The sequence below is a fragment of the Ruegeria sp. BB6 genome, assembly GCF_056539385.1.
The window spans coordinates 1-55,765 of the sequence record NZ_JBQFUW010000008.1; the positions used below are offsets into that span (position 1 = coordinate 1).

Consider the following 55,765-nt stretch of genomic DNA (forward strand, 5'->3'; position numbering starts at 1 on the left):
AAATCTGACTCTGACGCGGGATGGAGCAGCCCGGTAGCTCGTCAGGCTCATAACCTGAAGGTCGCAGGTTCAAATCCTGCTCCCGCAACCAGCGTCAGAAAACCCCAACACAGCCCATTCAGACTACAATTGATCCACCGGATCAATTGCTTAACGTCTTCACCTCGTCAGGCTTACAAGCGCAATGGCGGTTGCTCATAAGCAAAAGAAACACAAGCCAAACCGCCTAAACGGACCTTAATGTTCCGGTTCAGAAAAATTAAGAACCAACTCCCAAGTTTGAACTGTAACCAGAAACGCAGTTCGGTTTTCGAGGAGAGTTCTATGGAAGGTGCACAGGTTCTAAGACCATACAGAAACGTGTTTTCAGCTATGATTTCGGACTATGCCGAAGCAAGAACAGAACAGTTCCGGCGCAGGGTTTTCGCCAACACTGTAAAAGGGCTGGAGCGATTGAGCGATCGTCAATTGAACGACATCGGCGTCCCACGTGAACAGATCAAGCAAAGGGCATACCAGAGCGTCTATTTTGGCGTTCCCTATCGCCAATCGTAGGAATGAGCGCCGCTGAGTTCAGGTAAAGGAGGTACCGAGAAATGTTTGATGCTGTTCGCCCAACCGACCAGACGGCACCGTCTGCGAGTGCCTTGCTCTTATTCGACAGGGCGATGAGAATTCGGGCAATTCGTTGCGATATTGTTCGTGCCGCCCAATATCTGGACCGTTTCAGCGATAAACAATTATCCGAATTCGGGATCAATCGCGCTGACATTGAGGACACGATTCAAAGATATATTTGATAGCCTTGGGTGTTCCGCAATAGATTAAGCGAAACTGGCAAGTGCAAAAACGGTCAGTCCAGCGATCCTGGAGTGACCGTTTTATTGTCAGGCTTTGTGCTCAACGATCTGCAAGTGCTGAGCCAGCTTGTCGATCTCTGCCATCCAGCCTTGCACCAATTTGGGATCGCTTGGGGCAGCATGTACCCCGGCAGGAATTTCGCGTTTCAAGACAGACTCAACAGCCAGAGACACAGGGATCGACACCAGCCGAGCCATTGCGGTTCCGCGTTCGTCACCCCAGGCGTCCATCACATAGGTCTTGTGCCAGACCTCGACGCCGTCTTTTTCGGCTTTCAGGCCCACGCACAGAACCACGCGGTCTGGCTCGCCTTCGTCATAGGCGTTTTCAGTCCAGAATTGATCCGACATCTCTTTCAGGCGCGCATCCCCTTCTGGACCGGCGAGTGTTTCGATTTCCGTGAACACGTCCGACCAGGCATCCGCCCAACCGTTCAGGCGCAATGTGCCTCGGACGAATTCCTTGACTGGCCAGTGATCCTCGAAATGGTACTGGGCCATGAAAGGGATCGAGTCGCGGTTCGGGTAGACTTCAAAGCTCTCAGGGGTGGGCAGCGGTGCGATATAGCTGCTGATCGTGTCCCACGGGCGGGCGACGTCCAGCGGGGCGTAGTCGCGTATCGACTTCGACGGCGAGCGCAGAGCCTTGAGAACCCCCAGAGGAGACCAGCTGAACTTGTACCGGAATGGGTTGGGGTTCTTCGGGACACCGCCGCAATAAGAGATAAAGCTCAGGTGGTTTTGGGGGTCGAATGCATCCGAGGCGCGATAGTCGTCGACCAGGGCGTGTGCCATCAGATGGTCGATACCCGGATCAAGTCCGACTTCATTGACCAAGGCGACCCCGGCTGCGCGGGCCTTGTCGTCCAGTGCTCGCATCTCCGGGGCGATGTAGGAGGATGAGACGAAATTGGCCTGTTTCGAGATCGCCAGTTCCGCCAGCGGCACGTGCCAGTCGCCCGGCAACATGGATACGATCACATCGCCTTTTTCCAGCACTGCGCCCAAAGCGTCGATGTCAAAGGCGCGGATATCGTCGGTCAGGTCACCGACTTCGGCGCGGGCCTTGTCGATGGTCCGGTTCCAGACAGTGATCTTGTAGCCTCCTTCGATCAGGCGGCGCAGGCCGGGGATGGCCGACAGGCCGGTGCCACACCAGTGAATCGTCATCGCTCAGATCCCTTCGATATGAGTTTTGTAGGTTGCTTCTGCCCGACCCCAGACACCGCTGTCCAGATCGGTCAGGGTCAGCAGGGAGGGCAGCAGTTGCGCCGCGTAGTCTTCGGAACTTTCGACAGGCAGCATTGACGGCAGGTTGTCGATCGCCATGACATCCATAATCGGATCTGTGGCCACGCGCAGGGCGGGGGCGTCCCAAGTGGTTGCGCGGTCATAGACCGGCACCGGGTTGTAGTCGCTGTCCGGGTCACAGGCCACGTCGCCAATGGCGGTCAGCTTGCGTGGCGCGTTCAGTGCCTCACGCGGGACAAAGACCGGCGTGCCGGGTCGCGCGAAGATACAGTTCAGGAACAGGTCATGATCAAGGATTTCGGGGAAAGGGCCGCCGCTGGCGGTCTCGGCCATGTCCCATTTGGTGACGGAAACGCCCATCGCCTCGCACATATCCGCGGCGCCCGTGCCCACGCGCCCCAAAGCTCCGATAACGATGGCGCGGGGGCGGATGCCGGTTGCGTCTAGCTCGGCCAGCAATTCTGCGTTCAGCGCGTCTTTGTTCGGATATACCCCGACCGGAGGGCATTCCTGCCCGCGTTGCTGCGCGGCCCATGTTTTCAGCGTGACCGCCGCGCCCGCGTAGCCCGCCCAATAGCCAAAGGCGGCGACCCGGCGGCCGTCTTCGCCGACCAGATACTCCAGATCGTAAAGTGTACCGCCCCCAGCCTTGAAACGCTCCAGTAACGCGCGCCCTGAATGCTGCCCCTTATAGGCATGGCCGAACATAATGTGGCGGTGGGGCAGGGGCGTGCCGTCCTCGGGCAGTTCCTTGAGGCCGAAGATGATCGCATCCAACGGGGCGTCGGGCCATGAATTCTCGGCGGCGATCTCGCAGCCTGCATCCTTGTAACCCTGCAGCGGGATCGCGCGCACGGAACTGTCCTCGACCGTCACACGGATACCTTCGGCGATCAGGGCTGCGGCGCCTTCGGGGGTCAGTCCAACCCGTTCCTCGTTCGGGCGCTGTTCAGCCCGGACCCAGAGATGTGTCATTGTCGTTCCTTTTGTCAGAGCATTCCGGCGGCGCGTACGGCCTGCACCGACGGCCGCGCCTCCATCGCCTCGCGAAATGCGATGATTTTGGGAAAGGCTGCGACGTCCACGCCGTCGCCCTCCAGCCAGCTACACACCACGTAAAGATAGACGTCAGCCAGCGAGATCGCCTCACCCAACACAAATGGCCCGCGCAAACCGTTCGCCGAGATATAGTCGCATGACGCAGTCATTGTCTGCGCCACCTTGCCCTGCATGTCCTTCCAACTGGACTTCTTGTCGGCCCAGCGTGCCCCTCGCATCTTGTGCGCGTGGTTCACATGCATGGTCGAGGCAAGGTAATACATCACCTCACGCATCCGCGCAGCCATAATCGGGTCAGATGGAACCAACCCGGCTTGCGGCGCAACAGCAGCGATATAATCCAGCAGCGCGCCCGTTTCGGTCAGAATACCCCCATCAACCACCAGCGCAGGCACGCGGCCCTTGGGATTGATCTGCTTGTAGGCGGGCTTGGTCTGCTCGCCGCCCGCAAAATCCAGCTTGATCGCCTCATACTCAAGCCCGGCCTCTTCCAGAGCGATGGCAACAGCGACCGAGATCGTGCGGGGGGCAAAATAAAGCTGCATCGGAGCCTCCGGTTACAGGTGGGTCTGGGCGAATTGCCGGTCTGGGGCCTCTAGGTGCGGAACTGCGTTGAACAGCACCGGGGCAAGCTGCGTGCCGATCGGGTGCAGACGATGCACCGAGGTGTTCATGATGGCAAGCGCCACCCGCGCCATGGATGGAATATCCAACCCCATCGCCTGCCGCACCACCATCGAGATCAACCCGCCCGAGGTCACGACAATCGCAGGCCCGCCTTCTGTGCCGATGTCGCGCAGCGCACCAGACACGCGGTTTTCAAACTCCTCGAAGGTTTCCGGCGCACCGGTGATTTCACCCTTGGCCCATGCGTCAAAGGTGCGCGGCAGATGCTCGACAAACCCCTCGCGGTCGGTCGGAACTGCAATACCGTGTTGTTCTTCAAACAGCTTAGCAATGGTGAAATACTCAAGCTCGTTCAGCCGCGCGTCCCGGGTCGGCTCTGGCAAACCCATGCTGGCGGCAGTTTCGACGTGGCGCGTGAGCGTTCCGCAAAAAACCCGCGGATAATGCGCGCGCGTATCCTGTAGATGAGCGCCCAACCAGCGTGCCTGCTGGTGGCCCAACTCGCTGAGCTTGTCATAGTTTATTTCGTCACGCGCGGCAGTGTTCGCTTGGCCGTGACGCACCAGTGTAATATGTGACATGACCGTCCCTCTTGGGCGGAGTCTTAGGGCAGGTTACCGGTCGGGGCCAGAGCCGTTCGACCGCTGTTGGAAAATAATTCTTTTTGTCAGAATGTCTTGCCCAACGCTGACCTAGTCGTGATACATTTCGTGCAGCGCGAGTGTTGCGTAACGGAAAAAAGTTTCCTATACGCTACAAAACTGCTGTATGCCCCCGTATGCCGACCGGCTGGGCGACCATTGCTTTTTGTACAGCATTGACTGACAACGGGTTTGGAAAGGTCACGGATATGACTGACGCACCGAAACGCACTCCGCTTTATGATCTTCACGTCGAGCTTGGCGGAAAGATGGTCGATTTTGCGGGCTGGGAGATGCCGGTTCAGTACCCGCTGGGGATAATGGGTGAGCACAAACAGTGCCGGGAAAAGGCGGCTGTGTTTGATGTCAGTCACATGGGTCAGGTGATCCTGCGTGGCGACAATGTGGGCGAGAAACTGGAAACACTCTGCCCGCAAGCCTATGCGACGTTAAAGGAAGGCAAGGCGCGCTACGGTTTTTTCACGAATGCCGAAGGCGGAATCATGGACGACCTGATCGTGTCGAATGCGGGCGATCACTATTTTGTCGTCGTGAACGCAGCGCTGCGCCATCAGGACATTCCCCATATGCGCGATCATCTGGACGGCGTCGAAGTGACCGAGATTTTCGATCGCGCGTTGGTGGCCGTCCAAGGCCCCAAGGCCGAGGATGTTATCGGTGCGCTTTGCCCGGCGGCACGAGACCTGAAGTTCATGGAAACCACCGTTGCCAATATCAACGGCGTAGAATGCCGGATCTCGCGTCTGGGTTATACCGGCGAAGATGGATATGAAATCTCGATCCCCGAGGACAGCGCGATCGAGATTACGCGCGCGTTTCTTGCGCACGAAGATTGCGAACCGGCGGGCCTTGGCGCACGCGATAGTCTGCGGCTGGAGGCTGGGCTGTGCCTGTATGGTAACGACATCGACCAGACGACCTCACCCATCGAAGCGTCGCTGGGATGGGCCATCCAGAAACGCCGTAAGGAAGAGGGTGGATTTCCTGGCGCAGACCGTATTCAGCGCGAACTGGCCGATGGCCCTGCGCGCAAGCTGGTCGGCATCAAGCCCGAGGGCCGCGCGCCTGCCCGTCAGGGTGTTGAAATCCAATGTGCCGAAGGCAACACGATCGGCCAGATCACGTCCGGCGGGTTTGGCCCCACGGTCGGCGGGCCGGTCGCGATGGGTTATGTCTCTGCCGGTCATGCCGCGCCGGGCGAGACTGTGAACCTGATCATCCGAGGCAAGCCGCAACCCGCACAGATCGCGGCGCTGCCCTTCGTCACCCAGAATTACAAGCGTTGAAGTCAGGAGAGAAACAAGATGGCAACCTATTATTCCGAAGAGCACGAGTGGATCGATGTTGACGGCGACACAGCTACGCTGGGCATCACCAAACACGCGGCCGAGCAACTGGGCGATGTGGTCTTCGTGGAGCAGCAGGAAGTAGGCGAAGAATTCGCCAAAGACGGCGAGATCGGCGTGATTGAATCCGTCAAGGCGGCCTCGGAACTCTACGCGCCAGTTGATGGCGAGATCATCGAGGTGAACGAAACGCTGGCGGACAATCCCGGCGCGCTGAACGAAGATCCCGAGGGCGAAGCCTGGATCTACAAGATCAAGATCACTGACGCCTCGCAGCTCGAAGATTTGATGGACGAAGCCGGCTACAAAGACTTCATCGGCTAAACCCGAAGGGCGGCTCCTTGCAAGGAACCGCCCCTTCATCTGGCTAAAAATATCCCCGCCGGAGGCTCCCTCACTCTCCGCCGGACCTGACCATATGACAGGAGCGCAACGATGGCCTTCAAACTGACCGATTACGAAGCCTATGACTTCGCCAACCGTCGCCATATCGGACCCAGCCCGACCGAGATGCGCGACATGCTCAAGGTGATCGGCTTCAAGACGCTGGACCAACTGATCGACGCCACCGTTCCACCTGAGATCCGCCAGACCGAACCGCTGGATTGGGGTCCGGCAATGACGGAACGCGACGCGCTGTTTCACATGAAAGAAGTGGCGAGCAAGAACAAGGTTCTGACCTCGCTGATCGGTCAGGGGTATTACGGCACCACCACGCCCGCGCCGATCCTGCGCAACATTCTGGAAAACCCGGCTTGGTACACCGCCTACACCCCCTATCAGCCCGAGATCAGCCAGGGGCGTCTTGAGGCGCTGTTGAACTTCCAGACCATGGTCAGCGACCTGACCGGGCTGGACGTAGCCAACGCCTCGCTGCTGGACGAAGCCACAGCCGCAGCCGAGGCCATGGCGATGGCCAAACGAGGCGGTCGGTCCAAGGCCAACAACGCGGCCTTTTTTGTCGACCGCAACTGCCACCCGCAGACCATCGCGGTGATCAAAACCCGGGCCGAGCCTCTGGGCATCGACGTACAGGTGGGCGATCCAGACCAACTGGAAGCGGGCGCGGTCTTTGGCGCGATCTTCCAATATCCCGGCACCCACGGCCATGTCCGTGATTTCTCGGCCGAGATCGCGGCGCTGCATGAACACAAGGCCATCGCTATCGTCGCTGCCGACATCCTGTCGCTGGCGCTGCTGAAATCGCCCGGAGAAATGGGCGCGGATATCGCCATCGGCTCGACCCAGCGTTTCGGCGTGCCGATGGGGTACGGTGGCCCACACGCCGCGTATATGGCGACCACCGACAAGCTCAAGCGCGCGATGCCGGGCCGGATCATCGGTGTCAGCATCGACAGCCGGGGCAACAAGGCGTACCGCCTTGCCCTGCAAACCCGCGAACAACATATCCGGCGCGAAAAGGCGAACTCGAACGTTTGCACCGCGCAGGCGCTGCTGGCCGTTATTGCCTCGATGTATGCGGTCTATCACGGCCCGGATGGGATCAAGGCCATCGCGCAATCGGTGCACCGCAAAACCTCGCGTCTGGCCGTTGGTCTGGAGGAAGCCGGATTTGCCGTTGAACCCGAAGTGTTCTTCGACACGATCACGGTCGAAGTCGGCCACCTGCAAAAGACAGTCATGGAGGCAGCCGTCGCCCGAGGCGTCAACCTGCGCAAGGTGGGCGATACTAAGGTCGGCATCAGCCTGGACGAACAGACCCGTGCCGAAACGATTGAGGCCGTCTGGGGTGCCTTCGGTATCGACCGCAAGGATGACAGCTCGAACAAGCAATACCGCCTGCCCGATTACGCCCTGCGTGAAACGCCGTACCTGACCCACCCGATCTTCCACAAGAACCGGGCCGAGGCCGAGATGACCCGCTATATGCGTCGTCTGGCGGACCGTGATCTGGCGCTGGACCGGGCGATGATTCCGCTGGGCTCGTGCACGATGAAGCTGAACGCCACGATCGAAATGATCCCGGTCACTTGGCCCGAATTCGGCAACCTGCACCCCTTCGTTCCCGAAGATCAGGCGCAGGGCTATCATGAGATGATTGCCGACCTGAACGACAAGCTGTGCCAGATCACCGGCTATGACGCGATCTCGCAGCAGCCCAACTCGGGCGCGCAGGGGGAATACGCAGGGCTGCTGACCATCCGCAACTATCACTTCGCCCGAGGCGAGGGGCACCGCAATGTCTGCCTGATCCCGACCTCGGCGCACGGGACCAACCCGGCCTCGGCGCAGATGGTGGGCTGGCAGGTTGTGCCGGTGCAATCGGATGAGAACGGCAATATCGACCTGAATGACTTCCGCGCCAAGGCCGAGAAGCATTCCGATCATCTGGCCGGTTGCATGATCACCTACCCGTCGACCCATGGCGTGTTCGAGACCACCGTGCAGGAGGTCTGCCAGATCACCCATGACCACGGCGGTCAGGTCTATATCGACGGGGCCAACATGAACGCCATGGTCGGTCTGTCGCGTCCGGGGGATATTGGCGGTGACGTCAGCCACCTGAACCTGCACAAGACCTTCTGCATCCCGCATGGCGGTGGCGGCCCCGGTATGGGTCCGATCGGCGTCAAGGCGCACCTTGAGGAACACCTGCCCGGCCACCCGGAATATGGCACCGCAGTCGGCCCGGTCTCCGCCGCGCCCTTTGGCTCGCCTTCGATCCTGCCAGTCTCATGGGCCTATGTGCTGCTGATGGGTGGTGCGGGTCTGACGCAGGCCACGAAAGTGGCGATCCTGAACGCCAACTACATCGCCGCACGGCTGAAGGATGCCTATCCGATCCTCTATACCTCCGAGACGGGGCGTGTGGCGCATGAATGCATCCTCGACACCCGTCCGTTGGACGCCGAGGCCCATGTGACCGTGGATGACGTGGCCAAACGTCTGGTCGATTCAGGATTCCACGCCCCGACGATGAGCTGGCCGGTCGCGGGCACCCTGATGGTGGAACCCACCGAGTCGGAACCCAAGGATGAGCTGGACCGCTTCTGCGACGCCATGCTGTCCATCCGGGCCGAGGCGCAGGACATCATCGACGGCAAGATCGACGCGGAAAACAACCCGCTGAAAAACGCCCCCCACACGGTGCGTGACCTGGTCGGCGACTGGGACCGCCCATATACCCGTGAACAGGCGTGTTTCCCTCCGGGTTCCATGGGCGTCGACAAATACTGGTCACCGGTCAACCGCGTCGACAACGCGTATGGGGACCGAAACCTCGTCTGCACATGCCCGCCCATGTCGGACTATGAGGAAGCCGCAGAGTAACCAGAACCCCGCCACGCGCGGGGTTTTTCTTAGGGTTGGAAATTGTCGGGCACGCCGAATGCCGGCGTGTCCACGCTCGTCCCGGTCAACGCGTTCAGAAACGCCACGAGGTTTTGGATATCCGCGTCTGATAGCGTAAGCGGCGTGATGTCGATCGCGCGGCGCTGACGTTCCATTTCCAACCTGTCATCCCAGACCACGAAATCGGCTTTGTGCAGCCAGGGAACCTTGGGCAAAACCGCCATGTCGCGCGTCCATTGTGACAGGCTGCGTTCCGGGTCCAGATGATGGCGGATCATGCTGTCGAGATCGGGGAAAGCCCCGTTATGTCCATAAGGCGCGGTCAAAGCCACATTGCGCAGCATCGGTGTGCGAAAGCGATAAGCGTCCTCTAGCCGGTCGCTTTCACCCATGCGCCCGACGTCGCGCACGTAGGGGTCCCATTGCCGGGTGCGGCCCGGACCGAAGGGCGGCAAGGCCAGCGCGTGGAACTGTTGATCTGACATCAACGGACCGGAATGGCAGGTCGAACACTGGGCTTTGCCGTAGAACAGGGCCATCCCGTCCTTCTGGGCAGGTGTCAGGGCGTTGGCGTCGCCTGCAAGATATTGATCGAACGGGCTGTCCGTGCTGCGCCACTCAACGGCCATGAACGCGGCCAGAGCGTTTGCGATCTGAGTGATCGTGATGTCCTCGGCCGTGTAGACCTCATCAAAGGCGGCAACCATCGCAGGGCCATAGCGCGGATCGGTGCGCACCCGTTTGGCGAGGATCGGCCAGCCCAGATCAATCCGATCAGCAACGGCACCGGTCACCTGATTTTCGCCAACATTTCCAGCCATTTCAAACTGCGAGGTCAGCGGGAACAATGCTTGTGCGGCCAGTAGTGAGTTCAGACCCTCAGGCAACCACTCCTGCGCAGGGGAGTTGAAGCCGTTGCCGTAAACGTCCGAGATACTCAGGCGGCCATCGTGGAAGACGGTGTGAATTTCTTTTGCACCAAGGTTCCAAAGACCGGGCGAGTTGCGCGGAATGCGTTTGCGGATTTTATCCGCTCCGGTGCCGGGCGTACGATCTAGCCCCAGACCTTGGCCGCCTTCACCGATGCCCAGAGACACCCCGTCGGAGGTGCCGAAATCGGGATGGTGGCAATGGGCGCAGGCGATGTTCTGATTGCCTGACAGGATGGGATCGTAAAACAGTTGATGACCGATGGCGGCCTGTTCCATATCAAAAGGGATAAAGTCATCATCGGTCAGCGGACGCGGCAAATCCTGCGCTGCTGCCGCACTGACGAAAAGGAAGAAAACCCCATGCGCCAGCTTGTATTTGCCCTTTGCCTTTTTGCATCCCCGGCGCTGGCCGAGCTGGAACAGGCCCGCGACATGATGGAAGCCGGTGAATTTGAAGCCGCGCGCGAGGAACTGCTGCCAGCGGCGCGGTCCGGCAACGCCGAAGCCGAGGAATTGATCGGCGTGATGTACGGCCTCGGGCTGGGGGTCGAGCAGGACTATGAACGCGCGTTTGAATGGTATCTGCGTGCCTCGATGAAAGGGCATCCGGGTGCTCAGTCGGGTATCGGCTGGTATTATGAACTGGGTTTGGGCATGCCCGCGCCCGATCTGGTGCGGGCCTATATGTGGTACACGCTCAGCGCGATTGGCGGCGATCCCGATGCGGCGATCAGCCTTGAAGAAGTGGTCAAGAAAATGTCGCCGGAGCAGATCGAAAGGGCGCATGTTCTGGTGAATGACTACAAAGGGTGGATGTACCCGTTTCGGTAAGGGCCGGACGCAGCGCCCGGCCCTGTTCGCTTAGTTCAGGTCCGCATCGCGCGACGCATTGATGTCGGCTTCAGCCTCGGCAACCGCCTCGGTCAGTGCGTTGAACACCTCATCCCCGCGGCCAACATTGGTCTGGAACCACTCGTAAACGGGGGTTGCGGCCTCTTTGAATGCGGCCTTCTGATCGGGCGTAGGCACATAGAGGTCACCGCCACCGGCGACAAAGTCCTCATAGGCCTGGATCGACTTGCGCTTGGGCGAGGCAAAAGTGGCCTGTTGCAGCGCATAGAACCCATCGACCACCACACGGCGCAGGTCTTCGGGCATCTCCTGGAACTTGGCGTTATTCATCCACCACAGCGCACCCATATAGGCGTGGCCGTCCAGTGTGACATATTGCAGACCCGCATCGGGGAATTTCATGCCCATAATGTCGGTGATACCGTTCTTGGAACCCTCAACCACACCGGTCTGGAAGCTGGTGAACAGCTCAGGCCACGGGATCGGGGTGGGCGACGCACCCAGCGCTTTGACCAGTTCCTGCGGCAGGTCGGCGACCACGGTGCGGATCTTCAGACCTTCCATGTCAGCAGGTTCAGCAATCCGGCGCTGCGTGTTGGCAAAGTTGCGCCAGCCGCCTGTATTGCCGATGGTCATCAGACGGATCGCGCCGCCGGAATCCTCAAGGGCCATTTCGCGCATCTTGCGTGTGAAATCGCCGGACAAAACGTGCTCGGCCACGCGGTCATCCGCCATCAGGTAAGGCAGGTCCAGAACCTGAACATAGGGGAAGATGCCCGACGCACCGCCCGAGGTAGAGATGTAGATGTCGATAGTGCCGTCGGCCACGCCTTGCAGACATTCAGCACCGTTCGAGCAAAGCTGGGTGCCGATGAAAAGTTCCACCTCAATCGCGCCGTTCGATGCGGCCTCGACATAGTTCTTGAAGACGATCAGACCGTCATAGTCTTCGTCATTTTCGTTCGAGTTCGCAGTGGCGCGCAGGGTGAAATCTGCGGCGGTGGCGGCAAGTGCGGATGCAGCCAGCACCGAGGTGGCCACCGCAGCGGTTTTGATAAAGTCTCTGAGCATTCGTTTCCTCCCTGTGATACTCAGTTCAGTTTGCAAATCCCGTTATCCTCGGGATCGTCATGGATAGTGCGGGGACATAGGTGATCAGGAAGATCACTATGATTTCGACAGCCAGAAACGGCAGGATCGCCTTGGCAATGGTCTCGACCTTTTCACGTGACACGGCGGCGGCGACGAACAGGACTAGCCCCATGGGTGGCGTGGCAAGGCCGACGGTCAGGTTGACGCTCATGATAATGGCAAAGTGGATCGGGTCCACGCCAAGGCTGGTGAAGATTGGCGCAAGGATGGGGCCAAGGATGATGATTGCCGGGCCTGCATCCAGGAACATGCCGACGACAAACAGCAGCAGGTTGATCAGGAACAGCAGGATCAACGGGTTTTCTGACAGGCCAAGGATCAGCGCTGCCAGTTGTTCCGGCGCGTGGCTCAGGCTGACAACCGTCTTGAACGCCATCGCCGCGCCGACAAGCAGCAAGACAACCGCCGAGGTCAGACCCGCATTGCTGAGAATCTCGGGCACCTCTTTCAGAGTCAGCGTGCGCAGGACGAAGAAGCCGATGATGAAGGCATAGCCCACGGCCACGGCTGCGGCCTCGGTCGGGGTGAAGATACCACCAAGGATACCGCCCAGAATGATCACCGGCGTCAGCAGCGGAAAGAACGCCTTGAGGCTGGCCTGACGACGCTCGGGCCACGTGTATTTGCGGCTGGCGACGGGGAAGTCGTATTTGTCGGCCATGACCTTGATCATCAGCATCAGACCAACGCCGACCATCACGCCCGGCACGATACCCGCAAGGAACAGGGCCGCCACGCTTTCACCCATCACATAAGCGTAAATGATCATAATCCCTGAGGGTGGAATGATCGGCCCGATCACCGAACTGGCCGCGGTGATCGCGGCGGCGAATTTACGGGTATAGCCCTGCTTCTCCATCGCCGGGATCAGCATCGACCCCAGCGCCGAGGTGTCTGCCACCGCCGAGCCTGACAGGCCGGCGAACAGGATCGAACTCAGCACGTTCACATGGGCCAGGCCGCCCCGGAAGTGACCCATCAACGCCTGAGAGAACTCGACCAGACGGATGGTGATGCCGCCGCGGTTCATCAGCTCTCCGGCCAGCATGAAAAACGGGATCGCCATCAGCGGGAAGCTGTCCATGCCGTTGTAGACGTTCCGGTACAGCAACGTGATGTCGTTGGTCTGACCATTCAGCCACAGCAAAATGCCGGGCGCGGCCAAAAGCGCGAAAAAGACCGGCAGGCCGATCATCAGGAAAATCAGGAAGGTGGGCAGGAACCAGATCAGCATCTATTCAGCCCCCACCGGTCCGTCTGCGATATCGGGCAGCAGGTCTCCGCCCCCCATCAGAGTCACGATGGACCGCAGGATCAGCTCGATATTCACCGCGATCAGCAGGATCACCCCGACCAGCAGCGAGGCCATAATCCAGCTACGCGGGACGCGATACCATTCGTCGAACCCGAAGGAGGTAGGGATATACAGCGCGGCCGTCGCGAACTTGCCGCCAAATCCGGTGACTTCGGACCAGCCGATATTGACCGCGACCAGCAGAACGGCCAGCGAGACGATCAGCAAAAACAAGGTCAGCAATTGGCCCAGCGCACGCGGCAGCATCATGGGCACCATGTCGATCGCCACGAACCCGCCACGCCGAAATGCGGTGGGGGCCATCAGGCCGGTCATCCACAACATACAGAACCGCGCGGCCTCGTCCGGCCAGGGCAGGGCATTGCCCAGAACGTATCGGAAGAACACTTGAATCAGGATTGCGATCACCATCAATGCAATCGCAACAACGCCAACCGCGCGGCCAAAACGCAGCACGGTTTCGTTCACGAATGCAATCGGCGCAAGCACCGATGCCAGTCCGCTCATGCGGATCCTCCCTTATCCAGCCGAAGGTTTACCCCACGGTCGTCAGATCGCGCTTAATGCTGCGCGAATTGGCCGAGTTTCCCGGCATAGAAGGTCAGCGCGTCTCCATCCGCCATGCTGACCTTGAGAACTTTGCCCACGACAATCACGTGGTCGCCTGCATCGTGATAGGCGTGCTGTTCACATTCAAACCGCGCCAGACAGTCCGGCAGCAGCGGTGTTCCATTGCCGCACCGGTCGTGATCAATGTCGCGCAGCGCAAACGCATCTTTCGAGCACCCGAAACATAGCTCGGCCTGTTCCGACGATAGCACGTGCACACTGAAATGGCGTGCCTTGTGGAAATAGGGGAAACGGCGCGAGCTGCGGTCCCCGGCCCACATGATCAGCGGCGGATCCAGCGACAGGGACGAAAAGCTGTTGGCGGTGATGCAGACAGGGCCGTCATCGCTGTTGCAGGTGACAATGGTGACGCCGGTGGCGAACCGGCCAAAGGCGTCGCGCAAAGTGCGGGTGTCGTCCTTATGTGGGACGAATGTGTGGGTCATGTCCTTTGAGATTGCATTCATCATGGTACCTCATGCCCCAGCGCCGCCTCGTACAGGCGGAACCAGCTTTCGCGATCCAGATTGACATTCAATGCGTCCGAGATGGTCTTGATCCGGGACGGATTGTTGGTGCCCATCACCGGAAGGATACCTGCCGGGTGCGCCAGCAGGAACGCAACGGCCACCGCCGCGCGGTCTACGCCGAATTCAGCGGCGATCTCGTCTGCAACGATGCCGACCGGAGGGTTTCCGGCCATCAGCAGCCCGCCCCCAAGCGGCGACCACGCCATCACGGGCTGACCATGCTGCTGGTGAAAGGCCAGATCGCCATTGGTAAAGGGGCCGATCTGACCCAGAGAAATCTCGATCTGGTTGGTGACCAACTGGGTCTTCATCGCCGATTGCAGCAGCGACCAGTCCCAGGGGCGGAAATTCGACACACCGACCGCGCCGACCTTGCCGCTGGCGACCACTTCGTCCAGTGCGGCTCCGGTTTCGTGGTGATCCATGAACGGATCGGGGCGGTGGATCAGCAGTAGATCGATATGGTCGATCGCCATCTCTGTCAAAGAGGTCTCGACCGATTTCAGGATGTGGGCGCGCGAGGTGTCGTAGTATTTGACCTTCGCGTCCGAATAGCGCCCGATCGGAGCCACGATATCGCACTTGGTGACGATCTCCATCTTCGTACGCAGCGCGGGATTGGCGCGCAGGGCGTTGCCCAGCACCGCCTCGGCCCCGTAATCGCCATAGATATCCGCCTGATCGAAACTGGTTATGCCCTGATCCAGACAGGCTTGAATCTTGGCCTCGACATGAGCTGCCGATGTGTCGCTGTCATCGCCCAGCCGCCACATGCCGTAGACAAGGCGGCTCATTTCCAGCGTGTCGGATAGTTTTACACGTTGCATCAGCGACGAACTCCGTTGCCCAGCGGGGTAGCCGGGGTCATTGCAGGCACGCGCCCATAGGCTTCGGGCAGCGAGCAGGTTTTCAGGTTGGGCATGACACGTGCACCAAAGTGCTTTGCCTCATCCATGTGGGGATAGCCCGAGAAGATGAAGGCGCGGATGCCCATCTTTTGGTATTCTTCGATCTTGGACATGACCTGATCGGTTGACCCGACCAAAGCCGCACCGCAGCCGGATCGCGCGCGGCCGACGCCTGTCCAAAGACCGGGTTCGACATAGCCATACTCATCCGCCAGATCGCGGTTCTTGGCCTGATGCGCCACACCCAGAGAGGTTGCGTCCAGCGCCCGTTCCCGGATCGCCCGGCCATATTCGTCGTCCAGTTTCGAGACGATGTAATCCGCATATTCCTGCGCTTCGGCCTCGGTATCGCGGACGATCATGTGCACGCGCAACCCGTAGTCCAGCGTGCGGTTATAGTTTTCAGCCACCGCGTGGACTGCCTTCATCCGCTCTGCCAGTTGATCCTTGGTTTCGGGCCACATCAGGTAGACGTCGCAATGCTCGCCACACAGGTCCAGCGCGGACGGAGAATACCCTCCGAAGTACAGCAGCGGACCGCCGGTCTGATAAGGCTTGGCCGGATCGGTGGTCAGGCCCGAGAAATTGTAAACCTCGCCCGCATGGTTGATCTCGTCCTGAGTCCACGCCTGTTTCAGGATCTCGACCACCTCGCGCGAGCGCTGATAGCGGAACGCGCTGTCGGCTTTCTCGCCGGGGAAGTCGGACGAGATGATGTTCACCGTCAGCCGCCCTTGCAACATGTGATCCAGCGTCGCGATGGTCCGGGCCAGCATGATGGGCTGCATCTCGCCGCAGCGCACGGCGGCCAGCAGGTTGATCTTTTCGGTGATCGGCGCGCAACCAGCGACAAAGCTCAGCGTGTCCTGACCGACCTGATAGGACGACGGGCACAGGATGTTGCGGAACCCTTGCGTCTCGGCCTCTTTGACGATGCCGGAACAATGCGCCCAGCTCGACCGTAGGTCGCCGTCAGGGACGCCCAGAAACTGATAGTCATCGGAACACAGCGCGGCGAACCACGATACCTCGGCCGCATCCAGATCGGGGGATGTGATGGGGACGATGGTCATTTGATTCGTTCTCCGTGCATCTTTTGACTTTCCTCTTGCGTAGCAATCACTTTGATGTAGATCAATAGTGTATCAATTTTTTCCGCGACTCGGTGAAGCACCCTGAAATGACTGCCAACAGCCGCAACCCCAACGCGCTGCCGATCTATGTGCAGATCGCCGAGCTTTTGATCCGCGACATCGCCGCGGGCCGCCTGATTGATGGTGAGCGTTTGCCGCCCGAGCGCGAGATGGCCACGAACCTCAATGTCTCGGTCGGGACGCTGCGAAAATCGCTGGCGGAGCTTGAGAAAAAAGGGATGTTGGAGCGTATCCAGGGCTCGGGCAATTACATCCGCGAGACCGGAACGCAGAACAGCGTCTATGCGATGTTCCGGTTGGAGCTGCCCCAAGGCGGGGGCCTGCCGCGCGCCGATATCTTGTCAGTGGACCATCTGGAAAAACCCGCCGACCTGCCGGAATTCGGTACTTCGACCAAGGGGTCGCGGGTGCGCCGGATGCGCTATTTGAATGACACAATCATCGCGGTCGAGGAAATCTGGCTGGACGATTCGGCGGGGCAGATCAATCAGACACTGCTTTCGGATTCGCTATACCGCTATTACCAGCAGCAGCTTGGCTTCTGGATCACACGGGCCGAGGATCGCGTTTCGGTCCGTGCGCTGCCTGACTGGACGCCTGAGACTTTTACAAAACCCGCTGGCGAAACGGCTGGCTATATTGAGCGGTTTAGTTGGTCCGAGGGGCCGGAACCGGTCGAGTTTTCAAAAACGTGGTTCGACCCGGATCGGGCCACCTATGTCCAACGTCTGAAGTAGAAGGAAACGCGCATGACCCGGACCATCCATTACGGGCTGATCGGATGCGGCATGATGGGGCAAGAGCACCTGCACAATATTGCTCTGTTAGAGGGCACTCAGGTGTCGGCGATCTTTGAGCCAGATGAGGCAATGGCCAAAGCCGCGCAAGCGATTGCGCCCGATGCGCAGATGGTGGCGTCGGTCCAAGACCTACTGGCCGTGGACGATCTGGATTGCATTGTGATCGCCAGCCCCAACCATCTGCACGTGGATCAGATCGAACAGATTGCACAGGCGCGGCCCTTGCCCTTGCTGGTGGAAAAACCTCTGTTCACCGACCCGGCGGATGCGGCGCGGCTAGAGGCCATCCAGCGCGATTACCCCCATCCGATCTGGGTCGCGATGGAGTATCGCTATATGCCGCCGATCGCTGCCCTGATTGATGAGGCGCAGGTGACCGGCGGGGTCAAAATGCTGACCATCAAAGAACACCGCTTTCCCTTTCTGGACAAGGTCGGCAACTGGAACCGCTTCAACCGCAATACGGGCGGCACGTTTGTCGAAAAATGCTGTCACTTCTTCGACCTCATGCGTCTGATCCTGCAATCGGACCCGGTGCGCGTGACGGCCAGCGGCGGGCAGGCGGTTAATCATCTGGACGAGGCTTACGAGGGCGAGACACCCGACATTTTGGACCACGGCTATGTCATGGTCGATTTCGCTTCGGGTGCGCGTGCCATGCTGGAGCTATGTATGTTCGCTGAAGGCGCTCGGTATCAGGAGGAAATCTCGGCGGTCGGTCCAGACGCCAAGATCGAGGCGCTGGTGCCCGGACCGGGGCGTTTCTGGCCCGACCATCTGGGTGATGCGCCGGTGCCGCAACTGATCGTCAGCCCACGCAATCCCAAGGGGCCGGTCGCCAAGGACATCCCCGTCGATCCGCGTCTTCTGGCGGCGGGCGATCACAACGGGTCGACCTTCTACCAGCATCAGGGATTTCTGTCCGTTTTGCGCGGTGAGAAACCCGCCCCCGAGGTGACCTTGCAGGACGGGATGTGGGCCGTGCGCATGGGGCTGGCCGCGCAGAAAGCGCTGGAAACCGGGGAAACGGTCCGGTTCTCCAGCTAGGATTATTCCGCGGCTTCCTTCTGTTGTGCAGACGCCAGAAGTGCCGCCAGTTCGGGGCGGCACGATCCGCAGTTGGTCCCGGCCTGAAGTGCCTCGCCAATGGCTTCGACGCTCAACAATCCTTTCGACTCGATGGCTGTCAGGATGGTGTTCACGCCCACATCAAAACAGGAACACAGCACTGGGCCAGGGTCGGGCATATCGGCTGGGGCGCGACCGGACAAAAGATCGGGAACTTGCGGCAGAGTCGCCAGATAGTCGCGCATCACGGCGACGGGTTCCGGCGAGACAAACAAAGCCGCAACCAACTGACCTTTTTCGCGGAACGCCAGCCTCGCGACACCTCGGGCGGGGTCTTCAACCGCTGTGATTTCCGCGTTTGGCAGCCGGAACAGTTCGCGTGCGGCGGCTTGCCAATCGTCCGCCATTTGCAAGCCCGCCAGTTCAGCGCGATACCCGGATTTCGTCGGCGTTTGCGCCCAGTACTCGCAAGAGGGGGTCATCTCACGATCCGAGACCGCAAACCCATACCATCTGGCTGCAAATCGGGTGACATTCACCACTGATGCCTTGCTTTCAGGTTGGCCCGAAACCGGGTCTGTTGCGGCGGCAACTACGGTGTCAATCCGGGCTGAAGGCGCGGTTTCTCCGGTCCAGTGAATCGGCGCAAAAACCTGTCCTTGTGTCACGCTGTTGCTGATCCTGACGCGCAGAATGGCCGTCCCTTGCGGGCTGAGCACCTCGACCAGATCGGCAGGGCGGATACCGGTGCTTTGGGCATCATCTGGGTGAATATCCAGAAATGGCTCGGGCAAATGCGCGGACAGGCGCGAAGACAATCCCGTGCGTGTCATTGTGTGCCACTGATCCCGCAACCGCCCAGTGTTGAGCCAGAACGGGTATCGAGGCTCGGTTCTGGCGGCAGGCGGACGCCAAGAGACAGGTAGCACACGGGCTTTGCCGTCTGGATGGAAGAACTGACCATCGGCAAAAAACCGGCCGCCTTGCCGCGCGGCAGTGAACGGCCAGCGGGTGGGCTTCAACACGTCATATCCGGTCGCATCCAGATCGGCGAGGCCCGAGATATCAAAGTCCCGCCCAAAGCGCGCGGCGACGCCAGACAGGGCGGCATATTCAAGGAATATCTCTCTGGGAGACTGATAGTCGAACGCAGATTTCCATCCCATCCGGCGTCCAACTTCGGCCAGGATGTCCCAATCGGCGCGGGCCTGACCGGGCTTGGGCAACACCGAACGCTGACGGCTGATGGTGCGGTCAGAGTTGGTGACAGTGCCATCCTTCTCGGCCCAAGCAGCGGCTGGCAGCAGAACATCAGCCAACCGCGCCGTGTCGGATCGGGCTGTGATGTCGGAAACTACGGTAAACGGGCAGGCGGCAATTGCGTCCCGAACGGCGTCGGCGTCGGGCATCGAGACAACCGGATTCGTGTGAATCACCCACAATGCCTTGATCCGACCGTCACCAACGGCACGGAACATATCAACCGCTTTCAAACCCTGAACCTCGGGCATGTGCGGCGCGGACCAGAATTCACGCACGGCGGCGCGATGGTCGGCATTTTCGATATCCAGATGGCAGGCAAGCATATTGGCAAGCCCACCAACCTCGCGCCCGCCCATGGCGTTTGGCTGACCCGTGACCGACAACGGCCCGCAGCCCGGTTTGCCGATGCGCCCCGTGGCCAAATGACAGTTGAGGATCGCGTTGACCTTGTCACTGCCTGCGGTCGACTGGTTCACGCCCTGACTGAAGATCGTGACGACCTTTTCGGTGCCGATCCACAGATCGCAGAATTTGGCGATATCTTCAGGCTTCAATCCCGTGACCGAGACATCGTCGGCCAGCGCGCTGTCCAGAGCCTCGCGAATACCGTTGGTATGCTTCACAAAGTCGGTATCGACCAGTCCACGCGCGTCAATCTGTGTCAGCAGGTGATTGAACAGCGCCACGTCGCTGCCCGCTGCCAGCGGCAGGTGCAGATCGGCGCTGTCGCAAGAGGCGGTCCGGCGCGGGTCGATTACAATGATCTTGGTCCCGCGTGACTGCCGTGCTGCCATCAGACGCTGATACAGAACCGGGTGGCACCATGCCAGATTGGACCCGACCAGAACCACCAGATCAGCCTCGTCCAGATCCTCATAAGTGCCTGGCACAGTGTCGGTGCCAAATGCGCGCTTGTGCCCTGCAACAGTCGAGGCCATGCATAACCGCGAATTGGTGTCGATATTGGCCGAGCCGATGAACCCTTTCATCAGCTTGTTGGCGACATAGTAGTCTTCGGTCAGCAACTGACCCGAAACATAAAATGCCACCGAGTCAGGTCCGTGTTCGGCAACGGTTTCTCGAAACCGGTTCGCGACAAGGTCCAGCGCATCGTCCCACCCTGTTTCTTGCCCCGACACCATCGGAGAAAGCAGACGTTGGGACAGCCCGACAGTTTCGGCCAAAGCCGACCCCTTGGAGCACAACCGACCTAAGTTGGCAGGGTGCTCGGGGTCGCCGGTGACTGTCAAACCGCCTGCGTGGTCCTGTTGCAACAGGACGCCGCATCCGACTCCGCAATAGGGGCAGGTCGAGCGGGTCGCGCAGGAACCGAGGTCTTTCACGCGGCGCTCCTTCGCTCAAGCGAGGCGCTGTCCAGCAAGACACGCTCGCCGTCCAGCTGCACCGGATAAGTGGCAATTTGACCCTCATCCGCGCCCTGCGCCTGACCAGAGTTCAGGTCGAACACCCAGTTATGCAGCGGGCAGGTGACCGACTGGCCATGCACGATGCCTTCGGACAGGGGACCACCCTTGTGCGGGCAGGTGTCCGAGGCGGCAAAGACTTCATCCTCAGCCGTGCGGAACAAGGCGATACACCCAACGGGCGTTTTCACCACGCGCGCGCCGCGCAGGGGGATGTCGTCGATATGTCCAATGTCGATCCAGCTCATTCTGCGGCCTCCAGTGTCAGATCAGCGATGGGCGCAAAGCGCTGGGCTTCTTTGGCGTGCTCTGCCCACGGGTCTTTGCGGTAGATGGATTGGCTGAGTTCAAACCGTTCAACCAGCGCACGGCGGTTGTCCAGATCGTCCACCACAGTTTCCTTGATCCAGTCGAGGCCGACCTTCGCCATCCATTTATACAGGCGGTCCAGATACTTGCCACCCTCACGATAGGCTTGGGTGACGGCCACGACGACCTCGATTGCCTCGTCCTCGGTTGGCACCTGAACCAGTAGCTCGGTTTCCTTGACGTCCATGCCGGCCGCGCCGCCGATGCTGATCTGATAGCCGCTGTCGACACAGACCACCCCGATATCCTTGCAGGTCGCCTCGGCGCAGTTACGCGGGCAGCCCGAGACCGCCAGCTTTAGCTTGTGCGGCGTCCACGAGCCCCAGAGGATCTTCTCGAGCTTCACGCCCAGCCCGGTGCTGTCCTGTGTCCCGAACCGGCAATGATCGGTGCCGACACAGGTTTTAACCGTGCGCAGACCCTTGGAATAGGCGTGACCCGAGACCAGCCCGGCCTTGTTCAGATCGGACCAGATATAGGGCAGGTCTGCGCCTTTCACGCCCAGCAGGTCGATACGCTGACCGCCGGTGACTTTGACCGTGGGAACATCGTACTTCTCGGCTGCGTCTGCGATGGCACGCAGTTCCGCGGGGTTGGTGATGCCGCCCCACATGCGGGGCACGACGCTGAACGTGCCGTCCTTTTGGATGTTGGCGTGTTTGCGTTCGTTGACGAAGCGGCTTTGCGGGTCGTCCTGATATTCAACCGGCCAATCCGCCAGCAGGTAGTAGTTCACCGCCGGGCGGCAGACATGGCAGCCGTTGAGGGTTTTCCAGCCCAGCTCCTGCCAGACGGCCTCTTGGCTTTTCAGCTCTTGCGATTTGATCAGGCGGCGGACGTCTTCGTGGGTCAGGTCGCAGCAGCCGCAGATGGGCTGCGCGGTGGGCATCTGGAAGTCGTCGCCCAGTGTGACCTGCAGCAATTGCTCGACCAGTCCAGTGCATGTCCCGCAGGAGGCGCTGGCCTTGGTGGTTGCGCGGATCGCGCCCAGATCGGTTGCGCCGCCTTCGATTGCGGTGGTGATGTCGGATTTGCAAACGCCGTTGCAGCCACAGATTTCCGCCTCAGGCGGCAATGCTGCAACGGCTGAGAGAGGGTCCGCAGAGCCGCCCCCCTGATAGGCCGGGCCAAAGATCAGCGTCTCGCGCATCTCGGACACGTCCTCGGCGTCGCGGATCAGGCCGAAGAACCAGTTGCTGTCGGCGGTGTCACCATACATGACCGCACCGACCAGCTTGTCGTTTTCCAGAACCAGCCGCTTGTAGACACCTCGGGCCGGGTCGCGGAACACGATGTCCTCGCGGGTGTCACCTTCGGCAAAGTCCCCTGCGCTGAACAGATCACAGCCGGTGACTTTCAGTTTGGTCGACAAGGAGCGCTGTTTAAACGCGGCCTCGTCACCTAGCAGAGTCTGTGCCAGCACCTTGGCCTGATCGTAGAGCGGCGCGACAAGGCCGAAAATTTCGCCCTGATGTTCGACGCATTCGCCAACGGCATAGATGTCGGCGTCCGAGGTGATCATCTGATCGTCCACATGGATGCCGCGCCCAACCGCCAGACCGGTTTCCTGCGCCAGCGCGATGTTGGGGCGGATGCCCACAGCCATCACCAGCAGGTCACAGGGAAGCTCGGTGCCGTCGTCCAGCAACAGCGCCCTCGCCTTGCCATCCTTGCCCGCGATTTCGGTCGATTTGGCATTCAGCAGAACGGTGATGCCTTTTTCTTCCAGCGATTTCTTCAGCAGATAACCCGCGGCGGGGTCAAGCTGACGCTCCATCAGGTGGCCCATGATATGTACCACGGTCACGTCAGCCCCACGCGCGGCCATGCCTGCGGCGGCCTCAAGGCCCAGCAAGCCGCCGCCGATCACGACGACCTTGTTGCCTGCGCCCATACCCATCATCTGTTCGGTGTCTTCCAGATCGCGATAGGCGATCACGCCGTCCAGATCATGCCCCGGCATCGGGATCATGAACGGGTTCGAGCCGGTGCCGAAGATCAGTTTGTCATAGGGCACATGACCGTTTTCACCTTCGACGACCTTCAGATCGCGATCGATCTTGACGACCTTCTCGCCAAACCGACAAGTGATACCTCGCTCGGCATACCAATCGTCGTCATGGGTCACGATGTCTTCGTAAGTCTGATCGCCGGCCAGAACCGGGCTGAGCATGATGCGGTTGTAGTTTCCGCGCGGCTCGGCGTTGAACAGGGTAATGTCAAAGGCATCGGGGGCGGCGTCGGTCAGGTGCTCCAGCACCCGGCCCGAGGCCATACCTGCGCCAATAACCACAAGTTTCTGTTTCATGTCATTCACTCCGCGGCAATGGCGTTGGGGGCAGGGCTTTTGGGCTTGGGTTTGGCCCCGTGCTCGTATTCCTCGAGGAAATCCAACACTTCTTGCCGGTATTCGTAGTAATCGGGATGGGCCAACAGCGCCTTTCGGGTGCGCGGGCGGGGCAGATCGACATTGGTAATCTTGCCGATCGTGGCCTGCGGACCGTTGGTCATCATCACCACGCGGTCAGCCAGAAGGATCGCCTCGTCCACATCATGCGTGACGCAGATGGTGGTGACTTTGGTACGTGACCAGACCTCCATCAGAACCTCTTGCAGCTCCCACCGGGTGAGACTGTCGAGCATCCCGAAGGGTTCATCCAGCAGCAGCAGCTTCGGAGACAGGGCAAAGGCGCGGGCAATGCCGACACGCTGACGCATCCCGTTTGAAAGCTCGGCCGCGGATTTGTCCATCGCGTCGGCCAGGCCGACCCGTTCCAGATAGTATTCAACCACATCCTGCCGTTCCGCCTGGCTTGCACGCGGATAGACGCGGTCTACACCGACCGAGACGTTTTCCTTGGCGGTCAACCATGGGAACAGCGAGGGCGACTGGAATACAACCGCGCGTTCGGGGTCTGCGCCTTCGACGTGGCGGCCATCCAGTTTGATCGCGCCTTTCGAGATTCCGTTAAGACCTGCGGCCATGGTCAGAACCGTGGACTTGCCGCAACCCGAGTGACCGATCAGCGAGATGAACTCACCCCGGTTGAGTTTCAGGTTAAAGTCCTCGACCACGGTCAGCGGGCCTTTGGGTGTGGGGTAGACCTTGTGCAACTGGCTGAAGTCCAGATAACGCTCCTCGATCAAGCCCTCCTGCGCCTCTTTCAGCGCATTGGGGATGCCGTGGATCGGGGTCACGTCGGGTAGGGTCTTGGTGCCTTCGACTTTGGCCTCGATACCTACGTCCATCAGGTATTTCGTAACCTCACCACGCAGTGCCTTGAACGTCTCGTCATGGTTCATGGCGGAACGATCGCGCGGGCGGGGGATCGAGACCTTGAACTCGGTCCCAAGCGTGCCATCGGGGTTCAGCGGGATGATGCGGTCGGCCAGCAGGATCGCCTCGTCCACGTCATTGGTGATCAGGACACAGGTCTTGCGGTCGGCCTCCCAGATTTTTTCGATCTCTTCCGCCAGATTGCCACGGGTCAGCGCGTCCAGGGCCGAAAGCGGCTCGTCCAACAGTAGAACCTCGGGGTCCATCGCCAGCGCGCGGGCCACGTTCACCCGTTGGCGCATCCCGCCCGACAGTTCGGCAGGGCGGCGGGCGGCGGCGTGGCTCAGGCCGACCATCTTGATGAAATGGGCAACCTTTTCCTCTTTCTCGGCCTTGGGCATCTTGGGGAAGACCGCGTCCACGGCCAGCCGCACATTGCCCGTCACCGTCAGCCAAGGCATCAGCGAGTAGTTCTGGAAGATCACCCCCCGCTCGGGAGCGGGGCCAGTGATGGGTTTCTCGCGGTAGGTGACAGTGCCTTTCGACGGGAACTCGATCCCCGCCATCAGGTTGATCAGCGTGGTCTTGCCTGTGCCGGAAAAGCCCAGCAAAACCACGAACTCACCTTCCTGAACCGAGAGGTTGATGTCTTTCAGCACATCCGTCGCGGCGGTGCCGGTCCCGAAGGATTTGCTGACATTCTTGAAGTCGATCACAGCCATATCGGTCACCGGTTGTTCGAGAATGTGAACAGCGACTGCAGCGCGTACATCACCCGGTCCAGCAGGAAGCCGATGATGCCGATGGTGAAGACAGCCACCATGATTTTGGCCAGCGAGCTGGACGAGCCGTTCTGGAACTCATCCCAGACGAATTTGCCCAGACCGGGGTTCTGCGCCAGCATCTCGGCCGCGATCAGAACCATCCAGCCGACACCCAGCGACAGGCGCAGACCGGTAAAGATCAGCGGCAGGGCGGAAGGCAGCACCAGCTTGGTGATCTTGGTGTAGGTGTTCATTTTCAGAACTTTGGACACGTTCACCAGATCCTTGTCGATCGACGCCACACCCAGCGAGGTGTTGATCAGCGTCGGCCACAGCGAACACAGCGTCACCGTGATGGCCGAGATCAGGAAGGATTTCGCGAACCAGCCGTCGTTGGTTACGTAAACGGCCGAGACGATCATGGTCACGATCGGCAGCCAGGCCAGTGGCGAAACGGGTTTGAAAATCTGGATCAGCGGGTTCAGCGCAGCATTCGCCGTGGGCGACAGACCGGCAGCGATGCCAAGCGGAACGGCGACGATGGTCGCGATCAGAAAGCCGAAGAAGACCGTTTTGATCGAGGTCCAGATTTGGTTGTAATAGCTCGGCGCGCCGGTATAGGCGACATTCTTGACCTTATCCGCCTGACCCGCTTCGATCAGCTTTTGGTTGCGCTTTTCAACCATCGCCTCGAACTTGGCTTTTTTGGCGGCCTTGGCCTGCGCGTCCTGATGCAGGCTGACAGCTTCGTCCCAGACTTGTGCCGGTCCGGGGACCGCGCCCAACGAGGTCTGTACCTTGGGCGCAAGTGTGCCCCAGAGCAGCAAAAAGGCGCAGATGGCCAGTAGCGGCACCGCCAGCAGACGCCAGATTTCGCCCATTTGTGCGCGGGGGTTGTCGCCTGCGGTTGCCCTTAGAATAGGTGTGATCCAGGCGAGGCCCAGAACCTGGAACCATTTGTCGGCGGCGTTTATCCGGGTGAAAAGGCGCGCTTTGCGGGCTTCGCGTTCGGCCTCGTTGGATAGCGTATCGTGGTCGATTGCTGTCATCTTGCGGTCTCCTGGCCCGGACACATGGCGCCGGGCGGGGGTGGAATTCTGTATTGGGATTGGTGCCCCCCCGACCACGCAGAGCCGGGGAGCGAGGGGAGTTAGCCCTGAACTTCGGTGCCTACGACGACCTGCTCGCCTTTCAGGCCAATCGGCAGGCTTTGCAGATAGGCGTTGGGTTGGCGTGCGTCATAGGGGATGCCGTCGATGATATCTTCGGCGGGCGTCGGAGCCTTGTAGCCATCGCTGTCCCAGGGGAAGTCGGCCTCGTTCGCCAGACCTTCGTCCACCAGCATGCGGGCGGCGTCCAAATAGATGTCGGGGCGATAGACCGATTTGGCGACTTCATCATACCATGCGTCGGTCTGCGGCTCGGCGATCTGACCCCAGCGGCGCATCTGGGTCAGGTACCAGATGGCGTCCGAATAGAACGGGTAAGTCGCGTTGTAACGGAAGAACACGTTGAAGTCGGGCACTTCGCGCTTGTCGCCCTTTTCATATTCAAACGTTCCGGTCATCGAGTTCGCGATCACGTCGTAATCGGCACCCACATATTCCGGCTGGCTCAGCATTTCGACCGCGGCAGGGCGGTTGGCGTTGTCGTTTTCGTCCAGCCAGATCGCAGCACGGATCAGAGCTTTGGTCACAGCGCGCGTCGTGTTCGGATATTCCTCGGCGAATTCAGCGGTGATGCCGAAGACTTTTTCCGGGTTGTTCTTCCAAAGTTCATAGTCGGTGATGACCGGAACGCCGATGCCCTTGAACACGGCTTGCTGGTTCCACGGTTCACCCACGCAGTACCCATAGATGGTGCCCGCTTCCAGCGTTGCAGGCATCTGTGGCGGAGGGGTTACCGACAAGAACACGTCCGCACCGATCTGGCCTGTTACATTCTCGGGGCTGTAATACCCCGGATGCAGGCCGCCCGCCGCCAGCCAGTAGCGCAGTTCATAGTTGTGGGTCGAAACGGGGAAAACCATGCCCATGTTGAAGGGCTTGCCTTCGGACTTGTACTTCTCGACCACCGGGGCCAGAGCCTCGGCCGAGATCGGGTGCTGCGGGCGGCCGTCATCCATGGTGGGGATGTTCGGCTTCATTTCTTCCCAGATCTCGTTCGAGACCGTGATGCCGTTGCCGTTCAGGTCCATCGAGAAAGGGGTGACGATATGCGCTTCGGTGCCGTAGCCGATGGTCGCGGCCAGAGGCTGACCGGCCAGCATATGCGCACCGTCCAGTTGCCCGTCGATCACGCCGTCCAGCAGCACTTTCCAGTTGGCCTGCGCTTCCAGTGTCACGAACAGACCCTCTTCGAGGAAATAGCCGTTCTCATAGGCTACGGCCAGCGGAGCCATGTCGGTCAGTTTGATGAAGCCGAAGGTCAGTTCGTCTTTCTCCAGTTCCAGCGTCTCGGCCAGGGCTGGGCTGATCAGGGCGGTGGTGGCGACAAGGCCAGCGAGGAATCGCTTCATGTGGGTCTGTCCCTTTTCTGTTGGTCCCGGTCATCCGGGAGGGGGGTAAAAAACAAAAAGCCGCTGCACGCTCTGGCCGGGAGGAGGGGCCAGAGAGTGAGCGGCTCTGCTCAGTCGTTCCCAATCTTTGGGAGGAATTCTAAGGGTACACGCCATTGCGTACCGATGGAGGCAGGGTGCGAAACCGGGCGGTTCAGTTCAAGTGCATTTGCTGCGACGCGGCGTCAAATTCTGCGTTTGCACCATCTGGTGCAGGGCATTGCATAATTTTTGTGCATCAGATGTCCTGCGGATCAAAAATGCGCCCATCCAAAAAAGCATCCGGCTTCAACGACAATTGCCCGTTATGCGACGCCACGGGGGTCGTTTCCCGAATCGCGCCCTCCAGCTTTTCTGACGCACCGGGCAGATCGGCACCGATTCCAGCAAGCTGACTTCGATAAATATCGCTGCGAAAAACACTGCCCGCCTGCGCCAGCGCCATGTGCGGATCAAGATTGTACCGCTGTGCCAGGCGCTGGGCGATCCACTTGGCTTGGCTACGCCACGGAAAGTTCGCAGCTCCATCGTGGAACTCGACGAATCCGGGAACCTCGCGCTGTTCGGCCTGTCCTGAAATCGTGAAACGACCCGACAATGCGCGGTCGATAAGTTCAGAGGACAGGTTCAGATAAGTGTCACGCGCCAGAATCTCGGCGGCGGCGGTGTTGCTGCCCGGGCGGTGCAGCCAGCGGCCGGCGCGCCACACCGCGCGCATCAGCTTGCCTAGCAAATGGGGTTCCGTGTCTGCCCATTCGGTGCGAACGGCCAGCACTTTTTCCGGCGCAAAGGCCCATATCGCCTGACCCGGCAGCAATAGAGCACCCGCTTGGGATTCCACGGCGACCGAGCCCCACGGTTCGCCCACGCAGAACGCGTCAACATCGCCTTCGGCCAGCGCCTGAGCCATCAATGGCGGGGGAATCGTGCGCACCTCTATGCCGACGCGGGACAAATCGGTGGCTTCGATCCAGCAGTGCAGCAACTCGACATGCAGGGAAAAGGGAAATGGCACACCAAAGACCAAAGGACGGTCGGTTACCGAGGCCAGCGCAGCGGCGGCCTTGAACGGGTCGTGGAAGTCGAAATCATAGCCGGTTTCCCGCAGGCGGTTTTCCAGAGCGCGGCTGATGCCGATGACGTCACCATTGACCGACAGGACCGAAACAGCGGACAGAGGCTGTGTCACCCCGCCCAGCCCCAAGGCCATCGCCACAGGAACAGGGGAAAGCAAATGCGCGGCATCCACGCGCCCAAACGCCAGCATGTCCCGGACGGATGACCAAGACGGCGCGGCAATCAATTCCAGCTCGATCCCTTCCGCTCGGGCCAGCCCCATTTCGTGAGCAACGATCAGGGGCGCTGCATCTACCAGCGGGACGTAGGCAACGGGGAGTGTAACAGCATTCATGACAGCAACCCCGATGCGGTGACCAGAGCCTCGGCCACGTCTGCCACCCGGCGGCCTTGATCCATAGCGGCCTTGCGCAGCAGGGCATAGGCTTCTTCTTCTTCGACCCCGCGCGCCTTCATCAGCAGACCCTTGGCGCGGTCTATCACCTTTCGTTCTTCCAGCGCGCGCTTGGTCTCGGCCAGTTCCCGACGCATCTGACGCACGATCTGGAACCGGGCGATGGCAGCGTCCAGAACAGGTTTCAATCGGTCAGGCTGCATCCCGTCCACGACGTAGGCCGAAAGTCCGGCCTCAATCGCCGTTGATGCCAGATCGCCCGCCGCGCCCGAGACGAACATTGCCACCGGTCGCTCTAGCGGGCCAGAAGCCAGCGTGAGTTCCTCGAGCATATCTCGGGTCGGGTTGTCGATGTCGATCAGCACCACATCCGGCGTCAGAGCCGCGATCTTGCGCGCAAGGCGCGATACGTTCCCGATGACATGCACATCATATGCGCCGGACGCTTTGAGGGCATCTACGATAGCGATTGCACGTTCGCGGTCTTCTTCTACGACTACAATGGTCAGGGTGTCAGGCATGGCACCTTTTCACCGGCCCTTCGTCTGATCACAAGAGATCAGAGGGCAATCCGTTGAAGCCACGAGCAGAGTGCCTAAAAAACAGTCAATTGCCAGCGGCGAGTCGGCAAATGGCCTCGCAGCCGACGCCTATCGGAAACTTTTGACCGCGTTTTATGTCCGCAGACGTGTCGTTTTTCGGCAATGAAGTGTCTTTTCTACTTGCTGCATCGCGGCAGGGTTTCTAGGAGTGGCGGTGGGACACCCCTCCCCAACGAGGGGCGTGTATCTGGAAGGATAATACAGATGACTATCGAACAACCGGTCACGCGGCCGGCAAATCCGCGTTTTTCCTCGGGCCCCTGCGCCAAACCCCCCACATTTGATCTGAGCAAGCTGGCCGATGCCGCATTGGGCCGGTCGCACCGTGCCGCTGTTGGCAAGGACAAGCTGAAGGCGGCCATCGAAGGCACGCGCGAGGTGCTGGGTATTCCGGCTGATTACAAGATCGGCATCGTTCCCGCGTCGGACACTGGCGCGGTCGAGATGGCGTTGTGGTCGCTGCTGGGCGAACGCAAGGTCGAGATGCTGGCTTGGGAAAGCTTCGGTGCAGGCTGGGTCACCGATGTGGTCAAGCAACTGAAGATCGACGCCGAGGTGAAGACTGCCGACTACGGGCAGATCGTTGATCTGGCCTCGATCGATTTTGCCAATGACGTGGTGTTTACGTGGAACGGCACGACTTCGGGCGTGCGGGTTCCCAATGGCGACTGGATCGCGGATGACCGTCAGGGTCTGACGATCTGTGATGCGACCTCGGCCGCCTTTGCGATGGACCTGCCGTGGGACAAGCTGGATGTAACCACCTTTAGCTGGCAGAAAGTGCTGGGCGGCGAAGCGGCCCACGGGATGCTGATCCTCAGCCCCCGCGCGGTGGAGCGGCTGGAAAGCTACACCCCCGCATGGCCGCTGCCCAAGATTTTCCGCCTGACCAAGGGCGGCAAGCTGATCGACGGTATCTTTACCGGGGCCACGATCAACACGCCCTCGATGCTGGCGGTTGAGGATTACCTGTTCGCGCTGGACTGGGCGCGCTCGGTTGGCGGCCTCCAAGGACTGATCGCCCGGGCCGATGCCAATGCGGGTGCGGTGCACGCGTTCTGCGATCAGAATGACTGGATCGCAAACCTGGCCGAGGATGCAGCGACTCAGTCGAATACGTCCGTTTGCCTGAAATTCACCGATCCGCGTATTCAAGATGGTGCGACATTCGCCAAAGCCGTGGCCAAACGGCTGGAGGCCGAGAACATCGCGCTGGATATCGGAGCCTATCGCGATGCCCCTGCCGGCCTGCGCATCTGGTGCGGCGGCACGGTCGAGACCTCGGACGTTGAGGCGATGCTGCCGTGGTTGGCCTGGGCTTTTGAAGCCGAGATCGCGGCGCAAACCGAAGCTGCTTGATATTTTACCGGGCCGCATCCGGCCCGGACCCTCCATACAATTCAAGGACCAGAGAATATGGCCCCCAAAGTACTCGTATCTGACAAGCTCAGCGAAACCGCCGTGCAGATCTTCCGCGATCGCGGCATTGATGTGGATTTCATGCCCGATCTGGGCAAGGACAAGGACAAACTGGCCGAGGTGATCGGTCAGTATGACGGCCTTGCCATCCGTTCGGCCACCAAGGTCACGCCGACCCTGCTGGAAAAAGCCGACAATCTGAAAGTTATCGGTCGTGCCGGGATCGGCACCGACAATGTCGATAAGGAAGCGGCGTCCAAGAAGGGCGTGATCGTGATGAACACGCCGTTCGGCAACATGATCACCACCGCCGAACACGCGATTGCGATGATGTTCGCCGTGGCGCGGCAAATCCCCGAGGCCAGCACCTCGACCCATGCGGGCAAGTGGGAAAAGTCGAAATTCATGGGGATCGAGCTGACCAACAAGACCCTTGGCGTCATCGGCGCGGGCAATATCGGCGGGATCGTCTGCGAGCGTGCGCTGGGTCTGAAAATGAAAGTGGTCGCCTATGACCCTTATCTGGGCGAGGAGAAAGCCGCCAAGATGGGTATCGAAAAGGTCGAGCTGGATGAATTGCTCGCGCGGGCTGATTTCATCACGCTGCACGTGCCGCTGACCGACCAGACCCGCAATGTCCTCAGCCGTGAGAACCTGGCCAAGACCAAGAAGGGCGTTCGCATCGTGAACTGTGCCCGTGGCGGTCTGGTCGATGAGGACGCGTTGGCCGAGCTGCTGCAATCGGGTCATGTCGCTGGCGCGGCATTCGACGTGTTCAGCGAAGAACCGGCCAAGGAAAACGCCCTGTTCAACTTGCCCAACGTGGTCTGCACGCCTCACCTTGGCGCGGCAACGACCGAAGCCCAGGAAAACGTGGCGCTGCAGGTGGCCGAGCAGATCTCGAACTATCTGCTGACCGGAGCCGTGGAAAACGCGCTGAACATGCCCAGCGTAACGGCTGAGGAAGCCAAGGTCATGGGGCCGTGGATCAAGCTGGCCGGACATCTGGGCAGCTTCATCGGTCAGATGACGGATGAACCGATCAAGGCGATCAACATCCTTTATGACGGTGTCGCGGCTGAAATGAACCTCGCGGCCCTGAACTGCTCGGTCGTGGCGGGGATCATGAAGAAATTCAATCCCGAGGTGAACATGGTCTCGGCCCCGGTTGTCGCCAAGGAACGCGGGATCAAGATCTCGACCACCAATCAGGACAAATCGGGCGCGTTCGAGGGGTACATCAAGGTGACCGTCGTTACGGAAAAGCGCGAGCGGTCCATCGGCGGAACTGTTTTCAGCGACGGCAAACCGCGCTTCATCCAGATCAAAGGCATCAATATCGACGCCGAAGTGGGTGCGCATATGCTCTACACCACCAACGAAGACGTGCCGGGCATTATCGGTGCACTGGGCCAGACGCTGGGAGAGAGCGACGTCAACATTGCCAACTTCACCCTTGGTCGGACCGAAGCGGGCGGAGAAGCGATCGCGCTGCTGTATGTGGATGAACCCGTCCCGGCCGACGCGCGCGCAAAGCTGGCAGAAACCGGTCTGTTCACCCAGATCAAGCCGTTGCAGTTCGATGTTGCTTAAACGGCTCTGAATGACGACCAACTTGATGCCCGCGCCCAAAAGCGCGGGCATTGTCTTTTTGCGTTTACCTGAATGGGTCACAATCGCATGACCCATAAGAAAGGCGAGGCAGTGATGACCCCAATCTACGCGATAGGAGATATCCACGGGCAGCTTGATATGCTGCACGCCGCGCTTTCGCGGATCGAGGAAGATGGCGGCCCCGATGCGCGTGTCGTATTCCTTGGCGACTATGTGGACCGGGGACCGAACAGTCGCGGCGTACTGGACCTTTTGATCGAGGGGCAGCGCGCGGGGCGGAACTGGGTGATGATCAAGGGGAACCACGACAGGATGATGGCGCGGTTCGTTCAGGCGGCCGAGATCGCCGACACGCATCTGCCGATCACGCTTAGCTGGTTGCATCCGCGTCTGGGCGGGCGCGAGACGTTGGCCTCTTACGGGGTCACGGTCGAGGACACAGATCGCATTTATCAAGTCCATGAACGCGCGCGTCACGCGGTGCCACAGGCGCATCTGGATTTCATCAATGCGCTGCCGCATTACCACGTGGAAGATGACCTGCTGTTCGTTCATGCCGGAATTCGTCCCGGTGTGCCACTGGACAAGCAGTCCGAGAATGATCTGGTTTGGATTCGGCACGAATTTCTTGAGGATAAGAGAGCGCATCCGTGGCTGATCGTACATGGGCATACGCCAGTGGATCAGGCCGAACATTGCGGCAATCGGGTCAATCTGGATACGGGTGCAGGGTACGGTCGCGCGTTGACATCGGCCGTTTTCCAAGGGCAGCAGTGCTGGCGATTGACGGATCGCGGGCGGGTGCCGCTTATGCCTGTGTAAACAGGTCCTGATACCTGTCCCGCAGGATGTTTTTCTGAACTTTGCCCATCGTATTGCGGGGCAGTTCGTCCAGCACGATCAGCTTGCGCGGATGTTTGAAACGGGCCAATGCTTTCTGCACATTGGCCTCAACCAACGCGATGTCGGGCGTTTGGCCGGGTTCCGGCACCAGAATGCCCAGAACGGTTTCACCAAAATCCGGGTGCGGCACGCCAATTACGGCACTTTCCAGCACGCCGGGTTGATCATCCAGCACCAGCTCAACCTCTTTGGGATAGATGTTGTACCCGCCCGAAATGATCAGGTCTTTGCCGCGTCCGACGATATGAACGTAGCCATCCGCGTCTACATGTCCGAGATCACCGGTGATAAAGAACCCGTCCTTGCGCAATTCGGCGGCTGTCTTTTCCGGCATGCCCCAATAGCCCTGAAATACATTGGGGCCGCGCACCTCGATCATTCCGATTTCACCCTGAGGACGCTCGACCCCGGTTTCCGGATCGGTGACCTTGAGCTCGACATCCGGCAGGGGAAAGCCAACTGTTCCGGCTCGGCGTTCCCCGTCATAGGGGTTGGATGTGTTCATGTTGGTTTCGGTCATGCCATAGCGTTCAAGGATGCGATGGCCGGTGCGGGCCTCGAACCTCTCATGCGTTTCTGCAAGCAGCGGGGCCGAACCTGATATGAACAGCCGCATGTGCTGCGCCAGATCGCCGGTAAAACGATCATCCGCCAGCAGGCGCGTGTAAAAGGTCGGGACGCCCATCATGGATGTGGCCTGCGGCATCAGGCGCAGCACGTCGTCCAGATCGAATTTTGGCAGAAAGATCATCGACCCGCCCGAGGCCAGCGCCACATTTGTCGCCACAAACAGCCCGTGTGTGTGAAAGATCGGTAGCGCATGCAAAAGCACATCGTCGCGGGTGAAACGCCACTCCTGCACCAAAGTGTCGGCATTGGACAGCAGGTTGGCCTGCGACAGCATCGCCCCCTTGGACCTCCCAGTGGTGCCCGAGGTATAAAGGAAAGCCGCCAAGTCATCCTCGGTCCGCCGAACCGGTTCAAAGGCGGGCAACATGCCAAGTGCCCGCCGCATGAGGCTGCCTTTGCCGTCAGCGCTCAGAGTTTCAAGCCGCGCATTCTGCGCTTGGGCGATTGGCGCAAGATCCGCTTCGGTCCGGGGATCACAAAGGACCAGTGCCGCGCCGCTGTTTTCGATAAAATAAGTCAGCTCGCCAACCGTGTACCCCGTGTTGAGCGGCAGAAAGACCAACCCGGTTTGCGCACATGCCGCATAGACAGCTAAGGCTTCGGGCGACTTTTCTACCTGAACGGCCACTCGGTCGCCGGGTTCCAGGCCGTATCCGGTCAGTGCGTTCGCGATCCGCGCCGCCATGTGCAGAAACGCGGCATGGGTTAGCGTCTGACCATCTGGCATCTGCAGGAACGGGGTGTCTTTTCCCGCGTGAATGCCAAACAAGCGATCATAGAGCGGGTTGCCCATGCCATCAGTCCTTATGCCGGATTGTCCGGTTCTGAATCTGGCTTGGAATGCGGGGGCGGTAAAGTCAAAATTGCGAAAACCCAGAACCTCTCAGAACTGAGTGGTCATGCGGTACCCGGCGGCAAAATACATCTTGGCAAAGGTTACAGGCTGCCCCTCAAGCCATGTGATACGTTCGCCAGTGAAAACCGGCTCACCTTCGGCGACATCCAGAAAGTCAGCCAGAGCTGCATTTGCGCGGCTGGCCAGAAAGGTCAGTTCCACATTGGTGAAAGGCACGGTTTGGATCAGCCATTCATTCGGCCCGATCTCTGAGAAATCCGCCTGCTTCACCTGCGGCACGCTGTCGGTGACGATCCAGCGATCTTCGTACTGAAAAGGCGTGTTGCCCGAATAGTGCATGCAGCGCACATGCACGACGTCCTGACCCGGCGATAGGGCAAGCCGCGCGGCCAGCCAGTCGGGGGCCGTTTTCTGATCGCAGGACACCAGCGCATAGCGATAGGTCCCGCCCAACGCCTCAACCTCGTCTCGGACCATGGGGATGGTGAACCGCGCCTGACGTTGCGGTGCGCTCAGGACTCGCGTTCCGGCTTTGCGGCGGCGTTCCAGATATCCTTCTTCGGCCAGTTCCCTAAGCGCCCGGTTGACGGTGGTGCGGGTGCACGAGAATTCGGCGGCAAGCGCTGACTCATTCGGCAGCAGCGAATCCGGCTGCCACTCACCGGACCGAATACGTGCCAGAACGGTCTTCTTGATGTCTTTGTAACTGGTGTTTTCGGTGGGTTGGGTCATGTGGCCTCGGCTTTGGTGCCTTGTCTTAGAGTTCGCTCAGCAGTTCCGCAATCGCTGCCCGGTACGCTGGGATGATCTGTTCACGATGAATGTGTCGCCCTTGTCGCACCATATGGCGTCCAGCCGACCAGAGGTCTGTCACCAACCCATCCGGGGCTGCAAAACACAGACCGTCCAGCACCTGATCGTCACGCAAGGCGCACAACGTCGGGTGGGTGCGGTCGATGGCGACAAGGTCGGCTATTTTGCCCACCGCGATTTCCCCGCTGTTACGCCCCAGCGCCTGTGCGCCGCCAGTGGCTGCACCGGTATAAAGAGCATGGCCAACCGATCCTTCCGGCGAAACCATAATGGTGCGCGCCCGGTCGCGGAGGCGTTGCGAATACTCCAGCATCCGAAGCTCCTCGGGTAGTGAAATCCTAATATTAGAGTCTGATCCGATGCCAAACCGCCCACCATTGCTGATGAACTCCGCCCCGTTGAAGATACCGTCCCCAAGGTTGGCCTCGGTGATCGGGCACAACCCAGCCACGGCTTTGGACTGCGCCAACCGCTGCGTTTCCGCGTTGGTCATGTGCGTCGCATGGATCAGGCACCAACGGCTATCCACGTCAAAGTTGCTGAGCAGCCAGCCAACGGGACGGTCGCCAAGGGCGGCTTCGACGTCGGCGACCTCCTGCATCTGTTCAGCGATGTGCATATGCACAGGACCGCTTGGTCGCGCGTCGAGTGCGGTCTGAATGTCCTGCGCCGTGGTCGCGCGCAGGGAGTGGGGAGCGACCCCGATTACAGAATCCGAATGGGGCAGAGCCTTTTGGCACTCTTCAACCAGCGTTAGAAACCGATCTGCCGAGTTGCCAAATCGCAATTGCCCACCGGTCAGAGGCTCCTGCCGCACGCCGCCATAGGTGTATAGCACCGGCAGATGGGTCAACCCGATGCCGGTCTGACTTGCGGCAGCAAAGATGCGCTGGCTGAGTTCGGAAAGCGTGTTGTAGGGCTGCCCTCCGGGTTGATGGTGGACATAGTGAAACTCACCCATCGACGCGTATCCGGCCTCCTGCATCTCCATGAAGACCAGGGCTGCGATGGCCTGAACCTGCTTTGGGTTCAGCCTGTCCAGAAAGCGGTACATCAACGTGCGCCACGTCCAAAAGCTCTCGCGCCCGGCTGCGCGCACTTCGGTCATGCCCGCCATGGCCCTTTGGAACGCATGGCTGTGCAGGTTGGCCAAGGCTGGCAGCAGGACATCCACGCGCATGTCATCTGACTTGGCCCCGACCCCGGTTTGTATCTGCGTTATCTGGCCATGCTCGACCTTGACCCAAAGATCGTGGACCCATTCAGAGCCTAATAAGGCAGTTTTGGCGTGGATCGACATCAGTATCCCAATTTGTGTAGACTTTAAATATTTATACATATACGAAATGACAAATTGCAACGGAAACCCCAAGGAATCGTCATGGCGGCACAATCGGTCCTTTTCTGTTCTCAGGTGGCCTCGATGGTGCCGGGATCAGAGCCATATGGTTTGGCCCAGGACATGGCTGTTGTGGTCGAAGGTGAGAGAATTGCGTGGGTCGGCCCAAAGTCGGCCTTGCCTCAGCAATATTCTGCGTGGCCACGCACGGATTTTGGGGACAGGTTGATGACACCGGCCCTGATTGACGCCCACACGCATATTGTATTCGGGGGCAACCGGGCAGCAGAGTTCGAGATGCGGCTGAACGGTGCCTCATACGAACAGATCGCCCGCGCGGGGGGCGGAATCCTTTCGACGGTCACGGCGACTCGGAAGGCCAGCGAAGCAGAGCTTTTGGCAGATGCCATGACGCGCGTGGATGCTTTGATTGCGGAAGGTGCCGCCTGCATCGAAATCAAATCCGGTTATGGGCTGGATACTGAAACCGAACTGAAAATGCTGCGCGTGGCGCGACAGATCGGGCAGGTTCGCCCGGTTCGGGTCAGAACAAGCTTTTTGGGTGCGCATGCCGTGCCACCTGACTTTGCGGGCCGGCCAGACGACTATCTGAACGAGGTCTGCCTCCCAACCTTGCGTGCAGCTCAGGCCGAGGGGCTGGTGGATGCGGTGGACGGCTTTTGTGAAGGAATAGCTTTTTCACCCGACCAGATTGCTGTTGTTTTTGACGAAGCCAAGCACCTTGGGCTGCCCGTTAAACTGCATGCCGAACAGCTTTCTAATCTTGGCGGGGCAAAATTGGCGGCCAGTTATGGGGCTTTGTCCGCTGATCATATCGAGTATCTGGACGGCGATGGCGTATCCGCGATGGCAGAAGCTGGCACCGTTGCAGTGCTTTTACCGGGAGCGTTCTACACTTTGCGCGAAACGCAGGTCCCTCCGGTGCAGATGCTGAGGGACAATGGTGTGCCTATGGCGCTGGCGACGGATTGCAACCCGGGATCGTCTCCGCTGGCGTCCATTTTGCTGACGATGAACATGGCTTGCACCCTGTTCCGCCTAACACCCGAAGAAGCATGGGCCGGGGTCACCCGGAACGCAGCCCTGGCGCTTGGGTTAAGGGATGCCAGTACGATCGCTGTCGGTCAGCGCGCTGATCTGGCGGTGTGGGATGTCCAGCATCCGGCAGAGTTGCCATACCGGATCGGCTTCAACCCCCTGCACACGCGCATATTCGGAGGTCAGGTATGACGCGCTACGCTTTGGGGCCGGGGCAGGTTTCACTGTCTGATCTTGCAGAAATCTATCGCACGCAGGCTTCGGCCTTTTTGAAAGATGGGTGCCGACCAGCCGTCGATGCGGCAGCGTCGCGCGTTCAGGAAGCCGCCGCAGGAGAGGCGGCCGTTTATGGCGTCAACACCGGCTTTGGCAAACTGGCGAGCCATAAGATCAAGGCGGATGATACTGCCAAGCTGCAGCGCAACCTGATCCTCAGCCATTGCTGCGGCGTCGGGCCTGCCGTGCCCCGCCGCATCACACGGCTGATGATGACGCTCAAGCTGATCTCATTCGGGCGCGGAGCGTCGGGTGTGCGTTGGGACCTGATCGAGCTGTTGCAAAATATGCTGGAGCGCGGGGTTACTCCGGTTGTGCCTGCGCAGGGTTCTGTGGGTGCTTCTGGCGATCTTGCCCCGCTGGCGCATATGACAGCTGTGTTGATCGGAGAGGGTGAGGCCGATGTCGATGGACACGTATTGCCGGGCCGCGACGCGCTGAAATCGGTCGGGTTAGAGCCTGTTGAACTTGGACCGAAAGAAGGGTTGGCGTTTATTAATGGAACCCAGTTCTCAACCGCATACGCGCTCGCCGGATTGTTTGAAGCCTGGCCCGCGGCCCAGAACGCGCTGGCCATTTCAGCGCTTTCGACGGACGCGATCATGGGCTCTACCGCCCCTCTGCGGCCCGAAATTCACGCCCTGCGTGGCCACCGGGGGCAAACCGAAGCTGCCGGAGCCATGCGATCCATTCTGGCCGGGTCCGAAATACGCGAGAGCCATCGTGACGGGGATACACGCGTTCAGGACCCGTATTGCATCCGGTGCCAGCCACAGGTCACGGGCGCAGCAATGGATGTCATGCGCCAGGCAGCGGCCACGCTTGAGATTGAGGCCAACGCCGCCACGGACAATCCGCTGGTGCTTGAGGATGCAATTCTGTCAGGCGGGAACTTTCATGCCGAACCCGTGGGTTTTGCGGCGGATATGATCGCGCTGGCCCTGTCTGAAATCGGCGCTATTGCGCAGCGCCGTATTGCGCTCATGGTTGATCCGACCCTTAGCTTTGACCTGCCACCCTTCCTGACGCCCGAACCGGGTTTGAACTCGGGCCTGATGATCGCCGAAGTCACCACAGCCGCGTTGATGAGCGAAAACAAGCATCTGGCGAACCCCTGCGTCACAGACAGCACACCGACATCCGCCAACCAGGAAGACCACGTCTCGATGGCGGCGCATGGGGCGCGACGTCTGATGCGGATGGTCGATAACCTGAGCTACATTCTGGGGGTTGAACTGCTGTGCGCTGCTCAGGGCGTGGAATTTCGCGCACCGTTTAGCACCAGCGCGCCATTGCAGCAGGTCATCCAGCGTCTGCGGGCGGACATCGACCCGCTAAAGGATGATCGCTATCTGGCCCCGGACCTTGAGGCCGCAAAAAGGCTGGTCGCCGACGGAGATATCCTGCGCGCTGTGGCCACCCCGATGCCGGAGCTTAACTGATGGAAGTGGTCAGCGTTCTAAGGGGCGACGGCCCGATCGTGCTGGGGCAACCCCATGGCGGGACGTTTGTGCCCGCCGATATTGCGGCGCGCCTGAACGACACCGGTCGCGCCCTCGCCGATACCGATTGGCACATAAACAGGCTCTACAAAGGGATTTTCGACGGTGTATCCGTCGTTCAATCCAACATCCATCGCTATTACATTGACGCCAATCGTGCACCGGACGGGGCCTCATTGTATCCGGGGCAGAATACGACGACGCTTGTGCCTTTGACGGATTTTGACGGGCGCCCGATTTGGGTTGAGGGTCAGGACCCCTCTGCGGACGAAACGGAAAGCCGACGGTTGGCGTTCCACGCGCCTTATCACGATGCGCTGCAGCAAGAGTTGGAGCGGGTCCGTAATCGCCACGGTGTTGCGATCCTGTTCGATTGTCACTCGATCCGATCCGTGATCCCATATCTGTTTGAGGGCGAATTGCCGGTGTTCAATACGGGCACCAATAGCGGTCAGAGTTGTCATCCCGCCGTTGAGCAGGCTGTGCATCACGTCGCGACTGATGCTGATGGATACTCATCCGTTCTGAACGGTCGATTTCGGGGGGGATGGACAACGCGCCACTACGGTCGCCCGTCCGAGGGTATTCATGCGATCCAGATGGAAATCGCGCAGCGGGCGTATATGGACGAAACGCCCCCGTGGACATGGCGAGATGAACGCGCCGCGGCCCTGCGACCTCATCTGCGCAATATGCTGTCCCGTTTAAGCGAATTGGCGCTTTCAGGCGAACTCACCAACACAGGAGCCCACACATGAGCGATCCGCGCAAAAACACCCGCGATGTCTATCCGCCGACCGGCCCCGAGTTGAATGCCAAAAGCTGGATGACCGAGGCTCCGCTGCGGATGTTGATGAACAACCTGCACCCGGATGTGGCCGAAAACCCGCATGAGCTGGTGGTCTATGGCGGTATCGGACGCGCGGCGCGGACATGGAAGGATTTCGACAGGATCGTCGCTGGACTGAAGGATCTAGAGGCGGACGAGACCTTGATCGTCCAGTCCGGCAAACCAGTGGCCATCATCCGCACGCACAAGGATGCGCCGCGTGTCTTGATCGCCAACTCCAACATAGTGCCGCATTGGGCGACCTGGGACCATTTCAACGAGCTCGATAAGAAGGGCTTGATGATGTACGGCCAGATGACGGCGGGGTCGTGGATCTATATCGGCACGCAGGGCATTGTTCAGGGTACATATGAGACTTTTGCCGAGGCCGGGCGTCAGCACTATGGCGGCGATCTGACAGGCCGGTGGATTCTGACCGGGGGTTTGGGCGGTATGGGTGGTGCGCAACCTCTGGCGGCTGTTTTCGCCGGAGCCTGTTGTCTGGCGGTCGAGTGCAACCCGGACAGCATCGACTTCCGTCTGCGGACCAAATATCTGGACGAAAAGGCCGACACGCTGGACGAGGCGCTGGCGATGATCGACCGCTGGACCAAAGCGGGTGAGGCGAAATCGGTTGGTTTGCTGGGCAATGCCGCCGAAGTTTTCCCCGAGATCTACCGCCGCATGGCCGAGGGCGGGATGCGTCCCGATATCGTCACTGACCAGACCAGCGCGCATGACCCGGTCAACGGTTATCTGCCGGTGGGATGGTCGATGGCCGAATGGCGCGACAAGCGCGAAACAGACCCTAAAGCGGTCGAAAAGGCCGCATGCGCGTCGATGAAACAGCACGTTGCGGCGATGGTCGATTTCTGGAACGCAGGCGTGCCGACGCTGGATTATGGCAATAACATCCGGCAGGTGGCGCAGGATGAAGGGCTGGAGAATGCATTTGCCTTTCCCGGTTTTGTTCCCGCCTATATCCGCCCTCTGTTCTGCAAGGGGATCGGTCCGTTTCGCTGGTGCGCGTTGTCCGGCGACCCCGAGGATATCTACAAGACCGACGCCAAGATGAAGGAGCTGTTCCCCGAGAATGAGCACCTGCATCGTTGGCTGGACATGGCGCGGGATCGGATCGCATTTCAGGGGCTGCCTGCCCGTATCTGTTGGATCGGGTTGGGCGATCGGCACCGCGCGGGTCTGGCTTTCAACGAAATGGTGGCCAGTGGCGAGTTGAAAGCGCCGGTCGTGATTGGTCGGGACCATCTGGATAGCGGCTCGGTCGCCAGCCCAAACCGCGAAACCGAGGCGATGCTGGACGGGTCTGACGCGGTGAGCGACTGGCCACTGTTGAATGCGTTGATCAACACTGCAAGCGGCGCGACGTGGGTGTCCCTGCATCACGGAGGCGGTGTGGGCATGGGATTCAGTCAGCACGCCGGTGTCGTGATCTGCGCCGACGGGACCGAGGACGCCGCGCAGCGGTTGGAGCGTGTGTTGTGGAACGACCCGGCCTCGGGCGTGTGGCGTCATGCGGATGCGGGCTATGACATCGCAAAGGATTGTGCGCGTGAACATGGTTTGCGGTTGCCGGGAATTCTGGGCTAGGCCGCATCAATCTGTCTCTGGTGAAAATGCTGCACCTGCGATATGCGCAGGGCAACTTGCAGGAGACCGAAGATGTACGTTGCCACACTGATCACCAACCCCGACGCGCCGACGCTGAACCAGACACTGGCAGAGTCGTTGCGCAATGCGTGGGGCGGGGGCGACATCGTTTGGCTCAGCCCGGACGAAGCGGCTGAGTTTTCGGTACCTCAAACGCCGGACAATCAATGGGATGTCTGGGCGGATCTGCAGAAAATGGGCGTTGATCTGGTCGTACAGCCCACCGAAGGGCGGCGAAAGAAAATGCTGCTGGCCGATATGGACAGCACAATGATCCAGCAGGAATGTATCGATGAGCTGGCGGACGAAGCGGGCGTAGGCGACCGCGTCAAGGATATCACCGCCCGCGCGATGAACGGAGAGTTGGACTTCGAGGGCGCGCTGACCGAACGCGTCGGTTTGCTGAAGGGGCTGGACGAGGCCGTGATCGCCAAAGTGCTGGCCGAACGGATCACCCTGATGCCCGGTGGCAAGGAACTGGTTGCGACCATGCGCGCAACCGGCGGATACGCAGCGCTTGTCTCAGGCGGGTTCACGGCCTTCACAGCAAAGGTCGCAGAGGTCTTGGGTTTCGATGAGAACCTTGCCAACACCCTGCTGGCCGAGAACGGTGAACTGACAGGCGACGTTCAGCGGCCAATTCTGGGACGGCAGGCCAAGGTGGACGCTTTGGAACAGATCACGGCACGGTTGGGTTTGTCCGAGGCGGATGTGATTGCCGTGGGTGACGGGGCAAATGATCTTGGGATGCTGGGTCGCGCCGGAACGGGTGTCGCACTGCATGCCAAGCCCTCGGTCGCCGAGAAATGCGATGTTCGGGTCAACCACGGCGATCTGACCGCTCTGCTATATTTGCAGGGATACGCCCGGTCCGAGTTCGCCCGGTCGTAACATCGGGGCTTTCCTCAATTTAACAAAAATGTTAATAAGCGGTCATGAACACACTTCTGACCGCCTTTTCCGCATTGTCCGATGCCACCCGGTTTTCGATCGTCGAGCAGTTGATGCAGGACGGAGAATTGCCAGCGGGTGATCTGATCGAGGGGCGCGGCATGTCCGGTGCGGCGATCTCGCGGCATTTGAAGGTGCTGCGCGAGGCAGGTCTGGTGCAACAACGCGTGCACGGCACCCAGCGCATGTATTCCATCCGGGCCGAAGGGCTGCGGGCTGTTGCCGAATGGACCATCTCGAAACGGCAATTCTGGGAAAGCAGCCTTGATCGGTTGGGCGACGCTATCGAAAAGGAGCAGTCATGGCCGACCTGAAACTGGAACGAGAGTTCCCGATTGACCCCAAAGACCTGTTTGCCTGGATCAGCGATGCAGAAAAGTTGTTGCAGTGGTGGGGGCCGGAAGGTGTGCATGTGCCCGAACACAATCTGGATTTTTCACGCCTTGGCCCGTGGTATTCGGTGATGCAGAACGCGGAGGGCCAGCGTTTCAAGGTATCGGGGCAGGTCACGCATGTCGATCCGCCCAAATCCGTTGGGTTTACGTGGGGCTGGCACGACGATCAGGACCGGCGCGGTGCCGAAAGCCACGTCACGCTATTTGTTGAACCCGCTGGCCAAGGCGCACGGCTGATCATTGATCACCGCGACCTGGGTGACGACGATATCGCGGCCAACCACGAAAAAGGCTGGACGTCGACGCTCGACAAGCTTGCTGCACAGTTGAATTAGATTTCACTAGGGAGGAAAAAATGCCGCAATTTCTATTTGTTTATCACGGTGGCCATACCCCGACCGACCCGGCCGAGATCGAAGCGACCATGGCTGCCTGGGGTGCTTGGTTCCAGAATATGGGCGCGGCGCTTGAAATCCCCGGAAACCCGGTTGGCCAGTCTTATACGGTCAGTTCCAGCGGTGTGGTCGACAATGGCGGCGCAAACCCGGCTTCGGGCTTTACCGTCATCAAGGCCGACAGCATGGATGCCGCAACCGAGATGGCCAAGGGCTGCCCAATGGTGGTGAACGGCTCTGGCTCGGTCGAGGTGGCCGAGGTGCACGAGATCGAGATGTGACGCCTAGCCGGGAAACCCCGGCGCTGGGCGGATCAGCCCACATTCCAGACCGCGACGGCTGTATTGTGTGGCGTTCATGAATTTGCGGGTGGCCGGGTGATCGGCCTCTAGCACGCCGAGGCTGACCAGAATGGCGGCAATGGCACATTCGCTTGCACGCGTGGTGCCGTCGGTGATCTTCAGCGCGACCCCCATGCGTTTCTCTGGGACGATGGCGACAAAAACGGCCTCGGCCCCGGTCTTGATTGCTGCACGGCCCTCCATGGCGCGCATCAGCTCGGTGCAGGCGCGGCTTTCCCCGGCAACAAGTTCAGGATGTTTGATCATCGCAGCCGTCAGTTGCGCCGCCGCATCGCTGGCCCGATCCGACCTGTCTGCGGCGCTGGCGAACCACGCCATCGACCGCGCCAGCCCAGTCAGCGAGGTTGCAAAGTTCGGGGCCGAGCAGCCGTCGATCCCATAGGCCGGGCTGGTCTCGCCCGTTGTTTCTTCAATGGCTGACAGGCAGGCCTGTTGCGCGGGGTGGTCGATCTCAAGGTATTCCGGTCCGGCCCCCATATGCTGGGTCACGGTCAGGAAACCGCAATGCTTGCCAGAGCAGTTGTTGTGGATCTGGCAGGGCGTGTCATCCGCCAATATCAAACCGTCGCGTGCCGCCATGTCCTGCGGTTCTTGCGGACCGCAGCGCAGGTCATGTTCGGTCAGGCCCAGATGATCCAACCAGGCCGACACCCGATCCGTGTGAATATGTGCGCCGCTGTGGGACGCGCAGGCCAGCGCCAGATGTTCGGAATTCAGCCCGTATTTCGCCGCCGCCCCGGATGTGATCAGCGGCAGCCCCTGGATCATCTTGGCCGAGGATCGTGGATAGATCACCGCATTCGGATCGCCCCAGCTTTGCACGATCTGGCCGCTGTCGTCGCAGATCACCGCGTGGCCCAGATGTAGGCTTTCCAGCAAGGGACCGCGCCACAGTTCTGTCATTGGTACTGGCTGCGTCATCTGGACCCTCCGTAACATGCGCAAAATTCTGCCAATCGCCCTTTCGCCTGTGGCGAAACCTGCGTTAGTGTGTGTATGTCGACAATCACCGGAATACGCAACTTACAGACGAACCAGGCAGGGTTCGCAGGCGACTCCGGTGGGTATGAGGTATTAGGTCGAGCTAGGAGGCTGGACAGATGGGATCAAAGCTTGTCCGCGTGATCGCGGGCCTTTGCGTGGCAGGGATGGCCACAACAGCAACCGCTCAGCAGGCGACCAGCACCAATCGGGTGGCAGCCAAAACGGACTGGAGCGTGTTCGTTGAGGATGATCCTACCGAATGCTGGAGCGTGTCCGCCCCGAAGGAAACAGTGAACACTCGCGGAGGGCGCGTTGTTTCGGTGCGCCGCAGTGACATCCTGCTGTTTGTTTTCTACCGCCCCAACGCCGAAGTGAAGGGTCAGGTCACATTCACTGGCGGCTATCCCTTTGCAGCCGGATCGACAGTCAATCTGGACGTTGACGGCACCAAGTTCGAGCTGATCACCGAAGGCGAATGGGCATGGCCTGCGACCGAAGGTGAAGACCTGAAAGTGGTTGCCGCCATGAAGCGCGGCACCGAAGCTGTTCTGACAGCCCGGTCCGAGCGTGGCACGCAGACCAAGGACACCTTCTCGCTGTTGGGGTTCACGGCTGCGATCGAAGATGCCGAAAAGCGCTGTACCAGCCAATAAACTTTGCCAAAAGCGCGTTCCGTTTTTCAATGGGAATTCCTTTGGTCGGATATTGACCCTTAATTTGATCCGTATCAAAGAGAGGGTCCGAATTATCTGAACTAATCGGTTCAGTGAGAACGAAGGAACTTGATATGCTGAATAAATCTCTTGCCGCGTTGTTGATGACGGCTGCCGTATTTCTTAGTGCGTGTGAAAAAGAAGCTGATACCTACCCGGTATCCGGCGAGCAGTGCGGTCCGCAAGATCCGGTGCAAACGCTGGACGCTACGGATTGTGATATCCTGCCTGCCGGGGTCTGATCGTCTTTCGGGACCAGAATCCAGTCTGAATTAGCCTACGGGCTTCGGTCGCATGAGCCAAGCTGATGCGGCCGAACCGCGTTTGGGGTCATGGCCGGTTGCGTGCTATTGTAGCTGCCGTTGCATCAATGATTTCCCCGGGGTTGGCTATGCGTCTCGTCTTTTTTGTCTTGCTGTTCTCGTCCTCCGCCGTGGCGGATCCTGCTTTGGAGTGCGGGGACGCCAGTTCCCAGGTCGAAATCGGAACATGTGTCGGCGACATGGAAAAGAGTGTCGGGCTCGCGTTGGAGACAAGTTTTTCGATTGCGATGCAGGCCGCAAAAGAGTTGGACGAGGTGACACAACGTGTCGTCGCCCAACCCGCTTTGGAAGCCTCGCAAGACGCTTGGTTAGGATACAGGGACGCGCAGTGCGACGCTGTGGGTGCCTCGTTTGGGGGCGGGTCCGGCACAGGCATTGCCATCACCTCTTGCCGGGTCGAGCTTGGCCGGGCGCGCGTGGACGAATTGCTGCGGCTTGCAAATTGATCCGTACGATTCCTTTTGATCTTTGCGCTGTGTCCTATATAGAGGCGCATCCCAAGCCAGAATCTGCCGAGATAGCCCTATGTCGCCCAAAGCGCCGATCACTCAAGATGTCATGACCATCCCTCGCAAGTTGCCTGAGGGGAAGGTGAACCTTGTCGGGTTAACCCGCGATCGTTTGCGTGAGGTGCTGATTGAACATGGCACGCCTGAGAAACAGGCCAAGATGCGCACCGGCCAGATATGGCAGTGGATCTATCAGTGGGGTGTGCGCGACTTTTCCGAAATGACCAACCTCGCCAAAGCGTATCGCGCGCAACTGGCCGAGAACTTTGTCATCGAAATCCCCGAAGTGGTGACGCGGCAAATCTCTGAGGACGGCACCCGCAAATACCTTGTGCGGATCGCGGGAGGCCACGAGGTTGAGGTGGTCTACATCCCGGAAGAAGACCGTGGGACACTGTGTATCTCGTCTCAGGTCGGATGCACGCTGACATGCTCTTTTTGCCATACTGGGACGCAGAAACTGGTGCGGAACCTGACGGCGGCGGAAATCGTCGGTCAGGTGATGATGGCACGCGACGATCTTGAGGAATGGCCGACCCCCGGCGCACCCAAAGACGAAACCCGCCTTCTGTCGAATATCGTCCTGATGGGCATGGGCGAGCCGCTGTATAACTTTGAAAATGTCCGTGACGCGATGAAGATCGCGATGGACCCCGAGGGCATTTCCCTGTCGCGTCGTCGGATCACCCTATCCACATCGGGCGTGGTGCCGGAAATTGCGCGCACCGCCGAAGAGATTGGCTGTTTGCTTGCCATTTCCTTCCACGCTACGACCGACGAAACCCGCGACGTGTTGGTGCCGATCAACAAGCGCTGGAACATCGAGGAATTGTTGCAGGCGCTGGCCAGTTATCCCAATGTGTCGAATTCCGAGCGGATCACCTTTGAATATGTGATGCTGGATGGTGTGAACGACAGTGACGAAGACGCACATCGTCTGATTGATCACATCAAACGTCACAAAATCCCGGCCAAGATCAATCTGATCCCCTTCAACGAATGGCCCGGTGCGCCCTACAAGCGCAGCTCGAACAACCGCATTCGGGCCTTTGCGAATATCATCTACCAAGCGGGCTATGCCTCGCCGATCCGCAAGACTCGCGGTGAGGATATCATGGCCGCCTGTGGTCAGTTGAAGTCGGCAACCGAGCGTGCCCGGAAATCCCGTAGGCAGATTGCCGCCGAAGCGGGTCTGGAAGGGCAGTAAGCCTAGAATTTGCGCGACCAGATACCAGATTTCCTGCGCTGAACGCTGTCTATTGCATGCGCAATTTGATATATTTGTCTGGTCAAAGCGGGTGAATTTCTTTCACGGCTGCGCACATTGCGGTGAATGTATTGAACCGAGTTTGGCGAGATTGTTCTTTGCCGCTATTATTTTCCTTTACCTGGCGCGGCTTTCAAATGAACGAAATTGACCAGTTGGGCGATCATTATGTTTTCACGGTTGATAGCACATAATCTCAATTTGCTCTGCATCTTGGCCGTTGCGGGCTTTGCTGCGAAGCAGGTGGCGGCTCAGTCAAGCGATGAGGACGCGCATCTCGCGATTGAGAATCCTGCAGAGCTTTCCAAGGATGAGGCGCTGCGTATTTATGAGTCTTTGCAGAAGCGAATGGCGCAAGGATATGCCGCCGCGCAGCTTGAACAGCTCAGAAATTACCAGAACTGGCCCTTGTTCAATGATGCGCCGTATATTTCAGCAACCCACGGGCAGCGGTTTGTAAACAGTTATGCAAACCGAATGGCGCACAACTATGGCACTCTGCAGGAAGGTGAGAAACTGCCGATGGGTTCCGTGCTGGCCAAGGACAGTATGACCGTTACGGACGAAGGCAACACGCACCCGGGTGCGTTGTTCATAATGGAAAAACTGGCCGAGGGTGCCAGCCCCGACACGGCAGACTGGCGATATATTATGGTCATGCCGGATGGGTCGCTTTTTGGGGACACGATGGGCGATCGCGCCAGCGCCGTTTCCTATTGTCACGATTGCCACGAAGCCGTCGCGGACCGGGATTACACGTTTTTCGTGCCTGAGGAATACGTGGTGGGGAACTGACCATTCACTTCCGGCTGAAACGCGCTGCTCCGATGACTTCGATCAGCGTCTGCCGTACGGGGTCCGGCTGGGCCTCAACCGCGCTCAAAACCTCGCGCAGTTCAGCACGCAGCCCATGCATCTGGTCGATCAATGAGATCATCATGGCCAGGGCATCCGCCTCCATATCGTACTGCTCGTGCAGTTCGCAGGCCAGTTCAAGACGCGCCACGTCCAGACTGTGATAGACGAGTCCCCGGTCTGTTTGCTCGGGGATGACGATCTCGGCGGCGAGGTATTCGGATAAGCGCAGAGAAGTCAGTCGGGAAACGGTTTCGATCAGCTCTTCTTCGGTCAGGGAACGGGTCATGACGGCATTCCTTTGCGCGGATCATAGCTGTGGCTCTCGCGCCAAGTCTCTAAAAAGCCCTTCAGTTCATCGTCAACTCGGTCAGGCATCGAGATTGTCAGCTCGATCAATTGATCTCCGCGCTCGTTTGATCCGCGTTTCTTGACGCCTTTCCCGCGTAATCGCAGAGTTTTGCCGCTGCTGGTTCCCGCAGGGACGCTGACATTTACACCGCCATCTATGGTTGGGGCCGGGACTTTTCCGCCCAGTATGGCCTCGTCGATCGAGATTGGCAGTGTGATGTGGATGTCGTCCCCCTGTCGCTTGAATACGGGATGTGGCGCGACCGAAACTGTGACCAGAGCATCACCGGGCGGCCCTACGCCGAAACCGGGGTCGCCTTTGCCCCGCAGACGAATTGTCTGGCCGTCGGTTATGCCTGCCGGAATTTTGACCTCGATCCGGTCGCCATCGGGCAACGTTAGCTTCTGGCTTGCCCCGAACACGGCATCCAGAAAGCTGATTTGCAGGCTGTAGCCGCGATTGTGGCCGGGCGCGTGAAAGTCCTGTGTGCGCTGGCCAAAGCCGCCGCGTCCCCGCATGAACTCGGCAAAGATGTCGGACATATCGTCCGGGTCCGTGGCCCGTCCGCGATAGGGGTTTCCGGCGGCCTCGGCATAGTCGCGGTAATATTGCTGCTGCGGACGTTCCTGACCCGAGGCGTCAATCTCACCATTGTCATATCGCGCGCGCGTGTCGGGGTCTTTCAGCAGGTCATAGGCAGCAGCGGCGGCCTTGAACTTGGCCTCTGCCTCGGCGTCGCCCGGTTTCAGGTCCGGGTGACATTCCTTTGCAATACGCCGATAGGCTTTCTTGATTTCGGCGGCGGTGGCGTCTTTCGCAACACCAAGGACGGAATAAGGATCGTCGCTCATCTCACCTCTCATCGGTGGGGGTCTGATCTTGATAGTTCCGTTTTATCATGCGATTTCAATAGGCCAAAAGGAAGGGGCTTTTGAAACGCCTCGCTAAATCTCTTAATCCTGCTAATATCTTCATGTTTCTAATTGATTGCTGACGGAGACCTCAATGACGCGCAGACTCAAGTCCATTCTGGCCCTGTTGGTCGGTAACGCCATCGGGTTGTTCCTTGCCGCGATTTTGCTGCCCGAATTTGCGATCCGGCCGATCTCGTTCATCGTTGTGGTGATCGTCTTTACGCTGGTTCAGTGGATTGCCGAACCGCTGATCCTGAAGATGGGCGAAAAACGCGCCCCCTCGATCAAAGGTGGTATCGCGTTGATCGTGACATTCGTTGGCCTGCTGCTGACCGACCTGATTACCAATGGCCTGACTGTGGGCGGCATCTCGAACCTGTTGGCTGCGACCCTGCTGGTCTGGCTGGGGGCGCTGATCGCCAGCATCGTGCTGCCGATCTATGTGTTCACCGAGCTGCGCGAGCCAAAGAAGAAGTAATCACAGTGCATTCAGGCTGCTGTTGATGGCCTGCCACAGCTCCTCGACCGGTTCGCAGCCGACCGAGAGGCGAATGAACGCCGGGTCCACATCATCGCCCCAGCGCGCGCGGCGCTCGGCCGAGCTGTGGACACCGCCAAAGGACGTGGCGGGCCGCAGCATCGGGCAAGAGGTGATGAAGGTTTCGGCCTGTTCCTCGCTGTCCAGCGTGATTGACAGCAAGAACCCGAACCGCGCGGTCTGAGCCTTGGCCAGCTTGTGCGCAGGATCAGAGGGTAGGCCGGGAAAGCGGATGGACCTCACCGTCGGGTGATCTGCCAGCCGTTCAGCCAGCACTTGCGCCGAGGCGCACATCCGGTCAAATCGCACGTCCAGCGTTTCCAGCCCACGATGCAGCAGCCATGCCTCATGCGGGCCGGGGATCGCGCCGGACACGCGCCGCCATTCCTCGACCCGTTCCATGATCTTCGCGTTGCGGCTGGACACATGGCCCATCAGTAGATCGGAATGCCCGCCCATCGCCTTGGTGTCTGACGCGACAACCACATCCACCCCCAGATCAAGCGGGCGCTGGCCCAGCGGGGTCATGGTGGTGTTGTCGGCAATCGTGATCCCTCCGCCCGCGCGTACAGCTTGGGCAATCGCGGGCAGGTCCATCATGTCGAGGCCGGGGTTCGAGGGGCTTTCGACAAAGACCACATCGAACCCGTCAAACCCGCCCTCGGTAAACGCGGTCGTGGGGCGTTCGGTGACGGAAACACCAAGGCCGGACAGGAAGCGATCTGCCAGCAAGCGGGTGACATAATACCCATCGGACGGGATCAGAATGCGCGACCCGGCCTTGATGGTGGCAAAGAACGCCGCCGAGATCGCGGCCATGCCCGAGGGAAAGGCCAGACAGGGCGCGTCTTCCAGATGGGCCAGTACATGTTCCAGATGCACCCATGTGGGGTTGTCGACGCGGCCATAGGTTGCCAAACCGTCCGGCGCGCCGGGCAGGTGGTACATGCTGCTTTGTGTCAGCGGCAGCGCCACAGGATCACCGGCGTTCAGGGTATTGCCGCGCAGGTGCAGCATCTCTCCGGGTTTGGGGGCCATGGCTTAGCGCCCCGGAATGTCGTCGCGGGGCGGGGCGGGTTCCCAGTTCTCGATGATCTCGACCGCCTCTTGCGCGGTGTCCACAAAGCGGAATAGGTCTAGATCCTCGTCCGAGATGGTGCCCGCATCTGCCAGCGCCTCCCAGTTGATCACCTTTTCCCAGAACGCGCGACCAAACAGCAGGAAAGGCACGCGGTCCATCCGGCCGGTCTGGATCAGGGTCAGCGACTCGAACAGCTCATCCAGGGTGCCAAAGCCGCCGGGGAAGATAGTGATGGCGCGGGCGCGCATCAGAAAGTGCATCTTGCGGATGGCGAAATAGTGGAAGTTGAAGCTGAGTTCGGGCGTCACGAATTCATTCGGTGCCTGTTCATGCGGCAGCACGATGTTCAGCCCGATGGAACAGCCACCCGCATCCAATGCGCCGCGATTGCCGGCCTCCATCACACCGGGGCCGCCACCGGTGACGATCACGTTCTCGCGGCAGCCTGTCAGGTTCGATTTCTCGGTCATCAGCCGGGCAAACTCACGTGCCTCGTCGTAGTATTGCGACAGACCGGCCAGCGTTTCGGTCCGCGCGGTGTGCTTCTGCGACGGCTCGGGGATGCGCGCGCCGCCGAACATGACGATGGTCGAGGTAATCTCACGCTCGGACATGATCATCTCGGGCTTGAGCAGTTCCAGTTGCAGGCGCACCGGGCGCAGTTCATCGCGGCACAGGAACTCGTCATCGGCAAAGGCCAGGCGATAAGCGGGCGAGCGGGTCTGCGGCGTGTCCGGCACCTCGCTCGCGGTCGAGCGGTCGGTCTGCGCGTCGCGGAACGGATTGTGGCGGTCTTCTCTCATGCGTGAAGCTTCCCTGCTTGCGTGTTTCCAAAACAGCTATAGGGTTCGCGGTCAGAGTGCCAGTCACGGAAGAACAAGAATGAATTGGAAGAGCGAAATTTCAGCAGCCGCCGACCGGATCGCCGGGTATGCGCAGGTGACGCCCGTGATGGAAAGCCGCGCGTTGGGGCTGGATTATCCGGTTGAGATGAAGCTGGAGCATATGCAGCACACCGGCAGTTTCAAGGCACGCGGGGCGTTCAACACGCTGCTCAGCATGGATGTCCCCGAGGCCGGGGTTGTTGCGGCGTCAGGTGGCAATCACGGCGCTGCGGCGGCTTATGCGGCACGGGCGCTGGGATATCCGGCCAAGATTTTCGTGCCCGAACTAGCCGGCCCGTCCAAGATCGCTTTGATCCGGCAAACGGGCGCGGATTTGAGCGTGGTGCCGGGCGAATACGCCAACGCGCTGACGGCGGCCAAGGCGCATGAGGACGCGACCGGCGCGATGCAGATACACGCTTATGACGCGCCTGCGACGGTGGCTGGTCAGGGTACCTGTTTCGCCGAATGGGACGCGCAGGGGTTGCAGGCTGACACTGTTCTGATCGCAGTCGGCGGCGGCGGTCTGATCGCGGGCGCGCTGGCATGGCTGCAAGGGGCGCGTAAGGTTGTGGCGGTCGAGCCCGAGACATCCTGTGCGCTGAACGCCGCGTTGAGGGCGGGGGAACCTGTGGATGTCACCGTCTCGGGGATTGCGGCCAATGCGCTGGGCGCCCGGCGGATCGGGTCGATCTGTTTCGGACTGGCGCAGGGCATGACGTCGGTTCTGGTGTCAGATGAGGCCATCGCCAAGGCGCAACACGTGCTGTGGCGCGCCCATCGCATTCTGGTCGAACCGGCAGGGGCAACAGCTTTAGCCGCGTTGCTGTCGGGCGCTTACAAACCCAAACCGCAAGAGCGCGTGGCGGTGCTTATCTGCGGCGGCAATATCTCTCCTGACCCTTTGGGCAGCTGAAACCGGCGCAATCGGACGCAAACTGCGCCTTCTGCGTCGTATTGCGGCCAGTCCATTGCTTGCGTATAGGCAAGACCAACGTGAACAGATTCTGCAGGGAGCCCCCCCCATGTCCAACGCTCAACTCGAAGCCGCCATCGAAGCCGCCTGGGACGCGCGCGACACAATTACCCCCGCCACCACCGGCGAGCAGCGCGAGGCGATCGAGGATACGCTGAACGCGCTGGACAGCGGCGCATTGCGCGTGGCGGAAAAGCTGGAGAGCGGCGACTGGCATGTGAACCAGTGGGCCAAGAAAGCGGTTCTGCTGGGCTTCCGTATTAAGGATATGGAAATTCAGGACGGCGGCCCACAGGCCGGTGGCTGGTGGGACAAGGTGGACAGCAAGTTCACCGGTTGGGGTGAAAACCAATGGCGCTCGGCCGGGTTCCGTGCCGTTCCGAACTGCGTGGTCCGAAAGTCGGCCTATATCGCGCCGGGCGTGGTGCTGATGCCGTCTTTCGTGAACCTAGGCGCTTATGTGGATGAGGGCACCATGGTTGATACCTGGGCCACCGTCGGCTCTTGCGCTCAGATCGGCAAGAACGTCCACCTGTCCGGCGGCGTCGGCATCGGCGGCGTGCTGGAACCGATGCAGGCGGGTCCGACCATCATCGAGGATAACTGCTTTATCGGTGCCCGGTCCGAGGTGGTCGAGGGCTGTATCGTCCGCGAAGGCTCGGTTCTGGGCATGGGCGTGTTTATCGGCAAGTCGACCAAGATCGTCGACCGCGAAACCGGTGAGGTCACCTATGGCGAAGTGCCGCCCTATTCGGTGGTTGTCGCGGGTTCGATGCCGTCCAAGAACAATGTCAGCCTGTACTGCGCCGTGATCGTGAAGCGGGTGGATGAAAAGACCCGCTCGAAAACCGGGATCAACGAGCTGCTGCGCGACTAAACTCCGCGCCAACCGAACAAGGGCCGCAGCACCGCGCTGCGGCCTTTTTTGTTAGCCTTTCACCGGATAGCGGTCGGGTTCCTCGAACACGTCGATCACGCGCGACCCGGCTTTGATCTTGCCGCCATGTTCAACGCCCGAGGGGATCGAATAGCTGTCGCCGGGGCGGTAGGTTTTGGTTTCATCGCCGATGGTCAGTTCAACCTCACCTTCGATCACCGTTCCCCACTGGGCCTTGTGCGAATGCATGGGCAGTTCAAAATCTTTCAGAAAGGTGAAAAACGCCACCAGCCCGGCATCGGACCGGATCACGGCGG

55 protein-coding genes and 1 tRNA gene (1 of these 56 cut by a window edge) are annotated in these 55,765 nt (G+C 59.9%); 28 read left to right on the plus strand and 28 right to left on the minus strand.

Annotation, left to right across the window (positions count from 1 at the left end):
* Positions 1-14 precede the first annotated feature (14 nt).
* The 3 genes from ACR0B7_RS16740 (at position 15) to ACR0B7_RS16750 (ending at position 800) form a co-directional block, all read left to right on the plus strand.
* Positions 15-91, plus strand: a tRNA-Met gene (locus ACR0B7_RS16740).
* Between the two features lie 233 nt (positions 92-324).
* Positions 325-555 carry a DUF1127 domain-containing protein gene (locus ACR0B7_RS16745; RefSeq protein ID WP_480682042.1) on the plus strand — a complete coding sequence of 77 codons (231 nt, stop codon included), beginning with the start codon at positions 325-327 and terminating at the stop codon, positions 553-555.
* A gap of 41 nt (positions 556-596) precedes the next feature.
* Entirely contained in the window at positions 597-800 is a 204-nt protein-coding gene (locus tag ACR0B7_RS16750) for a hypothetical protein (protein ID WP_170388875.1), read from the plus strand.
* A gap of 87 nt (positions 801-887) precedes the next feature.
* Here ACR0B7_RS16750 and ACR0B7_RS16755 read toward each other — a convergent pair whose 3' ends face one another.
* From ACR0B7_RS16755 to ACR0B7_RS16770, 4 genes are read right to left on the minus strand one after another with little or no spacing between them, the layout of a single operon-like run.
* Positions 888-2,030: a saccharopine dehydrogenase family protein gene (locus tag ACR0B7_RS16755; protein ID WP_480682044.1), complete on the minus strand. Its 1,143-nt coding sequence runs from the start codon at positions 2,028-2,030 to the stop codon at positions 888-890.
* 3 nt (positions 2,031-2,033) lie between these two features.
* A complete protein-coding gene (locus tag ACR0B7_RS16760) occupies positions 2,034-3,086 on the minus strand; it encodes a saccharopine dehydrogenase (protein WP_170485849.1) in 1,053 nt (350 codons plus the stop codon).
* A 14-nt stretch (positions 3,087-3,100) separates the two neighbouring features.
* The gene (locus ACR0B7_RS16765) at positions 3,101-3,715 is read right to left on the minus strand and encodes a glutathione S-transferase family protein (RefSeq protein ID WP_170485848.1); all 615 of its coding nucleotides are present in this window, start codon (positions 3,713-3,715) and stop codon (positions 3,101-3,103) included.
* Between the two features lie 12 nt (positions 3,716-3,727).
* Positions 3,728-4,378 (minus strand): histidine phosphatase family protein, encoded by a 651-nt coding sequence (locus tag ACR0B7_RS16770; protein ID WP_170485847.1) that lies wholly within the window; start codon positions 4,376-4,378, stop codon positions 3,728-3,730.
* Positions 4,379-4,647: 269 nt separating this feature from the next.
* On the opposite strand from ACR0B7_RS16770, the gene gcvT reads away from it, so the two are divergent.
* The 3 genes from gcvT (at position 4,648) to gcvP (ending at position 9,096) form a co-directional block, all read left to right on the plus strand.
* A complete protein-coding gene (gene gcvT, locus ACR0B7_RS16775) occupies positions 4,648-5,745 on the plus strand; it encodes a glycine cleavage system aminomethyltransferase GcvT (RefSeq protein WP_170576926.1) in 1,098 nt (365 codons plus the stop codon).
* A gap of 18 nt (positions 5,746-5,763) precedes the next feature.
* Positions 5,764-6,129: a glycine cleavage system protein GcvH gene (gene gcvH / locus ACR0B7_RS16780; protein ID WP_170388869.1), complete on the plus strand. Its 366-nt coding sequence runs from the start codon at positions 5,764-5,766 to the stop codon at positions 6,127-6,129.
* 111 nt (positions 6,130-6,240) lie between these two features.
* Positions 6,241-9,096, plus strand: coding sequence for an aminomethyl-transferring glycine dehydrogenase (gene gcvP, locus ACR0B7_RS16785; protein WP_170485845.1), 2,856 nt, complete (start codon positions 6,241-6,243; stop codon positions 9,094-9,096).
* A 29-nt stretch (positions 9,097-9,125) separates the two neighbouring features.
* On the opposite strand, the gene ACR0B7_RS16790 is transcribed toward gcvP, so the two are convergent.
* Positions 9,126-10,367, minus strand: coding sequence for a cytochrome-c peroxidase (locus ACR0B7_RS16790; protein ID WP_480682049.1), 1,242 nt, complete (start codon positions 10,365-10,367; stop codon positions 9,126-9,128).
* Between the two features lie 42 nt (positions 10,368-10,409).
* Here ACR0B7_RS16790 and ACR0B7_RS16795 point away from each other — a divergent pair, with 42 nt between their 5' ends.
* Entirely contained in the window at positions 10,410-10,880 is a 471-nt protein-coding gene (locus ACR0B7_RS16795) for a tetratricopeptide repeat protein (RefSeq protein ID WP_170485844.1), read from the plus strand.
* 30 nt (positions 10,881-10,910) lie between these two features.
* Here the strand turns inward: ACR0B7_RS16795 and ACR0B7_RS16800 are convergent, their stop codons facing one another.
* Genes ACR0B7_RS16800 through ACR0B7_RS16825 form a run of 6 tightly spaced genes read right to left on the minus strand, consistent with a single transcriptional unit; the run spans position 10,911 to position 16,488 of the window.
* Positions 10,911-11,972 (minus strand): TRAP transporter substrate-binding protein, encoded by a 1,062-nt coding sequence (locus tag ACR0B7_RS16800; RefSeq protein ID WP_170415834.1) that lies wholly within the window; start codon positions 11,970-11,972, stop codon positions 10,911-10,913.
* A 25-nt stretch (positions 11,973-11,997) separates the two neighbouring features.
* On the minus strand, positions 11,998-13,287 hold the full coding sequence (locus ACR0B7_RS16805) for a TRAP transporter large permease (protein ID WP_170485843.1): 1,290 nt from the start codon (positions 13,285-13,287) through the stop codon (positions 11,998-12,000).
* Positions 13,288-13,875 carry a TRAP transporter small permease subunit gene (locus ACR0B7_RS16810; protein ID WP_170485842.1) on the minus strand — a complete coding sequence of 196 codons (588 nt, stop codon included), beginning with the start codon at positions 13,873-13,875 and terminating at the stop codon, positions 13,288-13,290. It abuts the gene before it with no gap.
* A 53-nt stretch (positions 13,876-13,928) separates the two neighbouring features.
* Positions 13,929-14,444: a flavin reductase family protein gene (locus ACR0B7_RS16815; protein ID WP_170388863.1), complete on the minus strand. Its 516-nt coding sequence runs from the start codon at positions 14,442-14,444 to the stop codon at positions 13,929-13,931.
* Positions 14,444-15,334: an aldo/keto reductase gene (locus tag ACR0B7_RS16820; protein WP_170485841.1), complete on the minus strand. Its 891-nt coding sequence runs from the start codon at positions 15,332-15,334 to the stop codon at positions 14,444-14,446. Before ACR0B7_RS16820 ends, ACR0B7_RS16815 begins: the two co-directional genes overlap by 1 nt.
* Positions 15,334-16,488, minus strand: coding sequence for an LLM class flavin-dependent oxidoreductase (locus ACR0B7_RS16825; RefSeq protein ID WP_170570815.1), 1,155 nt, complete (start codon positions 16,486-16,488; stop codon positions 15,334-15,336). The genes ACR0B7_RS16820 and ACR0B7_RS16825 overlap by 1 nt, the downstream gene beginning before the upstream one ends.
* 107 nt (positions 16,489-16,595) lie before the next feature.
* Between ACR0B7_RS16825 and ACR0B7_RS16830 the strand changes: the two genes are divergently transcribed.
* Together ACR0B7_RS16830 and ACR0B7_RS16835 are read left to right on the plus strand one after the other, a co-directional pair.
* Positions 16,596-17,306, plus strand: a complete 711-nt coding sequence (locus tag ACR0B7_RS16830; RefSeq protein ID WP_170485839.1) for a GntR family transcriptional regulator — start codon at positions 16,596-16,598, stop codon at positions 17,304-17,306.
* Positions 17,307-17,318: 12 nt separating this feature from the next.
* The gene (locus tag ACR0B7_RS16835) at positions 17,319-18,416 is read left to right on the plus strand and encodes a Gfo/Idh/MocA family protein (RefSeq protein WP_170485838.1); all 1,098 of its coding nucleotides are present in this window, start codon (positions 17,319-17,321) and stop codon (positions 18,414-18,416) included.
* A 2-nt stretch (positions 18,417-18,418) separates the two neighbouring features.
* On the opposite strand, the gene ACR0B7_RS16840 is transcribed toward ACR0B7_RS16835, so the two are convergent.
* From ACR0B7_RS16840 to ACR0B7_RS16875, 8 genes are all read right to left on the minus strand, one after another.
* The gene (locus ACR0B7_RS16840) at positions 18,419-21,043 is read right to left on the minus strand and encodes a nitrate reductase (protein ID WP_170485837.1); all 2,625 of its coding nucleotides are present in this window, start codon (positions 21,041-21,043) and stop codon (positions 18,419-18,421) included.
* Positions 21,040-21,372, minus strand: a complete 333-nt coding sequence (nirD, locus tag ACR0B7_RS16845; protein WP_170485836.1) for a nitrite reductase small subunit NirD — start codon at positions 21,370-21,372, stop codon at positions 21,040-21,042. Before nirD ends, ACR0B7_RS16840 begins: the two co-directional genes overlap by 4 nt.
* Positions 21,369-23,801 (minus strand): nitrite reductase large subunit NirB, encoded by a 2,433-nt coding sequence (nirB, locus tag ACR0B7_RS16850; RefSeq protein ID WP_170576925.1) that lies wholly within the window; start codon positions 23,799-23,801, stop codon positions 21,369-21,371. Before nirB ends, nirD begins: the two co-directional genes overlap by 4 nt.
* Positions 23,802-23,806: 5 nt before the next feature.
* Positions 23,807-25,492 (minus strand): ABC transporter ATP-binding protein, encoded by a 1,686-nt coding sequence (locus ACR0B7_RS16855; protein ID WP_170567354.1) that lies wholly within the window; start codon positions 25,490-25,492, stop codon positions 23,807-23,809.
* A gap of 5 nt (positions 25,493-25,497) precedes the next feature.
* Positions 25,498-26,583: an ABC transporter permease gene (locus tag ACR0B7_RS16860; RefSeq protein ID WP_170388854.1), complete on the minus strand. Its 1,086-nt coding sequence runs from the start codon at positions 26,581-26,583 to the stop codon at positions 25,498-25,500.
* A gap of 101 nt (positions 26,584-26,684) precedes the next feature.
* The gene (locus ACR0B7_RS16865) at positions 26,685-28,052 is read right to left on the minus strand and encodes a CmpA/NrtA family ABC transporter substrate-binding protein (RefSeq protein ID WP_170485832.1); all 1,368 of its coding nucleotides are present in this window, start codon (positions 28,050-28,052) and stop codon (positions 26,685-26,687) included.
* Positions 28,053-28,329: 277 nt separating this feature from the next.
* Positions 28,330-29,502, minus strand: a complete 1,173-nt coding sequence (locus tag ACR0B7_RS16870; RefSeq protein ID WP_170388852.1) for a CmpA/NrtA family ABC transporter substrate-binding protein — start codon at positions 29,500-29,502, stop codon at positions 28,330-28,332.
* Complete coding sequence (locus tag ACR0B7_RS16875) at positions 29,499-30,083, minus strand: ANTAR domain-containing protein (RefSeq protein WP_170576924.1); 585 nt, start codon at positions 30,081-30,083, stop codon at positions 29,499-29,501. The genes ACR0B7_RS16870 and ACR0B7_RS16875 overlap by 4 nt, the downstream gene beginning before the upstream one ends.
* 285 nt (positions 30,084-30,368) lie before the next feature.
* Here ACR0B7_RS16875 and ACR0B7_RS16880 point away from each other — a divergent pair, with 285 nt between their 5' ends.
* The 3 genes from ACR0B7_RS16880 to ACR0B7_RS16890 all read left to right on the plus strand — a co-directional run bounded on the left by ACR0B7_RS16880 (position 30,369) and on the right by ACR0B7_RS16890 (position 34,019).
* Positions 30,369-31,523, plus strand: coding sequence for a phosphoserine transaminase (locus ACR0B7_RS16880; protein WP_170570821.1), 1,155 nt, complete (start codon positions 30,369-30,371; stop codon positions 31,521-31,523).
* A gap of 57 nt (positions 31,524-31,580) precedes the next feature.
* Positions 31,581-33,176, plus strand: coding sequence for a phosphoglycerate dehydrogenase (gene serA, locus ACR0B7_RS16885; RefSeq protein WP_170485830.1), 1,596 nt, complete (start codon positions 31,581-31,583; stop codon positions 33,174-33,176).
* Between the two features lie 87 nt (positions 33,177-33,263).
* Complete coding sequence (locus tag ACR0B7_RS16890) at positions 33,264-34,019, plus strand: metallophosphoesterase family protein (protein ID WP_170485829.1); 756 nt, start codon at positions 33,264-33,266, stop codon at positions 34,017-34,019.
* Here the strand turns inward: ACR0B7_RS16890 and ACR0B7_RS16895 are convergent.
* The 3 genes from ACR0B7_RS16895 to ACR0B7_RS16905 all read right to left on the minus strand — a co-directional run bounded on the left by ACR0B7_RS16895 (position 34,006) and on the right by ACR0B7_RS16905 (position 37,702).
* Positions 34,006-35,523: a malonate--CoA ligase gene (locus ACR0B7_RS16895; RefSeq protein ID WP_170576923.1), complete on the minus strand. Its 1,518-nt coding sequence runs from the start codon at positions 35,521-35,523 to the stop codon at positions 34,006-34,008. The genes ACR0B7_RS16890 and ACR0B7_RS16895 overlap by 14 nt on opposite strands.
* 90 nt (positions 35,524-35,613) lie before the next feature.
* Complete coding sequence (locus ACR0B7_RS16900) at positions 35,614-36,318, minus strand: GntR family transcriptional regulator (RefSeq protein WP_170485827.1); 705 nt, start codon at positions 36,316-36,318, stop codon at positions 35,614-35,616.
* Between the two features lie 25 nt (positions 36,319-36,343).
* Positions 36,344-37,702, minus strand: coding sequence for a formimidoylglutamate deiminase (locus ACR0B7_RS16905; RefSeq protein WP_480682120.1), 1,359 nt, complete (start codon positions 37,700-37,702; stop codon positions 36,344-36,346).
* 78 nt (positions 37,703-37,780) lie between these two features.
* On the opposite strand from ACR0B7_RS16905, the gene hutI reads away from it, so the two are divergent.
* From hutI to ACR0B7_RS16945, 8 genes are all read left to right on the plus strand, one after another.
* A complete protein-coding gene (gene hutI / locus ACR0B7_RS16910) occupies positions 37,781-38,989 on the plus strand; it encodes an imidazolonepropionase (RefSeq protein WP_170485825.1) in 1,209 nt (402 codons plus the stop codon).
* Positions 38,986-40,515 carry a histidine ammonia-lyase gene (gene hutH / locus ACR0B7_RS16915; protein ID WP_170485824.1) on the plus strand — a complete coding sequence of 510 codons (1,530 nt, stop codon included), beginning with the start codon at positions 38,986-38,988 and terminating at the stop codon, positions 40,513-40,515. The genes hutI and hutH overlap by 4 nt, the downstream gene beginning before the upstream one ends.
* Positions 40,515-41,333 (plus strand): N-formylglutamate deformylase, encoded by an 819-nt coding sequence (gene hutG / locus ACR0B7_RS16920; protein ID WP_170485823.1) that lies wholly within the window; start codon positions 40,515-40,517, stop codon positions 41,331-41,333. The genes hutH and hutG overlap by 1 nt, the downstream gene beginning before the upstream one ends.
* Positions 41,330-43,012: a urocanate hydratase gene (gene hutU, locus ACR0B7_RS16925; protein WP_170485822.1), complete on the plus strand. Its 1,683-nt coding sequence runs from the start codon at positions 41,330-41,332 to the stop codon at positions 43,010-43,012. Before hutG ends, hutU begins: the two co-directional genes overlap by 4 nt.
* Positions 43,013-43,084: 72 nt before the next feature.
* Positions 43,085-43,963 carry a phosphoserine phosphatase SerB gene (serB, locus tag ACR0B7_RS16930; RefSeq protein ID WP_170576922.1) on the plus strand — a complete coding sequence of 293 codons (879 nt, stop codon included), beginning with the start codon at positions 43,085-43,087 and terminating at the stop codon, positions 43,961-43,963.
* Positions 43,964-44,007: 44 nt separating this feature from the next.
* Positions 44,008-44,337, plus strand: coding sequence for an ArsR/SmtB family transcription factor (locus ACR0B7_RS16935; protein ID WP_170388839.1), 330 nt, complete (start codon positions 44,008-44,010; stop codon positions 44,335-44,337).
* A complete protein-coding gene (locus ACR0B7_RS16940) occupies positions 44,325-44,753 on the plus strand; it encodes an SRPBCC family protein (protein WP_170485820.1) in 429 nt (142 codons plus the stop codon). The genes ACR0B7_RS16935 and ACR0B7_RS16940 overlap by 13 nt, the downstream gene beginning before the upstream one ends.
* 20 nt (positions 44,754-44,773) lie before the next feature.
* A complete protein-coding gene (locus ACR0B7_RS16945; protein ID WP_170388837.1) occupies positions 44,774-45,094 on the plus strand; it encodes a YciI family protein in 321 nt (106 codons plus the stop codon).
* A gap of 3 nt (positions 45,095-45,097) precedes the next feature.
* On the opposite strand, the gene ACR0B7_RS16950 is transcribed toward ACR0B7_RS16945, so the two are convergent.
* A complete protein-coding gene (locus tag ACR0B7_RS16950) occupies positions 45,098-46,096 on the minus strand; it encodes an asparaginase (protein WP_170485819.1) in 999 nt (332 codons plus the stop codon).
* A gap of 179 nt (positions 46,097-46,275) precedes the next feature.
* Between ACR0B7_RS16950 and ACR0B7_RS16955 the strand changes: the two genes are divergently transcribed.
* From ACR0B7_RS16955 to ACR0B7_RS16975, 5 genes are all read left to right on the plus strand, one after another.
* The gene (locus ACR0B7_RS16955; RefSeq protein ID WP_170388835.1) at positions 46,276-46,812 is read left to right on the plus strand and encodes an invasion associated locus B family protein; all 537 of its coding nucleotides are present in this window, start codon (positions 46,276-46,278) and stop codon (positions 46,810-46,812) included.
* A gap of 134 nt (positions 46,813-46,946) precedes the next feature.
* Positions 46,947-47,114, plus strand: coding sequence for a hypothetical protein (locus ACR0B7_RS16960; protein WP_170485818.1), 168 nt, complete (start codon positions 46,947-46,949; stop codon positions 47,112-47,114).
* A 149-nt stretch (positions 47,115-47,263) separates the two neighbouring features.
* On the plus strand, positions 47,264-47,641 hold the full coding sequence (locus ACR0B7_RS16965; RefSeq protein WP_170570850.1) for a lysozyme inhibitor LprI family protein: 378 nt from the start codon (positions 47,264-47,266) through the stop codon (positions 47,639-47,641).
* Positions 47,642-47,720: 79 nt separating this feature from the next.
* Positions 47,721-48,911 carry a dual-specificity RNA methyltransferase RlmN gene (rlmN, locus tag ACR0B7_RS16970; protein ID WP_170570853.1) on the plus strand — a complete coding sequence of 397 codons (1,191 nt, stop codon included), beginning with the start codon at positions 47,721-47,723 and terminating at the stop codon, positions 48,909-48,911.
* Between the two features lie 228 nt (positions 48,912-49,139).
* Positions 49,140-49,766, plus strand: coding sequence for a cytochrome P460 family protein (locus ACR0B7_RS16975; protein WP_170415785.1), 627 nt, complete (start codon positions 49,140-49,142; stop codon positions 49,764-49,766).
* 4 nt (positions 49,767-49,770) lie between these two features.
* Here ACR0B7_RS16975 and ACR0B7_RS16980 read toward each other — a convergent pair whose 3' ends face one another.
* Together ACR0B7_RS16980 and ACR0B7_RS16985 are read right to left on the minus strand one after the other, a co-directional pair.
* Positions 49,771-50,115 (minus strand): hypothetical protein, encoded by a 345-nt coding sequence (locus tag ACR0B7_RS16980; protein WP_170388830.1) that lies wholly within the window; start codon positions 50,113-50,115, stop codon positions 49,771-49,773.
* Positions 50,112-51,029: a J domain-containing protein gene (locus tag ACR0B7_RS16985; protein WP_170576921.1), complete on the minus strand. Its 918-nt coding sequence runs from the start codon at positions 51,027-51,029 to the stop codon at positions 50,112-50,114. The genes ACR0B7_RS16980 and ACR0B7_RS16985 overlap by 4 nt, the downstream gene beginning before the upstream one ends.
* Positions 51,030-51,183: 154 nt before the next feature.
* Here ACR0B7_RS16985 and ACR0B7_RS16990 point away from each other — a divergent pair, with 154 nt between their 5' ends.
* Entirely contained in the window at positions 51,184-51,570 is a 387-nt protein-coding gene (locus tag ACR0B7_RS16990; protein ID WP_170485814.1) for a hypothetical protein, read from the plus strand.
* Here the strand turns inward: ACR0B7_RS16990 and ACR0B7_RS16995 are convergent, their stop codons facing one another.
* A complete protein-coding gene (locus ACR0B7_RS16995; RefSeq protein ID WP_170485813.1) occupies positions 51,571-52,668 on the minus strand; it encodes a cystathionine gamma-lyase in 1,098 nt (365 codons plus the stop codon).
* 3 nt (positions 52,669-52,671) lie between these two features.
* Entirely contained in the window at positions 52,672-53,514 is an 843-nt protein-coding gene (locus tag ACR0B7_RS17000) for an LOG family protein (RefSeq protein WP_170485812.1), read from the minus strand.
* Between the two features lie 79 nt (positions 53,515-53,593).
* Here ACR0B7_RS17000 and ACR0B7_RS17005 point away from each other — a divergent pair, with 79 nt between their 5' ends.
* Positions 53,594-54,511 (plus strand): threonine/serine dehydratase, encoded by a 918-nt coding sequence (locus ACR0B7_RS17005; protein WP_170570858.1) that lies wholly within the window; start codon positions 53,594-53,596, stop codon positions 54,509-54,511.
* A 109-nt stretch (positions 54,512-54,620) separates the two neighbouring features.
* Complete coding sequence (gene dapD / locus ACR0B7_RS17010) at positions 54,621-55,448, plus strand: 2,3,4,5-tetrahydropyridine-2,6-dicarboxylate N-succinyltransferase (protein WP_170415773.1); 828 nt, start codon at positions 54,621-54,623, stop codon at positions 55,446-55,448.
* Between the two features lie 51 nt (positions 55,449-55,499).
* On the opposite strand, the gene ACR0B7_RS17015 is transcribed toward dapD, so the two are convergent.
* Positions 55,500-55,765, minus strand: the 3' portion of a protein-coding gene (locus tag ACR0B7_RS17015) for a cupin domain-containing protein (RefSeq protein ID WP_170388823.1). The gene runs 70 nt beyond the window's last position; only the last 266 of its 336 coding nucleotides appear in the window; its start codon lies beyond the right edge, outside the window; the stop codon is at positions 55,500-55,502.

Bases quoted from the DNA above. Each gene is read 5' to 3' on its own strand.
- ACR0B7_RS16745 (WP_480682042.1), top strand. From the start codon at position 325: ATGGAAGGTGCACAGGTTCTAAGACCATACAGAAACGTGTTTTCAGCT.
- ACR0B7_RS16750 (WP_170388875.1), top strand. From the start codon at position 597: ATGTTTGATGCTGTTCGCCCAACCGACCAGACGGCACCGTCTGCGAGT.
- ACR0B7_RS16755 (WP_480682044.1), bottom strand. From the start codon at position 2,030: ATGACGATTCACTGGTGTGGCACCGGCCTGTCGGCCATCCCCGGCCTG.
- ACR0B7_RS16760 (WP_170485849.1), bottom strand. From the start codon at position 3,086: ATGACACATCTCTGGGTCCGGGCTGAACAGCGCCCGAACGAGGAACGG.
- ACR0B7_RS16765 (WP_170485848.1), bottom strand. From the start codon at position 3,715: ATGCAGCTTTATTTTGCCCCCCGCACGATCTCGGTCGCTGTTGCCATC.
- ACR0B7_RS16770 (WP_170485847.1), bottom strand. From the start codon at position 4,378: ATGTCACATATTACACTGGTGCGTCACGGCCAAGCGAACACTGCCGCG.
- gcvT (WP_170576926.1), top strand. From the start codon at position 4,648: ATGACTGACGCACCGAAACGCACTCCGCTTTATGATCTTCACGTCGAG.
- gcvH (WP_170388869.1), top strand. From the start codon at position 5,764: ATGGCAACCTATTATTCCGAAGAGCACGAGTGGATCGATGTTGACGGC.
- gcvP (WP_170485845.1), top strand. From the start codon at position 6,241: ATGGCCTTCAAACTGACCGATTACGAAGCCTATGACTTCGCCAACCGT.
- ACR0B7_RS16795 (WP_170485844.1), top strand. From the start codon at position 10,410: ATGCGCCAGCTTGTATTTGCCCTTTGCCTTTTTGCATCCCCGGCGCTG.
- ACR0B7_RS16800 (WP_170415834.1), bottom strand. From the start codon at position 11,972: ATGCTCAGAGACTTTATCAAAACCGCTGCGGTGGCCACCTCGGTGCTG.
- ACR0B7_RS16805 (WP_170485843.1), bottom strand. From the start codon at position 13,287: ATGCTGATCTGGTTCCTGCCCACCTTCCTGATTTTCCTGATGATCGGC.
- ACR0B7_RS16810 (WP_170485842.1), bottom strand. From the start codon at position 13,875: ATGAGCGGACTGGCATCGGTGCTTGCGCCGATTGCATTCGTGAACGAA.
- ACR0B7_RS16815 (WP_170388863.1), bottom strand. From the start codon at position 14,444: ATGAATGCAATCTCAAAGGACATGACCCACACATTCGTCCCACATAAG.
- ACR0B7_RS16820 (WP_170485841.1), bottom strand. From the start codon at position 15,334: ATGCAACGTGTAAAACTATCCGACACGCTGGAAATGAGCCGCCTTGTC.
- ACR0B7_RS16825 (WP_170570815.1), bottom strand. From the start codon at position 16,488: ATGACCATCGTCCCCATCACATCCCCCGATCTGGATGCGGCCGAGGTA.
- ACR0B7_RS16830 (WP_170485839.1), top strand. From the start codon at position 16,596: ATGACTGCCAACAGCCGCAACCCCAACGCGCTGCCGATCTATGTGCAG.
- ACR0B7_RS16835 (WP_170485838.1), top strand. From the start codon at position 17,319: ATGACCCGGACCATCCATTACGGGCTGATCGGATGCGGCATGATGGGG.
- nirD (WP_170485836.1), bottom strand. From the start codon at position 21,372: ATGAGCTGGATCGACATTGGACATATCGACGACATCCCCCTGCGCGGC.
- nirB (WP_170576925.1), bottom strand. From the start codon at position 23,801: ATGAAACAGAAACTTGTGGTTATTGGCGCAGGTATGGCCTCGGGCCGG.
- ACR0B7_RS16855 (WP_170567354.1), bottom strand. From the start codon at position 25,492: ATGGCTGTGATCGACTTCAAGAATGTCAGCAAATCCTTCGGGACCGGC.
- ACR0B7_RS16860 (WP_170388854.1), bottom strand. From the start codon at position 26,583: ATGACAGCAATCGACCACGATACGCTATCCAACGAGGCCGAACGCGAA.
- ACR0B7_RS16865 (WP_170485832.1), bottom strand. From the start codon at position 28,052: ATGAAGCGATTCCTCGCTGGCCTTGTCGCCACCACCGCCCTGATCAGC.
- ACR0B7_RS16870 (WP_170388852.1), bottom strand. From the start codon at position 29,502: ATGAATGCTGTTACACTCCCCGTTGCCTACGTCCCGCTGGTAGATGCA.
- ACR0B7_RS16875 (WP_170576924.1), bottom strand. From the start codon at position 30,083: ATGCCTGACACCCTGACCATTGTAGTCGTAGAAGAAGACCGCGAACGT.
- ACR0B7_RS16880 (WP_170570821.1), top strand. From the start codon at position 30,369: ATGACTATCGAACAACCGGTCACGCGGCCGGCAAATCCGCGTTTTTCC.
- serA (WP_170485830.1), top strand. From the start codon at position 31,581: ATGGCCCCCAAAGTACTCGTATCTGACAAGCTCAGCGAAACCGCCGTG.
- ACR0B7_RS16890 (WP_170485829.1), top strand. From the start codon at position 33,264: ATGACCCATAAGAAAGGCGAGGCAGTGATGACCCCAATCTACGCGATA.
- ACR0B7_RS16895 (WP_170576923.1), bottom strand. From the start codon at position 35,523: ATGGGCAACCCGCTCTATGATCGCTTGTTTGGCATTCACGCGGGAAAA.
- ACR0B7_RS16900 (WP_170485827.1), bottom strand. From the start codon at position 36,318: ATGACCCAACCCACCGAAAACACCAGTTACAAAGACATCAAGAAGACC.
- hutI (WP_170485825.1), top strand. From the start codon at position 37,781: ATGGCGGCACAATCGGTCCTTTTCTGTTCTCAGGTGGCCTCGATGGTG.
- hutH (WP_170485824.1), top strand. From the start codon at position 38,986: ATGACGCGCTACGCTTTGGGGCCGGGGCAGGTTTCACTGTCTGATCTT.
- hutG (WP_170485823.1), top strand. From the start codon at position 40,515: ATGGAAGTGGTCAGCGTTCTAAGGGGCGACGGCCCGATCGTGCTGGGG.
- hutU (WP_170485822.1), top strand. From the start codon at position 41,330: ATGAGCGATCCGCGCAAAAACACCCGCGATGTCTATCCGCCGACCGGC.
- serB (WP_170576922.1), top strand. From the start codon at position 43,085: ATGTACGTTGCCACACTGATCACCAACCCCGACGCGCCGACGCTGAAC.
- ACR0B7_RS16935 (WP_170388839.1), top strand. From the start codon at position 44,008: ATGAACACACTTCTGACCGCCTTTTCCGCATTGTCCGATGCCACCCGG.
- ACR0B7_RS16940 (WP_170485820.1), top strand. From the start codon at position 44,325: ATGGCCGACCTGAAACTGGAACGAGAGTTCCCGATTGACCCCAAAGAC.
- ACR0B7_RS16945 (WP_170388837.1), top strand. From the start codon at position 44,774: ATGCCGCAATTTCTATTTGTTTATCACGGTGGCCATACCCCGACCGAC.
- ACR0B7_RS16950 (WP_170485819.1), bottom strand. From the start codon at position 46,096: ATGACGCAGCCAGTACCAATGACAGAACTGTGGCGCGGTCCCTTGCTG.
- ACR0B7_RS16955 (WP_170388835.1), top strand. From the start codon at position 46,276: ATGGGATCAAAGCTTGTCCGCGTGATCGCGGGCCTTTGCGTGGCAGGG.
- ACR0B7_RS16960 (WP_170485818.1), top strand. From the start codon at position 46,947: ATGCTGAATAAATCTCTTGCCGCGTTGTTGATGACGGCTGCCGTATTT.
- ACR0B7_RS16965 (WP_170570850.1), top strand. From the start codon at position 47,264: ATGCGTCTCGTCTTTTTTGTCTTGCTGTTCTCGTCCTCCGCCGTGGCG.
- rlmN (WP_170570853.1), top strand. From the start codon at position 47,721: ATGTCGCCCAAAGCGCCGATCACTCAAGATGTCATGACCATCCCTCGC.
- ACR0B7_RS16975 (WP_170415785.1), top strand. From the start codon at position 49,140: ATGTTTTCACGGTTGATAGCACATAATCTCAATTTGCTCTGCATCTTG.
- ACR0B7_RS16980 (WP_170388830.1), bottom strand. From the start codon at position 50,115: ATGACCCGTTCCCTGACCGAAGAAGAGCTGATCGAAACCGTTTCCCGA.
- ACR0B7_RS16985 (WP_170576921.1), bottom strand. From the start codon at position 51,029: ATGAGCGACGATCCTTATTCCGTCCTTGGTGTTGCGAAAGACGCCACC.
- ACR0B7_RS16990 (WP_170485814.1), top strand. From the start codon at position 51,184: ATGACGCGCAGACTCAAGTCCATTCTGGCCCTGTTGGTCGGTAACGCC.
- ACR0B7_RS16995 (WP_170485813.1), bottom strand. From the start codon at position 52,668: ATGGCCCCCAAACCCGGAGAGATGCTGCACCTGCGCGGCAATACCCTG.
- ACR0B7_RS17000 (WP_170485812.1), bottom strand. From the start codon at position 53,514: ATGAGAGAAGACCGCCACAATCCGTTCCGCGACGCGCAGACCGACCGC.
- ACR0B7_RS17005 (WP_170570858.1), top strand. From the start codon at position 53,594: ATGAATTGGAAGAGCGAAATTTCAGCAGCCGCCGACCGGATCGCCGGG.
- dapD (WP_170415773.1), top strand. From the start codon at position 54,621: ATGTCCAACGCTCAACTCGAAGCCGCCATCGAAGCCGCCTGGGACGCG.